General features: G+C 65.0%; 49 protein-coding genes and 1 pseudogene (1 of these 50 running past the window's edge). 15 read left to right on the plus strand and 35 right to left on the minus strand.

Features of this window, described 5'->3' with window-relative positions; translation table 11 throughout:
• Positions 1–546 (plus strand): CGNR zinc finger domain-containing protein (locus tag ARGLB_RS05995; RefSeq protein ID WP_003800096.1); only part of this gene is annotated, 546 nt, incomplete at its 5' end.
• 50 nt (positions 547–596) lie between these two features.
• On the opposite strand, the gene ARGLB_RS23990 is transcribed toward ARGLB_RS05995, so the two are convergent.
• The 3 genes from ARGLB_RS23990 to ARGLB_RS06010 all read right to left on the minus strand — a co-directional run bounded on the left by ARGLB_RS23990 (position 597) and on the right by ARGLB_RS06010 (position 3130).
• Positions 597–1022 carry a hypothetical protein gene (locus ARGLB_RS23990; protein WP_003800098.1) on the minus strand — a complete coding sequence of 142 codons (426 nt, stop codon included), beginning with the start codon at positions 1020–1022 and terminating at the stop codon, positions 597–599.
• A 113-nt stretch (positions 1023–1135) separates the two neighbouring features.
• Positions 1136–1729: a hypothetical protein gene (locus tag ARGLB_RS06005; RefSeq protein WP_003800099.1), complete on the minus strand. Its 594-nt coding sequence runs from the start codon at positions 1727–1729 to the stop codon at positions 1136–1138.
• Between the two features lie 48 nt (positions 1730–1777).
• Entirely contained in the window at positions 1778–3130 is a 1353-nt protein-coding gene (locus ARGLB_RS06010; protein WP_003800101.1) for an MATE family efflux transporter, read from the minus strand.
• Positions 3131–3288: 158 nt separating this feature from the next.
• Between ARGLB_RS06010 and ARGLB_RS06015 the strand changes: the two genes are divergently transcribed.
• A complete protein-coding gene (locus ARGLB_RS06015) occupies positions 3289–3723 on the plus strand; it encodes a DoxX family protein (protein ID WP_003800103.1) in 435 nt (144 codons plus the stop codon).
• A 158-nt stretch (positions 3724–3881) separates the two neighbouring features.
• On the opposite strand, the gene aztD is transcribed toward ARGLB_RS06015, so the two are convergent.
• The gene (gene aztD / locus ARGLB_RS06020) at positions 3882–5171 is read right to left on the minus strand and encodes a zinc metallochaperone AztD (protein WP_245531487.1); all 1290 of its coding nucleotides are present in this window, start codon (positions 5169–5171) and stop codon (positions 3882–3884) included.
• 254 nt (positions 5172–5425) lie between these two features.
• Between aztD and ARGLB_RS06025 the strand changes: the two genes are divergently transcribed.
• Positions 5426–6400, plus strand: a complete 975-nt coding sequence (locus ARGLB_RS06025) for an acyl-CoA thioesterase (RefSeq protein WP_003800107.1) — start codon at positions 5426–5428, stop codon at positions 6398–6400.
• 97 nt (positions 6401–6497) lie between these two features.
• Here ARGLB_RS06025 and dnaB read toward each other — a convergent pair whose 3' ends face one another.
• Positions 6498–7883, minus strand: a complete 1386-nt coding sequence (gene dnaB, locus ARGLB_RS06030) for a replicative DNA helicase (protein ID WP_003800110.1) — start codon at positions 7881–7883, stop codon at positions 6498–6500.
• 708 nt (positions 7884–8591) lie between these two features.
• Here dnaB and ARGLB_RS06035 point away from each other — a divergent pair.
• The gene (locus ARGLB_RS06035) at positions 8592–9071 is read left to right on the plus strand and encodes a hypothetical protein (protein WP_003800112.1); all 480 of its coding nucleotides are present in this window, start codon (positions 8592–8594) and stop codon (positions 9069–9071) included.
• A 2-nt stretch (positions 9072–9073) separates the two neighbouring features.
• Positions 9074–9640, plus strand: coding sequence for a hypothetical protein (locus tag ARGLB_RS06040; protein WP_003800114.1), 567 nt, complete (start codon positions 9074–9076; stop codon positions 9638–9640).
• A 37-nt stretch (positions 9641–9677) separates the two neighbouring features.
• Here the strand turns inward: ARGLB_RS06040 and ARGLB_RS06045 are convergent, their stop codons facing one another.
• Both ARGLB_RS06045 and ARGLB_RS06050 read right to left on the minus strand, forming a co-directional pair.
• The gene (locus ARGLB_RS06045) at positions 9678–10025 is read right to left on the minus strand and encodes a TFIIB-type zinc ribbon-containing protein (protein ID WP_043418187.1); all 348 of its coding nucleotides are present in this window, start codon (positions 10023–10025) and stop codon (positions 9678–9680) included.
• Positions 10026–10052: 27 nt separating this feature from the next.
• On the minus strand, positions 10053–10688 hold the full coding sequence (locus ARGLB_RS06050; protein WP_003800117.1) for an FMN reductase: 636 nt from the start codon (positions 10686–10688) through the stop codon (positions 10053–10055).
• A 108-nt stretch (positions 10689–10796) separates the two neighbouring features.
• Here ARGLB_RS06050 and ARGLB_RS06055 point away from each other — a divergent pair, with 108 nt between their 5' ends.
• The gene (locus tag ARGLB_RS06055; RefSeq protein ID WP_003800118.1) at positions 10797–11219 is read left to right on the plus strand and encodes a DUF1801 domain-containing protein; all 423 of its coding nucleotides are present in this window, start codon (positions 10797–10799) and stop codon (positions 11217–11219) included.
• A gap of 120 nt (positions 11220–11339) precedes the next feature.
• Here the strand turns inward: ARGLB_RS06055 and rplI are convergent, their stop codons facing one another.
• From rplI to rpsF, 4 genes are all read right to left on the minus strand, one after another.
• Positions 11340–11792 carry a 50S ribosomal protein L9 gene (gene rplI / locus ARGLB_RS06060; RefSeq protein WP_003800120.1) on the minus strand — a complete coding sequence of 151 codons (453 nt, stop codon included), beginning with the start codon at positions 11790–11792 and terminating at the stop codon, positions 11340–11342.
• Between the two features lie 18 nt (positions 11793–11810).
• Positions 11811–12050, minus strand: a complete 240-nt coding sequence (rpsR, locus tag ARGLB_RS06065) for a 30S ribosomal protein S18 (protein WP_003800144.1) — start codon at positions 12048–12050, stop codon at positions 11811–11813.
• A 129-nt stretch (positions 12051–12179) separates the two neighbouring features.
• Positions 12180–12761: a single-stranded DNA-binding protein gene (locus ARGLB_RS06070; RefSeq protein WP_003800146.1), complete on the minus strand. Its 582-nt coding sequence runs from the start codon at positions 12759–12761 to the stop codon at positions 12180–12182.
• Positions 12762–12816: 55 nt separating this feature from the next.
• On the minus strand, positions 12817–13122 hold the full coding sequence (gene rpsF / locus ARGLB_RS06075) for a 30S ribosomal protein S6 (RefSeq protein WP_003800148.1): 306 nt from the start codon (positions 13120–13122) through the stop codon (positions 12817–12819).
• A 308-nt stretch (positions 13123–13430) separates the two neighbouring features.
• Between rpsF and ARGLB_RS06080 the strand changes: the two genes are divergently transcribed.
• Positions 13431–13766: a YnfA family protein gene (locus tag ARGLB_RS06080; RefSeq protein WP_003800150.1), complete on the plus strand. Its 336-nt coding sequence runs from the start codon at positions 13431–13433 to the stop codon at positions 13764–13766.
• Between the two features lie 88 nt (positions 13767–13854).
• Here ARGLB_RS06080 and ARGLB_RS06085 read toward each other — a convergent pair whose 3' ends face one another.
• From ARGLB_RS06085 to ARGLB_RS06155, 16 genes are all read right to left on the minus strand, one after another.
• The gene (locus ARGLB_RS06085; RefSeq protein WP_003800151.1) at positions 13855–15285 is read right to left on the minus strand and encodes an amino acid permease; all 1431 of its coding nucleotides are present in this window, start codon (positions 15283–15285) and stop codon (positions 13855–13857) included.
• 237 nt (positions 15286–15522) lie between these two features.
• Complete coding sequence (locus ARGLB_RS06090) at positions 15523–16872, minus strand: M18 family aminopeptidase (protein WP_003800153.1); 1350 nt, start codon at positions 16870–16872, stop codon at positions 15523–15525.
• 21 nt (positions 16873–16893) lie between these two features.
• Positions 16894–17832, minus strand: a complete 939-nt coding sequence (locus ARGLB_RS06095; RefSeq protein ID WP_043418193.1) for an intradiol ring-cleavage dioxygenase — start codon at positions 17830–17832, stop codon at positions 16894–16896.
• A gap of 84 nt (positions 17833–17916) precedes the next feature.
• The gene (locus tag ARGLB_RS06100; protein WP_003800157.1) at positions 17917–18645 is read right to left on the minus strand and encodes a response regulator; all 729 of its coding nucleotides are present in this window, start codon (positions 18643–18645) and stop codon (positions 17917–17919) included.
• A 49-nt stretch (positions 18646–18694) separates the two neighbouring features.
• Positions 18695–19987 (minus strand): sensor histidine kinase, encoded by a 1293-nt coding sequence (locus tag ARGLB_RS06105; protein WP_043418196.1) that lies wholly within the window; start codon positions 19985–19987, stop codon positions 18695–18697.
• Between the two features lie 19 nt (positions 19988–20006).
• Entirely contained in the window at positions 20007–20885 is an 879-nt protein-coding gene (locus tag ARGLB_RS06110) for an ABC transporter permease (protein WP_003800162.1), read from the minus strand.
• Positions 20886–20889: 4 nt separating this feature from the next.
• Entirely contained in the window at positions 20890–21834 is a 945-nt protein-coding gene (locus ARGLB_RS06115; protein WP_003800165.1) for an ABC transporter ATP-binding protein, read from the minus strand.
• A 146-nt stretch (positions 21835–21980) separates the two neighbouring features.
• Positions 21981–23483, minus strand: a complete 1503-nt coding sequence (locus tag ARGLB_RS06120) for a bifunctional phosphatase PAP2/diacylglycerol kinase family protein (protein ID WP_043418199.1) — start codon at positions 23481–23483, stop codon at positions 21981–21983.
• A gap of 71 nt (positions 23484–23554) precedes the next feature.
• On the minus strand, positions 23555–24751 hold the full coding sequence (locus tag ARGLB_RS06125; RefSeq protein ID WP_003800169.1) for an MFS transporter: 1197 nt from the start codon (positions 24749–24751) through the stop codon (positions 23555–23557).
• 42 nt (positions 24752–24793) lie between these two features.
• On the minus strand, positions 24794–26476 hold the full coding sequence (locus tag ARGLB_RS06130) for an ABC-F family ATP-binding cassette domain-containing protein (protein WP_003800172.1): 1683 nt from the start codon (positions 26474–26476) through the stop codon (positions 24794–24796).
• Between the two features lie 126 nt (positions 26477–26602).
• Positions 26603–28591: a penicillin-binding transpeptidase domain-containing protein gene (locus tag ARGLB_RS06135; RefSeq protein ID WP_003800174.1), complete on the minus strand. Its 1989-nt coding sequence runs from the start codon at positions 28589–28591 to the stop codon at positions 26603–26605.
• A gap of 82 nt (positions 28592–28673) precedes the next feature.
• Positions 28674–30113 carry a phytoene desaturase family protein gene (locus ARGLB_RS06140; protein WP_003800176.1) on the minus strand — a complete coding sequence of 480 codons (1440 nt, stop codon included), beginning with the start codon at positions 30111–30113 and terminating at the stop codon, positions 28674–28676.
• Positions 30106–31575: a glycosyltransferase family 87 protein gene (locus tag ARGLB_RS06145; RefSeq protein ID WP_003800179.1), complete on the minus strand. Its 1470-nt coding sequence runs from the start codon at positions 31573–31575 to the stop codon at positions 30106–30108. The genes ARGLB_RS06140 and ARGLB_RS06145 overlap by 8 nt, the downstream gene beginning before the upstream one ends.
• A gap of 51 nt (positions 31576–31626) precedes the next feature.
• Positions 31627–31800, minus strand: coding sequence for a hypothetical protein (locus ARGLB_RS23535; RefSeq protein ID WP_003800181.1), 174 nt, complete (start codon positions 31798–31800; stop codon positions 31627–31629).
• Positions 31801–32394: 594 nt separating this feature from the next.
• Positions 32395–32976 carry a histidine phosphatase family protein gene (locus tag ARGLB_RS06150; protein ID WP_003800182.1) on the minus strand — a complete coding sequence of 194 codons (582 nt, stop codon included), beginning with the start codon at positions 32974–32976 and terminating at the stop codon, positions 32395–32397.
• Complete coding sequence (locus tag ARGLB_RS06155; protein ID WP_003800184.1) at positions 32973–34493, minus strand: CCA tRNA nucleotidyltransferase; 1521 nt, start codon at positions 34491–34493, stop codon at positions 32973–32975. The genes ARGLB_RS06150 and ARGLB_RS06155 overlap by 4 nt, the downstream gene beginning before the upstream one ends.
• Before the next feature lie 195 nt (positions 34494–34688).
• Between ARGLB_RS06155 and ARGLB_RS06160 the strand changes: the two genes are divergently transcribed.
• From ARGLB_RS06160 to trxA, 5 genes are all read left to right on the plus strand, one after another.
• Positions 34689–35189 (plus strand): NUDIX hydrolase, encoded by a 501-nt coding sequence (locus ARGLB_RS06160; protein ID WP_003800186.1) that lies wholly within the window; start codon positions 34689–34691, stop codon positions 35187–35189.
• 72 nt (positions 35190–35261) lie between these two features.
• Entirely contained in the window at positions 35262–37376 is a 2115-nt protein-coding gene (gene murJ / locus ARGLB_RS06165) for a murein biosynthesis integral membrane protein MurJ (RefSeq protein ID WP_003800188.1), read from the plus strand.
• Positions 37377–37548: 172 nt separating this feature from the next.
• Entirely contained in the window at positions 37549–39273 is a 1725-nt protein-coding gene (locus tag ARGLB_RS06170; RefSeq protein ID WP_003800190.1) for a hypothetical protein, read from the plus strand.
• A gap of 228 nt (positions 39274–39501) precedes the next feature.
• Entirely contained in the window at positions 39502–40458 is a 957-nt protein-coding gene (trxB, locus tag ARGLB_RS06175) for a thioredoxin-disulfide reductase (protein WP_003800192.1), read from the plus strand.
• Between the two features lie 38 nt (positions 40459–40496).
• A complete protein-coding gene (gene trxA, locus ARGLB_RS06180; RefSeq protein ID WP_003800194.1) occupies positions 40497–40823 on the plus strand; it encodes a thioredoxin in 327 nt (108 codons plus the stop codon).
• A gap of 6940 nt (positions 40824–47763) precedes the next feature.
• On the opposite strand, the gene ARGLB_RS06185 is transcribed toward trxA, so the two are convergent.
• The 8 genes from ARGLB_RS06185 to rpmH form a co-directional block, all read right to left on the minus strand.
• A complete protein-coding gene (locus ARGLB_RS06185) occupies positions 47764–49113 on the minus strand; it encodes a ParB/RepB/Spo0J family partition protein (protein WP_003800198.1) in 1350 nt (449 codons plus the stop codon).
• A gap of 67 nt (positions 49114–49180) precedes the next feature.
• Positions 49181–50233: a ParA family protein gene (locus ARGLB_RS06190; RefSeq protein WP_003800200.1), complete on the minus strand. Its 1053-nt coding sequence runs from the start codon at positions 50231–50233 to the stop codon at positions 49181–49183.
• Between the two features lie 85 nt (positions 50234–50318).
• The gene (gene rsmG, locus ARGLB_RS06195) at positions 50319–50969 is read right to left on the minus strand and encodes a 16S rRNA (guanine(527)-N(7))-methyltransferase RsmG (protein ID WP_043418200.1); all 651 of its coding nucleotides are present in this window, start codon (positions 50967–50969) and stop codon (positions 50319–50321) included.
• A gap of 19 nt (positions 50970–50988) precedes the next feature.
• The gene (locus ARGLB_RS06200; protein ID WP_003800203.1) at positions 50989–51552 is read right to left on the minus strand and encodes a Jag family protein; all 564 of its coding nucleotides are present in this window, start codon (positions 51550–51552) and stop codon (positions 50989–50991) included.
• Entirely contained in the window at positions 51552–52532 is a 981-nt protein-coding gene (yidC, locus tag ARGLB_RS06205) for a membrane protein insertase YidC (RefSeq protein WP_003800205.1), read from the minus strand. The genes ARGLB_RS06200 and yidC overlap by 1 nt, the downstream gene beginning before the upstream one ends.
• Before the next feature lie 16 nt (positions 52533–52548).
• The gene (yidD, locus tag ARGLB_RS06210; RefSeq protein WP_003800208.1) at positions 52549–52944 is read right to left on the minus strand and encodes a membrane protein insertion efficiency factor YidD; all 396 of its coding nucleotides are present in this window, start codon (positions 52942–52944) and stop codon (positions 52549–52551) included.
• Positions 52937–53362, minus strand: a complete 426-nt coding sequence (rnpA, locus tag ARGLB_RS22695) for a ribonuclease P protein component (RefSeq protein ID WP_083839604.1) — start codon at positions 53360–53362, stop codon at positions 52937–52939. Before rnpA ends, yidD begins: the two co-directional genes overlap by 8 nt.
• Positions 53363–53402: 40 nt before the next feature.
• Positions 53403–53540 (minus strand): 50S ribosomal protein L34, encoded by a 138-nt coding sequence (gene rpmH / locus ARGLB_RS22700; protein ID WP_003800212.1) that lies wholly within the window; start codon positions 53538–53540, stop codon positions 53403–53405.
• 471 nt (positions 53541–54011) lie between these two features.
• Here rpmH and dnaA point away from each other — a divergent pair, with 471 nt between their 5' ends.
• The 3 genes and pseudogenes from dnaA to gnd form a co-directional block, all read left to right on the plus strand.
• Positions 54012–55433: a chromosomal replication initiator protein DnaA gene (gene dnaA / locus ARGLB_RS06215; RefSeq protein WP_003800214.1), complete on the plus strand. Its 1422-nt coding sequence runs from the start codon at positions 54012–54014 to the stop codon at positions 55431–55433.
• Between the two features lie 537 nt (positions 55434–55970).
• Positions 55971–57095 (plus strand): DNA polymerase III subunit beta, encoded by a 1125-nt coding sequence (dnaN, locus tag ARGLB_RS06220; protein ID WP_003800218.1) that lies wholly within the window; start codon positions 55971–55973, stop codon positions 57093–57095.
• Positions 57096–57185: 90 nt separating this feature from the next.
• Positions 57186–57671 (plus strand): annotated as a pseudogene (gene gnd / locus ARGLB_RS06225) (phosphogluconate dehydrogenase (NAD(+)-dependent, decarboxylating)) (its annotated part continues 426 nt past the right edge of the window); the annotation flags it as partial.

Here is a 57671-nt window from a genome sequence, read left to right on the forward strand (position 1 = left end):
ATGGTTTTTGCCCCTGACACGGAACTCGCGCTGCGCTTCGTAGTGAACCTCATCAACTCGGCCGCCAACGGCGAGGAACACCTGGCCACAGTGGAAGATCTGGACGAGTTCCTGGGGCAGGAGGGCTTTACCGGTTTCCGCACCCGCGACGCCGCCGAGCTGTCCAGCATCCACGCACTGCGGACGGAACTGGCAGCCCTGTGGACGGCAGATGAGGACACGGCCGTGGCTGGCGTGAACCGTCTCCTGCGCGAGGCCCAGGCACTCCCCCAGCTCCTCAAGCACGACCAGTGGGACTGGCACCTGCACGCCACGACGCACGATGCCCCGCTGGCGGACAGGATGGGCACCGAAGCAGCCATGGCGCTGGTGGACGTGATCCGCAGCAAGGAGATGGACCGCATGCTCGTGTGCGCGGCCGATGACTGCGACGCTGCGGTGCTCGACCTCAGCCGGAACCGGTCCAAGCGGTACTGTGACACCGGGAACTGCGCCAACCGAGCGCACGTGGCGGCGTACCGGGCACGCCGCGCCAGCGGAGAGTAGTCACCGCGAGCAGAGAGTATGCCGCGCCGGCGGCGACTGGCGGTTAGGCGTTAGGAGGTTCCGCCGTCGGGCCCGGATTCGCCGGTTGCGGCCGAACCCGCCGAACCCGGGGCATCCGGGCGGCGCTGGGTTCCCCCGCTTGAGGTTCCCCCGCTCGAGGTTCCCTGGGCCCCGTGGCCGCCGTGTCCCTGCGAGGGCTTCCGGGCCGAGCTCAGGTTCACCCCGGAGCCTTTCCCCAGGTGGGCGGCATTGTCCTTGTAGCTCATGGACAGCATCGCGGCGATGACGAGGGTGACAATGAAGGCGATGCCGGCGGCGGTGAAGGCCAGGTCGAACCGCGGCGACCGGGCGCTGCCGCCGGAAGCAAAAATCAGAACTGCGAAGAACGCCACCACAGCCCAGAAGGCGGAGAACATCAGGGGTCCCTTCACCGAGGTCCGCAGGTTGCGCGGTTCTCCTGGTTTCTGGTGTGCCAAGGTGATTCCTCCCGTGCGGGCGGCGCGATGCGGCCTGCCCGCTGTGATGTGTGCTGGTGCTGAAGGGGTACTGGGTGTCGAAGGCTGTTCTACAACGAGTAGAAGCCCTGGTACTAGTTTACGGCCTTTGGCGCGTCCGCCCGCGCATCGTGCCGGAGCGAGAGGCCTGCCAGGATCCAGAGCACGCCCGAGATTATGGCCCCGCCGCCGGCAACACCCAGCAGTGCGTGGGGACCAAGGCCCACAAAGAACGGCAGGGTGCCGGCCGTGCCCAGCCCGATGACTCCGGAGGCCAGCCAGTCGCGGGCCAGGACGTGCCGTCCGCGCAGCGTAACGCCCAGCCACAGCTCGGCCGCCGACGCCACGGCCAGCCCCACAGCGCCAATCACGGCGAACACCAGGCTGCCCTGCAGGAACAGCAGGGCCACGCCGGCACCGGTCAGGGCCGCACCCGCAGCGGACAGCAGTCGGCCGGCGGGCGCTTCCCGCCGGAAACCGGTCATCGGAATGCCCCACAGCAGGATCAGGCCCGTGGCCAGCAGATACACCCCGCCCGTCAGCGACATTCCGGCCACCGAAGGGGCCGCCCAGAACACGGTCACGGCGCCGAACGCCAGCGCGGCGGCAGCCCGCAGCAGGGCGGGTTTCCACAGCTCCGCCGAGGGGGCAGGCACATCGGATTCAGCAGGGTTAACGGGGGAAGTCACTGCTCCAGTTTAGTGCGCCGGCCTGTGCCCGCGAATCCGGGCCGCAGGCTAGGAGCCGAGCACCATCCAGCGGTCCGTCCTGGCCCGCAGTCCCAGGGTCACGGCCCGGGCGCACATGTAGCCCAGCGAAAAGGCCACCCACACCCAAACCAGCGCCGCCGCGCCGTCGGCCCCGGCCAGCGGCACCACCAGCAGCAGCGGAAGGTACACCGCGAGATTTACGACGCCGGCAATCGCCAGATACTTCGCGTCGCCGGCCCCGATCAGCACCCCGTCGAGGACGAACACGTAACCGGCGAGGGGCTGGCCCGCGGCCAGAACCCACAGGGCCGCTGTCAGCACCGACTGGACGCCGGCGTCGGGCGTGAAGAGAGCGCCGGCGAACGGGGCAGCCAGGGCGAGGAGCACGCCGGTGACCACACCGAAGCCGGTGCCCCAGCGGATCATGGTCCGGGTCAGGATCCGGGCTTTGCCGGGGTTGGAGGCGCCCAACTCCTTGCCGATCAGCGCCTGCGCGGCGATGGCCAGTGCGTCCAGTGCGAAGGCAAGGAAGGTGAAGACCGTCATGGCCAGCTGGTGGGCGGCCAGGTTCACCGCTCCCTGGGCCGTCACCACGAGAACGGTGGCAAGGATGGCAGTGCGCAGGCTGAGGGTCCGCAGCATGAGCCAGGAGCCCACCTTGGTCATGGCCCGGATCCCATGCCAGTCGGGCAGCAGGCTGACCCCGTAATGACTGGCGTTGCGCTGCACCATCACCAGGTACACCGCTGCCATGGCCCACTGCGCGATGCTGGTTCCCATTGCAGACCCGACCACGGACAGCCCGAGTCCGTACACCAGCACCAGGTTCAGCACGATGTTCAGCCCGAAACCCGCCGTGGCCACTACCAACGGCGTCCGGGTATCCTGCAGTCCCCTCAGCACGCCCGTGCCCGCGAAGATGAGCAGCATCGCGACCAGCCCGGGCATGGACCAGCGCAGATAGTCGACGGCGAATGTGCGGATTTCCGGGCTCGGCCCCATGAGCCCGATCAGCGGCTCCGCGGCGAGGAACCCTGCCAACGCCAGCGTGGTCCCGAGCAGGAGGGCGAGCCAGACGCCGTCGCGCCCGGCGGCCAGCGCCCTGCCCAGCTGGCCGTCCCCTACCGCCCGCGCCACGGCCGGGGTGGTGGAGTAGGCCAGGAAAACCATCAGCCCCACCGCGGTGTGCAGCACCGCCGAGGCCAGTCCGACGCCGGCCAGCTGGGCCACGCCCAGGTGCCCCACGATGGCCGAATCGGCAAGCAGAAAGAGCGGTTCGGCGATCAGCGCGCCGAAGGCTGGAACGGCAAGCCGGAGGATTTCACGGCCGTGGCTCTCGGGTTTGGGGGTGGAAATGGCGGCGGAAGGCGATTGTGGCACGGATTCAGCCTAGCTGGCGCAGAAAAGATAACCACGACACATTAGTTGACACTTCAACAAAATTTCGGGAGAGTGGAATGGAAGCATCACCGGACGCGCTCCGGACCGCATGCGTAAAAGAGACAAACCCCCAATCGATCCGAACGGTGAGAATCTCCATGAACCAGTCCACCCAGACCACCACAGCCCTGACGATCCTGCGAGTGATCGCGGGATTCCTCTTCGCCGCGCACGGCTGGCAGAAGTTCAACGAATTCACCATCGCCGGCACGCAGGCATCCTTCGCCAAGATGGGGGTCCCGGCCGCTGAGGTCGCCGCCCCGGTCGTCGCCACGCTGGAACTGGTGGGCGGCATCGCCCTCATCCTCGGCGTGCTGACCCGCGTCTTCGCCGCCCTTCTCGCCCTGGACATGCTCGGCGCCCTCTTTCTGGTCCACGCCTCGGCCGGAGTTTTCGTCGCCACCGGCGGCTACGAGCTGGTTCTCCTGCTTGCAGCCGGGGCAGCGGCCATCGCCCTTGCCGGAGCCGGCCGCCTCTCGGCGGACGCAGCCCTGTTCGGCCGCAGCGATTCAAAGCTCAAGGTTCTCGCGTAACATCCCCGGACAGGCAGCACCGTTCCAGGGCGGTGATTGTCCGGGAACAACGACGGCGGCTGCTCGCCTGGCGCTTCGGCGCCCGGCGGGCGGCCGCCGTCGTTTAATGTCATTCCGTGGTTTCGGCCGGCTGCTGTCAGCTCGGCCATGCCTGTTGTTCAGCCGGTGACGCCCGTCAGTTCATCGGGCGTGTGGGCCAGCGTTGCTGTGCGGACAGTCTTTCCCGCCTTCAGGTCAACGGCGTGCAGTTTCCGGGTGGCCGGTTCGGTTACATAGGCCATGGAGCCCTGGACGTACAGGGTGGGCCGCGGGTCCTGCCACGCCTCGGGCTCCTGCCAGGCCGGCACGACGGGAATCGTGGACTCGGTGGCGCCGGTCAGCGGGTTGAGAACATGCAGCGCGCCATCGGTGCCAAGGACCAGTGCCTCCCCGGCCGGCCCGCGCCCCAGCGACCGGAAGGAATAGCTCGTCCTGAGTTCCACCAGCTTCAGGGCCTTGGTGTCGGTGTTCACCAGTGAAATCCTGGTGGGCCGCTCCAATACCGCTTCCTTGTCCACCTTGTAGTCCCCCAGCACCACAGGCGACGCCGGCGAGCCGGCCTGGTTGCCCATCCTGCCATAGGCGTCCGGGCTGGCGACCTTGGCGAACTTGCCGTCCTTGAATACCAGCATCCCGTCCTCGCATCCGAAGATCACGGTACTGTCGCCGGCCACCGCCTCGCCGTGGACGCCCGGGCAGTTCGGGCTCCGGAGGATCTCCTTGCGGCCCTGGCCCGCGGCCTGCCCCAGGAGGGCCACGGCGTTGCGGGCATCCTCGTCCCCCACTGTCACCAGCAGCTTCCCGTCATCCAGTTCCACAGCCACGCCGTGGTGGGCCTCGGGCGCTGTGTAGGTCGCCGTCTCCGGAAGCCCGTCATCCGCCAGCGTTCCAAGGGCGGCCGATTCAAAGGACTCCACCTTGCCGGACCCGTCACTGAACAGGACGGTCCTGCCCGCGTGCCGCACCACATGGCCCGGCTTGCTGGCCCCGAACGCGTGATCCGTCAGTGTTGGCTCGGCGGCATAGGAATGGCCATGGTCGCCATGCTGCTCGGTCCAGGTGCCGGCATCGAGAACGCGGAATGAGTCGTCCGCCGCCACCAGGACGTGGCGGCCGTCCCCCGCAGGGCTGATGCGGTTGTAGCCGTCCATTGCAACGTCCCCGGCGGGCTGAAGGGTTGCCGCGTCCAGCACTCCGACGCCGCCGGCGTAGGTGTACACCAGTCGCGGCTCAGGGGCGCGAAGCTCGGCCGGTTCCGCGGCCCCTCCGTGCGGGGAGGTGCTGGCGGAACTTTCGGCGGTACTCTGCGCGGGGCCAATGGCGCAGCCTGCCAGCAGCAGGACAACTCCGCAGGCGGCGGCCACGGGCACTACCAGCGGCGCTGCGAGGGGCCTTTTGAAACACGCCACGAATGGCTTGGTGGACAGCCCTGAATATGGGCTCTCTGCGCGGCGGCGGATGCTGCGCGGGGCAGGAGAATTGAATCGTCTCGTCAACATGACACTAATGATAATCATTATTATTAGTGATTCGGCGACTCCGGCTCTTGCGTGACGGGGAATTCAGGGCACGGGATTCATCGCGCGGGCGTCTTATGGCATCGATGAACACGATTGTGAAGCCCCGGATCTGACCAAAGGAAGGCGGTCAGTAAACTGCGACCATGAGCGAGACTGCCGCCAACTCAGTGACCCTCCGCTTCCTTGCCGCCCCCATGGACGTGGGCCACAGCGGATCCGTCGACGCCGGCACGGTGCTCGAGTGGGTGGACAAGGCGGCATATGCGGCCGCCGTCGGCTGGGCCAAGTCCTACTGTGTCACCGCCTACGTGGGGAACATCCACTTTGCCGACCCGGTGAACATCGGCGACATGGTTGAGGTCACGGCCACCATCGTCTTCACCGGCCGCTCCTCCATGCATATCCGAACGGTGGTTTCCTCCGGGGACCCCAAGGGCGGGCCGGCCACCATGCGCAGCCAGTGCATGGTGATCTTTGTGGCGGTTGGCGAGGACGGGAAGCCCGTCCCGGTTAAGCAGTTCGAGCCGGTAACGGCGGAGGAACTGGAACAGCGGGACCACGCCCTGGCCCGGATCGGGATCCGCGAGCAGATCGTCGAAGCCATGAGCGCGCAGGAATATACAGATGCCGGGACCGCCGAGCGCGTCGTGCTGCGGTTCATGGCAGCGCCCACCGACGTTAACTGGGGCGGAAAAGTCCATGGCGGCATCGTCATGAAATGGATCGACGAAGCCGCATATGTTTGCGCCTCACGCTACTGCGGCCGGGACACGGTGGCCGTCTTCTCCGGCGGCGTGCGCTTCTACCGGCCGCTGCTGATCGGCCACGTGGTGGAGGTGGAGGCGCGGCTGGTCTACACGGGCACCAAGGGCATGCACGTTGCCGTACATGTCCGGTCCGGGGACCCCAAGGGCCGCGAACTGAACCTGACCACCTACTGTCTCACCGTGATGGTCGCCCGCGACGCCGAGGGCACCTCGGTCCCCATCCCTGCATGGACCCCCGTGTCCGAGGAGGACAAGCGGCTTCACGCCCATGCCCGGGAACTCCTGGAAATCAGGGCAGCAGCCCCGGGAAACAGGCTGCCCAACCACCTGCTGCAGTCGCAACGGCACTAGCACCGGCGGCCTGCGCTGCCCCCTCGGACACTGCTCCCGCGGACACTGACCCCTTGGACATCGCTCCCGCGGAACGCCCGGCCGAGGCCGCCGCAGCCTAGAAGCCGCCGCCTCCGCCGGCGTCCCCAGCCATGTTGGCGAACCGCGAGTAATGGCCCTGGAAGGCGACCACGATGTCCTTGGTAGGGCCGTTACGGTGTTTGGCCACGAGGATGTCTGCCTCACCGGCCCGCGGGGACTCCTTGTCGTAGACGTCCTCGCGGTGCAGCAGAATCACCATGTCGGCGTCCTGCTCGATGGAACCCGACTCACGCAGGTCCGAGACCATGGGGCGCTTGTCCTGGCGCTGCTCAGAACCACGGTTCAGCTGCGACAGCGCGATGACAGGCACCTGGAGTTCCTTGGCGAGCAGCTTCAGCGCACGGGAGAACTCGGAGACTTCCTGCTGGCGGGACTCCACCTTCTTGCCCGAACTCATGAGCTGCAGGTAGTCAAGGATGACGAGTTTGAGGTCGTGCTGCTGCTTGAGGCGGCGGCACTTGGCCCGGATCTCCATGAGGGACATGTTGGGGCTGTCGTCAATGAACAGCGGGGCATCATTCATGCGCCCCATGGTGGTAGCAATCTTGGACCACTGCTCGTCCTTGATGGTGCCCTTGCGAAGGTCCTGCAGGCCGATGGTGGCCTCGGCCGACAGGAGACGCATGGCGATCTCGTTGCGACCCATTTCCAGGGAGAACATCACTGTGCTCAGGTTGTTCTTGATGGCTGCCGAGCGGGCAAAGTCCAGTGCGAAGGTGGACTTACCCACGGCAGGCCGGGCAGCAATGACGATCATCTGGCCCGGATGCAGCCCGTGCGTCAGCTCGTCCAGCTCGTAGAAGCCGGTGGGGACGCCCACCATGCCCTCGCCGCGGTGGCCGGAGGCCTCGATCTCATCCACCGTGGACTCCATGACGTCCTTCAGGACGACGTAGTCTTCCGCCGTGCGGCGCTCGGCCACCGCGTAGACCTCCGCCTGGGCCTGGTTGACCAGGTCTTCGACCTCGCCGTCCTGCCCGTACCCGAGCTGCACGATCTTGGTGCCGGCATTGACCAGCCGCCGGAGCACGGCGCGCTCCGCCACGATCTCGGCGTAGTAGCCTGCGTTCGCGGCCGTGGGTACCGTCTGAATGAGCTCATGGAGGTAGGCAGGTCCGCCGATCCGGTTGATCTCGCCGCGTTTGGTCAGCTCATCGGACACCGTGACGGCATCCGCGGGTTCTCCGCGGCCATAGAGGTCAATGACCGCCTCGTAGATGGTTTCGTGGGCAGGGCGGTAGAAGTCTTGCCCGCGCAGGATCTCAACCACGTCCGCAATGGCGTCCTTGGAGAGCATCATGCCGCCCAGGACGGACTGTTCGGCGGGGATATCCTGGGGAGGTTTACGGCTGCCTTCGGATTCGCGGGTACCTTCGATTGAGTCCAGGTGCGTAACTGACAAAGCTGCCGTCCTCCAATGTGTCCGCAGTCCGTGCAGGAGGACTGCGGCGCGTGTGCCGTGTGCCGTGGGTGGGCCGCGCAGCAAGTATCTGCTGCCCGGGCTGGTGCAACTACACCAGCAGGCCCTGACATTTTTCGGTCCTGGCCGTTGAACCCAGGCGACGCCTCATCCACAGGTTTTCCACAGGGCAGCACTAATCTCCCGGAGCCCGGCTGTTCGCTGGCTCCGGTATTCAGGCCGGCAGGGAAAACTCACCCGAATGGGGTGTCTCCGCTACGTTAGCGCCCGGGTGGCCACTCACAAAGCCGGCAGTTTCGCACCTCTGTGGATAACGTGTGCACAACAGACTGCTGCTTGTGCACAGCCTGTGGGGGAAGCTGTGGATAGTAAATTTCTTTCCGGCATATATGCCGCTTGACCTGCGGAAACGTTCCGATTTCCCTGTGGACAAATTTAAAATTTGCGCCAACCTTCATCCACAGCCTTAACCGTTGTCTGGGGATACCGGCCGGTAGGTCTGCCTCCGGCGGGAGTTTTCGCGGCCTGTATTCCCACTTTGTGATACTGATCACCGGCATATGTCGGGGGCCGTCCACGCATGCATGGCGCTGGACGAACCTTCCAGTCGAGGGTCATCACAGGAGGGCAGCACCATGCGCAGCCGGGCATATGCTGTGGATAACGCTGATCTGGCGTTAAGCTCTAGGTATGGGCGACGTTCTGACAGTCTTGGTTCCTGCCCTTGTCCTCGCCGCAGTCCTCTGGGCTCTCGCAACGGCATTGAAGCCGCGGGATGGGGGCATGTCCGACGCGGACCGCTACCAGCTGGATCTGGCCCGGCGTTCCCAGGCCCATTACGCAGCCCAGGTTCAGGCGGCCATGACGGCCCGGGCACGCATAGAGGCGGCAGCCCTGCCAAGCCAGAACCGGCAGCAGCAGATCCAGCAGCACGACCATCGTCAGGCGCCGCCGCCGGGCCATGCCGGCCACGATCCCGGCCACCTTCCTGACTACCCGCACGGCTCGTATCCTGCAGCGCTTGGGCCCGGGACAATGCTGAACCCGCAGCTGGCGCTGCAGCTGCAGACATTGGTGCGCAACGGGCAGAAGCTCCAGGCCATCCGGCTTTTGCGCCAGGCCACCCATTCAAACCTTTTGACCGCCAAGCAATATGTAGATCGGCTGTAACCATGGAATCGCTCGTGATCCCCTTCCTGATCCTCGTGGCCGTGGCTGTCGCCGTGGCCCTCGCGGCTCGTGCGTTCAGCCGCCGCCGGCGCACGGTCGGTGAGCCAGCCAAGCCGCCGGCGGAGTCCGCGGAGCTCGCAAAGGAAGCCGCAGCCAAGCTGTCCGAGGACGAACACAGGCGCCTGTATGCGCTCATCGCCCAGGGTCAGGCCATGGCGGCGATCAAGCTGTACTACGAGGTGTCAGGACAGGGCTTGCGCGCATCGCGGGACGCAGTGGCCGCGCTGGCAGCCCATCCGCAGCCCTTCCGCTCACCGGCCCAGGTACCCAGCGAACCCGAAGACGACGACGAGCCGCCGCAGCGGTTCCCTTACCGGTACCGGGCCATTGCCAGCAAAGGCGATGTCACCCGGGAGGTCAGCAGCAACATGCTCAATGACGAGATCTACGGCCGCATCCGCACGCTTGCCAAGAGCGGCAACGTCGAAGCAGCCGCCACCGCGCTGACCCGGCACTCAGACATCACCATGAAGCAGGCGCGCGAATTCATCGCCCTGCTGGACGACTAGCAGGGCCGGGCGCCCGCGGGCACGTAGAGGCAGCCGCCTAGAAGTCGAACAGGTCCCCCAGCCAGCCTTCCTTCTTCTTGTGGCGGCGGCGGTCATAGTCGCGGTCGTATCCCTTGCCGTAGCTGCGGTCGTCGTAGCGCGGCTGGTCACGCCGCGGTTCCACGTTGCGGTACAGCGGCGGAGGAACCATGCCGGGCGCGGGCGACACCGGCGCAGGGGGAGCGGGCGCCGGAGGTGCCGCCGTCGCCCCCGCGTCGACCCGGTCGATGATCTTGTCCAGTTCGCCGCGGTCCAGCCACACACCCCGGCACTGAGGGCAGTAGTCGATTTCGACCCCGCTGCGTTCGCTCATGACCAGGTCTGAAGAATCAATGGGACATTTCATGCCCGGCACAACGAGCGGGTACCGCGATTAGTTCGCGTTGCCGCCCGCCGAGATCCCGGCCAGCAGCTGTTCAAAGGGCAGCGACTCCAGCACCGCCGGCCTGCGGCCCGGCTGGTCGCCCTCCAGGAGGCTGCTGAACTCTGCCGCTGCCCGTTCGATCCGCGCCGAAAGGGGGGTTCCGCCGTCGTCCGCGTTTCCCCAGTCCTGGGGGCCGGCGAAGACGGCCGTGGCGGCCGTCCGCGTGCGCAGGTAGCTGAACAGCGGGCGCATGGCGTGGTCGAGCACCATCTGGTGGCGGTCCGTTCCGCCGGTGGCCCCCAGGAGGGCCGCCTTGCCGTCCAGCGACTTGGGGTCGAGCACGTCAATGAAGGACTTGAATAGCCCGCTGTAGGACGCGCTGAACACCGGTGAGACCGCGATGATGCCGTCGGAGGACTCGACGCCGGCGATGACCTCTGCCAGCCGGGGCGGGGCAAAACCCGTGACGAAGTTGTTGGCGATGTCCACGGCCAATTCACGGAGTTCCACGACGTCGGTGGTCACCTCGTAGCCGGCGGCCGCCAGCTCCCGTGTGGCGGCTGCGGCCAGCTGGTCGGCCAGCAGGCGGGTCGACGAAGGCACTCCCAGGCCGGCGGACAGAACGGTAATGCGGCGGGTCTCCATGGCGGTCTCCTCTGGATGGCTCTATATATGCATTTGCATCTACTCGCTCAACCCGGGAGGGATTGCCTTTATTCCGCTGCCCCGTAGACGGCCCAGTACACTGCGTCCATGGCGGATAACAAGACACAGGTGACAGGGGTTTCGGCGGACGACTTCATCGCGGCTCTGGAGCACCCGGTGCGCCGGCAGGACGGCCTACGCCTTCGCGCCCTCATGGCGGAACTGACGGGCCAGGAACCGGAGATGTGGGGTCCTACGATCGTCGGATTCGGTACGGTGCACTACAAATACGCCACCGGGCGCGAAGGGGACACTGCAGCAGTGGGGTTTTCTCCCCGCAAAGCCAGCCTGTCACTGTATGGGCTAACGAATGCGCCGGAGTCGGCTGCGCTCCTCGAGCGTCTGGGAAAGCACAAGACGGGTGCCGGCTGCCTCTACATCAACAAGCTGTCCGACGTCGATGAGGCCGTGCTGGCCGAGCTGATCAGCATCGGCTACCGCTATGGGACCACAGTCCTGCACAGCCGGTAGGAAGCAGGACGAGACCCGCAGGAACGACGAAGCCCCCGCCGTCGGCTTCCCGGAGGAATCCGACGGCGGGGGCCGTCAGCAGTTCAGGACTGCGGAGTGGACCGGCAAAAGCCGGATGTCCTACTTGCCTGCGACTACGTCGAGTTCGATCACAGCGGCAACGTCGTCGTGCAGACGAACGTTGGCCTGGTAGGAACCAACCGACTTGATGTGTGCCGGCAGTTCAACCTTGCGCTTGTCGATGCGGCCGAGGCCAGCGGCCTCAACAGCGTCGGCCACGTCGCCCTGCTTGACGGTGCCGAACAGGCGTCCGGACTCGCCAGCCTTGACAACGAGCTTGACCGGCTTGGCGGAAAGTGCAGCAGCCTGCTTCTGAGCGTCTTCCAGGGAAGCGTGCTCGCGGGCAACGCGGGCAGCCTTGATGGACTCAACCTGCTTCTCGCCACCCTTGGACCAGGTCAGAGCGAAACCGCGGGGCAGCAGGAAGTTACGTGCGTAACCGTCCTTGACCTCGACAACGTCGCCAGCAGCACCGAGACCGGTTACTTCGTGGGTCAGAATGAGCTTTGCCATGTTAGTTAATCCCTTTCCTTAGCCCCGGCCAGCGCCGGAGTAGGGCAGCAGAGCAACTTCGCGGGCGTTCTTGATTGCCTGGGCGATCTTGCGCTGCTCCTGCACCGTGACGCCAGTGACGCGACGGGCGCGGATCTTTCCGCGGTCGGAGATGAACTTGCGCAGCAATGCTACGTCCTTGTAGTCGATGACAGTGATGTCAGCGGCCTTCAAGGGGTTGGACTTTGGTTTGGGCTTACGGAGTTCAGCCTTAGCCATCGTGGAGCTCCTATTCTAGGGAGCCCGTGAATCGTGATCCACGGGATGGTGGTGGTCCGATCGCGACATGTACAAAACGTCCCGCGTGGAACGCCTTGGCGGATGCTGCGCCGGGCCTTTGTTTTGTTGTTAGAAGGGAGGTTCGGAATCCGGGCCGTTGCCCCAGCCGCCGCCCGCATTGCTGACTCCGGGCGTGGCCCATGGGTCATCCTGCGCTGCTGCGGGCTGGTTGCCGCCCCAGTTTCCTCCGGTGTTGCCGCCCTGGTTTCCACCCTGGCCGCCACCGAATCCACCGCCACCGAATCCGCCGCTGTTGCCGCCGCCAAAACCGCCCTGGCCGCCGGAGCGCTGGGTGCGGTTGACTTTGGCATTGGCGTAACGCAGGCTCGGGCCGATTTCGTCGACTTCGAGCTCGATAACGGTGCGCTTCTCGCCTTCTTTTGTTTCGTAGGAACGGCTCTTCAGGCGGCCGGAAACAATCACGCGGGTGCCCTTGGTGAGGGACTCGGCGACGTTCTCTGCTGCCTCGCGCCAAACCGAAGCGCGGAGGAACAGGGTTTCCCCGTCCTTCCACTCATTGGACTGGCGGTCGAAGGTGCGAGGCGTGGACGCGATGGTGAAGTTCGCTACTGCCGAACCTGACGGTGTGAACCTCAGCTCGGGGTCATTGGTGAGATTACCGATGACCGTAATAGTGGTTTCGCCTGCCATCTACTGCCTCCTTGTTCGTTCCTGCGGTGTAAAGAATGAAAGCTGTGAGCTGAAATTACTCAGCAACAACCTTCTGCTCTTCGGGGCGGATGATCTTGGTGCGCATGATGGTCTCGTTGAGACCCAGCTGGCGGTCAAGTTCCTTGGCGGTAGCCGGCGTCGCGGTGAAGTTCACCACGGCGTAGATACCTTCGGACTTCTTCTTGATGTCGTAAGCCAGACGGCGACGGCCCCAAATGTCAACCTTTTCGATGGTTCCACCATCGTTGGTGATGACGTTCAGGAACTTCTGAAGCGACGGCTCTACGGTACGCTCTTCGACCTCGGGGTCGATGATTACCATCAATTCGTAAGGACGCATATGTGAACCCACCTCCTTTGGGCTAAGCGGTTACGGTATTTCCGTAACAGGAGGTTCATTTGCGATGCCGTGCAGGCCCGCGTCCAAAAATGGACCAGGGCGCAGCACAGACTTCACTATCTTAGTGCATCGGGACGGAATTCTGCGATTCGGACAGCTCCAAGGCTAGTGGCCGCGATGGCGAGCCGGAAGCGGCGGGCCGCCTATGTGGAAAACCCGCAGGAAGCCGGCCGCCCGACTTACACTGGCGCCGGCGCCAGTCATATGGCCCGGGCTGCGGACAACTCCCGGCCCGGGATACTGGAGCCATGACGATTCTGAAATCCGTGCTCCTCTTCACCCTGGCTGCGGTTGCGGAGATCGGCGGAGCATGGCTGATCTGGCAGGCCGTGCGGGAGGACAAGGCGTGGTGGTGGGCCGGACTCGGAATTGTGGCGCTGGGGCTGTACGGCTTCGTGGCCGCTTTCCAGCCGGACGCGCACTTTGGCCGTGTCCTCGCGGCGTACGGCGGGGTCTTCATCGTCGGGTCCTTGGCCTGGGGCATGCTTCTTGACGGGTTCCGGCCCGACCGCTGGGACCTCATCGGTGCCACCGTCTGCCTCGTTGGCGTCGCCGTGATCATGTTCGCCCCACGGCAGGGCTGACCTCCAAATGAAATCATCCGCCCGGTCCGGCCGTGACGGCCAACCGGGCGGATGATTTCAGAAAAACGGTTTGAGATGCGGAGCCGGTTTACGACGCCGGGCCGGACCCGACGCCTGCGTCCGCGGTTTCGGGGGACGTTTCGGAGGTGGCCGGCACCTCAGCCCGGCCCGGACCGCCCTTGCGGTAGCGCCACACACCGATACCGACCACCACGACGGCCAGGGCAACGGAGAGCAGGAGCGACTCGCGGGTGGTATCCAGGATGACCATGCCGATGATGAGCGCCACGATGCTGCCGATCGCCAGCCAGGTGAGGTAGGGGAAGAACCACATCTTGAGCGTCAGGTCCTTGGCCGCCGCTCCCATCCGGCGGCGCAGCACCAGCTGCGACGCTGCAATGACCAGCCAGACAAAGAGCGCGATGGCGCCGGAGGTGTTCACCAGGAACAGGAATACCGTGTCCGGGGCGATGTAGTTCAGTCCCACGGTGATGAATCCGACCACGGTCGATGCCAACACTGCAGCGGCCGGCACGCCGCGCTTGGAGATGCGGGTCCAGGACTTCGGGGCGTCCCCGCGCTGCGAGAGCGAGAACAGCATGCGGCTGGCCGTGTAGAGGCCCGAGTTCAGGCAGGACAGCACCGAGGTCAGCACCACGACGTCCATGATGGTGCCCGCACCGGGAATACCAAAGAGCTCAATGACCGCGACGTAGGGGCTCTTGGCAACGTTGGCGGAGTTCCAGGGCAAGAGCGTGACAACGATCGCGATGGAGCCGATGTAGAAGACGAGGATTCGCCAGACGGTGGACTTCACGGCCTTCTTGACCGCTTCAACCGGGTTTTCGGATTCACCGGCTGCAATGGTGGCGATCTCGGCCCCGAAGAACGCGAAGACCACCACGAGGATTCCGGCCAGGACGGCTCCCGGCCCGTTGGGGAGGAAGCCGCCGTTGCCCGTCAGGTTGCTCAGGCCAGGCGCCGGAACGCCCGGAACCAGGCCGAGGATCGCCGCCACACCGAAGAGGAGGAACAGGATGATGGCCGTGACCTTGATGGAGGCGAACCAGAACTCGAACTCCCCGTAGGACTTCACCGAGCCCAGGTTGGTCAGCGTGAGCAGGACCATGAGCACCAGGGCCCAGACCCACTGGTCGATGCCGGGCACCCAGCGGTGCATGATCGCCGCGCCGGCGGTCGCCTCGATGCCCAGCACGATGATCCAGAACCACGCGTAGAGCCAGCCGATGCTGAAGCCCGCCCAGCGGCCCAGTGCTTTGTCCGCGTAGGTGGAGAAGGAACCGGTTTCGGGGTTAGCGGCCGCCATCTCGCCAAGCATCCGCATGACCAGAATGACCACGATGCCTGCGGCCATGTAGGCCAGCAGGATGCCGGGACCGGCCTGCTGGATGGCCGCGCCGGAGCCGACGAAGAGGCCGGCGCCGATGACGCCCGCAATGGCGATCATCGACAGGTGCCGGGGTTTTAGGGATTTCGACAGTTGTTGGTCAGCGTGCATGGCTGCGCCATCCTCGTTTTGATTGCAGGTTTTGGGGCGGTGGCCGGGCGGCAGAGTCTGTGCCGGGGACCACACTGTGCGTTTCACACTAAGGGAGCCGGGGGCAGGTCCGGGCTGTGCAAAGACACAGTTTACGGGACGGCAAAACAGGCACTCTCCCAAGCTGAAGAATTCATATGCAACTAATGTTGCGTGCAAAGCAATTTTGTAACGGGGCTGAAATGTTCGTTCGCCCGGCTAGATCCGAGCGCGCGTCCCAAAGAACAGCTCAGTCACACGGGCCAGGCGGTGCGGATCCTCCACGCCGCAGAGCTCCCGGGCCGAGTGCATCGACAGCAGCGGAACACCCACATCCACGGTCCTGATGCCCAGCCGGGTGGCCGTCAGCGGGCCGATCGTGGAACCGCACGGCATCACGTTGTTGGAGACAAACTCCTGGAAGGGAACCCCGGCCTCACCGCACAGCCGCGCCCAGAGCGCAGCCCCTGCTGCGTCGGTGGCGTACCGCTGGTTGGCGTTGATCTTGAGCAGCGGTCCGCCGTTGAGGACGGGACGGTTGACGGGGTCGTGGCGTTCGGCATAGTTGGGGTGGACGGCGTGGCCGGCGTCGGCAGAAACACAGAGCGACGCCGCGAACGCCTGCCGCCGCTGGCTCGCCGAGGCGCCTAGCCCGTCCGAGATCCGGACCAGAATGTCTTCCAGGACCGGCCCGCACGCCCCGGACCGGGACGCGGAACCGATTTCCTCGTGGTCGAAGGCGGCGAGCACAGCAATCGGTGCGGTTCTCCCGGAAGCCTCCGGGCCGCCGTCGGAAGCGTCAGCGTGGGCGATCAGCGCCGTAATCCCGGCGTGCGTGGCGGACAGGTTGTCCAGCCGCCCGGAGGCGAAGAACTCACTCCTGACCCCGAAGACCGCAGCCGGCTGCGTGTCCGCGATGACGACGTCGTACCCGCCGATCCGGGCCGGATCAACAGGCGTGCCGCCAACAGGATTGCCCCCGCCGGACACCCGTTCGGCCAGCACCGCCAGCAGGTCCTCCCCGTCAGGATCGCCGAGCCCGAACACCGGGTTCATGTGCTGCTGTTTGTCGAGGGTGAGGCCTTCGTTCACGGCCCGGTCAAGATGGATGGCCAGCTGCGGAAAGCGCAGCAACGGACCGGTGGCGGTCAGGTGCTGCGTGCCGTCGAGCATCACGAGGCGCCCGGCCAGCTGCAGTTCCCGGTCCAGCCACGAGTTCAGCAGCGGACCGCCGTAGACCTCCACGCCCGCCTGGAGCCACCCGAAACGGCCCGTGGTCGGCTTGGGCTTGAGCTTGAACGACGGCGAATCCGTGTGGGCGCCCAGGATGTTGAAGCCGGTGGTGGGTCCGGCACCTTCGGGCGTGACCCATGCGATGAGCGCACCGTCCCGGACAACGTAGAACTTGCCTGCCGTGGCCTCCCAGGGCTGCAGCTCGTCCAGGCCGGTGAAGCCGGCCTCCGCCAGGCGCCGGGCGCCCTCGTGGGCGGCGTGGAAGCTCGACGGCGAGGCGCTGACGTAGTCGCCCAGGTCCCGGATGTGCTCTGCGGCGGAGGAATGGAGAGGCATGGCTCCGAGTCTAGCGTTGCCCTAGATGGTGACGTTGAGCCCTGCCGTGTAGCCGCCGGACACGGAACCCGACATGGTGGCCAGCTGGTAGATGCCGCCGTCTTCGCCGAACACGTTGTCTGACTGCAGGGTTGTGTTGGGGAAATTCCGGGCGCTGGTTTCGTAGCCCGCAGACGCGTAGACCTCCCTGCAGGCAGCGTCGGTCATGGCTAGCTGCGAGACAGCAAGGACCTGCCCTGCCGCCGTGGCGTTATTCATGGACTCGAACACTTCGAAGTGGATATGCGGCCAGCGGCCGTTGTAGGCGCCCGGGTAGATGGTCTTGAAGGTGACCTGGCCGTTGGCGTCCGCCTCCTGCACGCCCCGCAGGAAGTTCTCGTTCTCCAGCCCCGAATCGTAGAGCGAGTACCGTCCCTCCTTGTCGCAGTGCCAGGCGTAGACGGCCGCACCGGCCAGCGGGACGCAGCCGTTGGAGTTGTCGAGCAGGGTCAGTGTGACGGTCAGTGGTACGCCGTCCGCCGTCGTGGTGGACGTGCCGAAACTTGAGGTGATGTCCTGCCGGACCACCCCGGAGGCTTCCAGGACGTTAGGCCCGTTGGAGCCGTCGCCCGGATACGGACCGGCGGTCTCCTGCGGGATCTCGACGCCGCATTCGGCGATCGCCCGGGTGACGGTGGGGGTCGAGGTAGCCGAGCCGGACGGCGCCGTCGCCGTCGCCGTTGTGGTGGCCGAAGCGGTGGCGGTTGCGGCAGCGGAAGCCGTCGACGGCGATCCTGAGGGTGCCGACGATGACCCGCCGGGCGTGCACGCCGCCAGCGCGGCCGCCGTGCCGGCGCCGAGGAACATTCCCAGCGAGCGTCGGGACATCAGCGTGGACAGATCGAACTCGAGCCCGCGGTCATGGCTGGGATGCGGCTCGTGCCGGGGCTGCTGCCCTTCGGGTGTGCGTGGAGTTGTCATGGCATCATCCAACTCCAGCCTGCTATGGCGTGCATAGGGCCCGGCTGTGTGGAAGCTGTGGAGCCTGTTTCCGTAATTGCCCGTTCAGTAGTCCGGGTTGCTCGGGGTCACCAGGCCGGTTTCGTAGGCGTACACCACGGCCTGGACGCGGTCACGGAGGTGCAGCTTGGTCAGGATCCGCCGGACATGTGTCTTCACGGTGGCCTCCGACAGGAAATAGCGGTGCGCGATCTCCGCATTGGAAAGCCCCTCGGACATCGCTTCCAGCATCTCGGTTTCGCGCGGAGTGAGGTCCTCCAGCAGCGGGTCGCGGGGAGCAGGTGCCGTGGCTGGCGGGGACGCCTCGGCTGGACCATTCAACGCGGAAACGGGTTCTGCCCCGCGGACGTACGTCTCAAGAAGCCGCTGGGTCACCCGGGGCGCCACCACGGCGTCGCCGCTCGCCACCACCCGCACGGCCTGGACCAGTTCGGCGGGTGCCACATCCTTGAGCAGGAAGGCCGAGGCCCCGGCCTGCAGGCCGGCGAAGGCGTACTCGTCCAGGTCGAAGGTGGTCAGGATGATGATCCTGGCACGCGAACCTGAACTGGTGATGGCCCGGGTGGCCTCGATCCCGTCGAGCGTAGGCATCCGGACATCCATGAGCACGACGTCGGGATCGAGGTGGCCCACCTGGCGGACTGCCTCGGCCCCATCGGAGGCCTCGCCCACCACCTCAAGTCCGTCCTCACCCTCCAGGATGAGCCGGAACCCCATCCGCAGCAGCGGCTGGTCATCCGCCAGCAGGACCCGGAGGTGTCCGGACTCATTCATTATTCCCCCATTTTGCCGTTTTCCAAGTTGCCGTCCCGCATCCCGCCGGTCAGCGTGCGCCGTCCTGAGTCCGGCCGTTCAGTGCCAGGACGGCCTGCACGCGCCAGCCGCCGCCGGCGGCCGGGCCTGCCTCCACCGTACCGCCGTAGATCCGGGCCCGTTCCTTCATCCCGGCCAGGCCCTGTCCTGTCCCGCCGGAAGTGGCGGCCTCAACGGTGCCCCGGCCGTCGTCGTGCACTTCTATGGTGACGGTGGAATCGTCGCGCACCACCAGTACGTCCACCCGGCTCAGTGCGCGGCCGTAGCGCAGCACGTTGGTCAGCGATTCCTGCACGATCCGGTACACGGTCAGCTGGAGAGCCACCTCCTCCGGCAGCGCCGGACCCGTATGCGAGTAATGGACGGGAAGGCCTGCGGTCCGGAAGCCGTCCAGCAGCTTCCCGAGGCTTGCGCCGTCCGCGAGCGGCTCACGGGGCGCCCGGCCGGCGGAGGCGTCATCCCGCAGGACGCCGAGGACCCGGCGCATGTCCGCCAGCGCGGTACGCCCGGTCCTGGACAGTTCCGCGAGGACCTCCGCGGCGCGTTCCGGATCCCTGCGGACCACGACGGCGGCGCCGTCGGACAGGGCGACCATCACGGTCAGCGAGTGGGCAACGACGTCGTGCATCTCACGGGCGATCCTGTTGCGTTCGTTGACTGAGCCCAGGCGTGCGGCCTGCGCGGCCCACGCCGCGATTTCCTGCTCGTGCTCCCGCCGCTGCCGGACGGAAATGCCGATTCCGGTGGCGATGATGTTGGAGAACGCGATGCTGGTGCCGGCCGCGATGCTGGTCACCAGGTGGAACTCCTCCGGCGAGGCGGCGTGCTTGGGCAGTTCCCGCTCCAGCGGTCCCACGGCGGCCAGGAAGTACAGCAGCGCCAGTGGCGCTGTGGCCACGGCCATCGTGACCAGGGCAAAGCGGCGCGTGTGGACCACAGCCACCGCGTACAGCGAGAACCACAGCCCTGCCGACACATTGGATCCCCACGGATGAAGCAGACTCACGCCAACCTCGGCCGCCGCGACGAACACCACCACGGCCACCGGGCGCCGGCGCCGCAGGAAGAGGGACAGGGCGACGGCCGCGAGCAGCGCGACCGCGGCCCACCTGCCCGTAGTGACGGCGTCGATCACGGTGGGCACCACCAGCACCGCATAGCAGGCGGCGACCACGGCGTCCATGACCCGCGGACGCCGGTGCAGGTAGCGCCGGAGCAGGCCCCGCCGTCGGGCAGCAAGCTCGGCGAAGGACGCGTCAGCCGGCGTGGCTGGCGCGTCCTTCACCGAGACAGCATCAATCATGGGCAGGACCTGGGTGCGGCTAGACGTCCCGTTTCTTCAGCAGGACCATGGCCAGGACCACTGGCACCACCACCCAGCCGCCCAGCACCAGGGCCGCCTGCCACACCTCCAGCGTGTCGGGGACGTGCTCCACGGCGGTCAGCGGGTTGATCGTGTTTCCGGGGAGGTACTTGCGGGCCTCTTCGAAGAAGTCGCCCGGGATGAGCTGGAACGCAATCGGGGCCACAAAGAACAGGCCAACGAGGGCCATGATGCCGCCGGCTGAATTCCGCAGCATCGTGCCGAGTGCCATGCCGATTGCGGCCACCGCTGCCACATACACACTGGTGACGAGGAGCAGCTTGACCGACTGCGAGCTGGCGAGGTCGAGCTTGAGATCGAAGTTGTCCAGGATCGGCACCGCCACCAAGCCGGCAATGTAGGTGGACACGGCCGTCACGACGAAGGCGCTGAGGATCACCACCACGAGCTTGGCAATGAACGCGGGGAGCCGCTTCGGCACCGCCGCGAACGTCGAGCGGGCCATGCCGGTGGTGAACTCGGAACTCATGAGCAGGACGCCCAGTGAGCCCAGAATCAGCTGTGCAAAGGCGACGCCCGAGGTGGGGACCGTGACGGCAAGGTCGCCACCCTGTGCCGCGATGGCCGCCGCCGCCTCGGGATCGGAGCTGGCCTGGTCCGCGAACTGGCCTGTTCCCCAGGCGGACAGGGCGCCGAAGCCAACCACGACGATGGCCGTCGAAACAAGCAGGATCAGTGTGGACAGGAGCGTGCGGAACTTGATGAATTCCGAATTCAGGACCCGGAAGAAGCTTGGACCCGGTCCCGGGTTTGCAGCGTTGCGATGGGCCGCGCGGCCGGGACCGGCGGCAGGCTGGGTGGAAGTCGATGTGCTCATGGCGTCAGTTGCCTCCGGACTGGGCGGGAACCGGGGCTCCCGTGGTGATCAGCGAGTGGTATTCGACCTCGTCCTTGGTCAGCTCCATGTAGGCCTCTTCGAGGCTGGCCTGGAGCGGGGTGAGTTCGTAGATCAGGACGTGGTTGTCCAGGGCGCTGCGGGCGATCTGCCGGGGGTCCAGGCCCGTGACCTCGAGGAGTTCGTGGTCCTGCAGCTCCACCGAGACACCTGTTCCGGCGAGAACGTGCATGAGCCGGTCGGGCTGGTCGGAGCGGACCCGGGTCCGGCTCTGGCCCTTGCCCGTGATGATGTCCTTAATGGGTGCGTCGGCAATGATCTTCCCGCGGCCGATCACGATCAGATGATCGGCGGTCAGGGCCATCTCACTCATGAGGTGGCTGGAGAGGAACACCGTGCGCCCCTCGGAAGCCAGGTACTTCACCAGGTTCCGCACCCAGACCACGCCTTCCGGATCGAGCCCGTTGACGGGTTCGTCCAGGATGATGGTCTGCGGATCGCCGAGCAGCGCGGCGGCGATGCCCAGCCGCTGGCCCATGCCAAGGGAGAACCCCTTGACCTTTTTCCGGGCCACGTCGGCCAGACCGGTCATGTCGATGACCTCGTGCACCCGCTTCCGCGGGATGCTGTGCGTGGCGGCCATGGCCAGCAGGTGGTTGTACGCGGAGCGGCTCGTGTGGACGGCCTTGGCGTCCAGCAGCGCCCCGATTTCGCGCAGCGGTGCCGTGTGCCGGGCGAACGGGACACCATTGACGGTGACCGTCCCCGCCGTCGGGGTGTCCAGGCCCATGATCATGCGCATGGTGGTCGACTTGCCGGCACCGTTGGGTCCAAGGAAGCCGGTGACCTGGCCGGCTTGGACGGTGAAACTGACGCCGTCGACGGCGGTTTTGTCGCCGTAGGCTTTTGTCAGGCCTTCTGCCTCAATCATGGAAGCTTTCCTTTGCGTAGCTACGGGCGTGCTGTCTGGTGTGCACGTTCCACGCTACCCACGCCGGCTGCCGAATTCGCCGGTCTCAGGGATGATTCAGGGGCGAATCAGGGTACCGGGTGTCATCCGGTGGGATGAGCGACGCGTCAGTTGCCGTCCGCCGGTGAGTAATAGCGCAGGGCGGCACTTTTCAGGGTGAACTCGACGGCCCGGACGCCTGGCATGGCTTCGCCGTCCACCGCCAGCACCATGGGGGCGGTGCCGCACTCCACGCGGACACGGGTGGCTTCGGTGAGGTGGGTGATCCTGGACGTCGCCACCGTGCCGGTCAGCACCGACCAAAGCATGCGGAGGCGGGCGAAAGACTCGTCAGCGGTCATCATCCTGACGTCCAGGACACCGTCGTCCAGCACCGGCCGGAAGAGCGGAGCATGGTCCCGAGGGAAGTAGCGGCCGCGGCCCAGATACATGATCCACAGCCTGTGGCGGACGCCATTGACGATCAGCGTTATCGGCTTCTCCACGGCGAATGTCCGGAACATGGCCACAACCCCGGCGAGCGGCTTCCCCAAGGCGGGCTGCAACTGTTCGCGGCGCCGCACCAGGTTCGGGTACAGCCCGATGCTCGCGGTGTTGAGCATCGTCAGCTCCACCTGTTCGGGATCGTCCGCGAGACCGCGTTCAACGGCCACGACGCCGACGTCCGCCAGGGCCGCTTCGCCGCGTTCAGCTGCGGCCACCGCTTCGACCACGGAGGGCGTGCCCGCGTCCCGGGCGAAGTGGTTGAGCGTTCCGCCGGCCAGCACCAGCAAGGGAAGATCATGGTCGATGGCGGCCGCCGCCGCGGTGCCGACTGTTCCGTCCCCACCCCAGACACCGAGAGCGCGGGTGCCAGGCCGGGTGGCTGCCTCTTCCACCCGCTGGGCAACATCGTCCTCCAGTGCAATGAGCGTTATATGTGCCAGCGGGAATACTTCCTTGAGGGCCGCGGCGGTTTCCTCGGTGAACGACCCACCCAGCGTGTTCACGGCAATGCTCAGGCCTTCGCCCTGCGGGAGCGGGGCCTCCTGCACCCGCCGCCTGGACGTGGGAGGCATGGGTGGCCGAACAGGCCACCACTTCCTCGTCACGAGGGCTGCGCCGGCACCGATTGCCGAACCGAAGAGCACATCCGAGGGCCAGTGGGCGCCTGTATGCACTCTGGAGTATGCAACGCCGGCGGCAACAGGAGCGACGACCGCTCCGAGCACCGGCTGGACCATTCCAGTGCCCAGGGCGAATGCGACCGCCGAGGCGGAGTGGCCGGACGGCATGGATGAACTGGTGGGCTGCGGATGGACGAAGCGGAACACCGGCAAATGCTCAGGGAGCGGCCGCGCGCGGGGCAGCAGGGTCTTGAAAACGAGGTTCGTCACTGCTGAGGCGACGCCCTGGGCCAGCAGGCCGTGGAGTGCTGCGCGCCTGGTGCGCCCCGGGATGGCGGCAGCCACGGCAGCCACGCCAAACCACAGCTTTCCCTTGTTGGCCGAGGCCGAGAGCCGGCGGAAAAACGTGTCGTGGTGCCCGCCTGGGAAGCCGGAAACGGTCCGCATCAACGTGCGGTCGAGGGCGGCAATCCAGCCTGGCCCCCGGTGCAGCATTCGTCGCATTTCCCCACCCTACCGCCCGGTACAGCGGTGTGCTCCCGGCTTCTGTCCTAGGCGGGACATTCCCGGGCGGGTCATTCCCTGGCGGGAAGCGGCTTGGCGGCACCCGCGAGCATCAGGGCGACCAGGATGGGCACACCGATGGCCAGCAGTGCCATATGGATTCCGGTCAGGTCCCCCAGGTAGCCGAGCAGCGGCGGACCGGCCAGGAAGGCGACATAGCCGATGGTGGAAACCACCGAGACCCTTGCCGCTGCGTGCCGGGGATCGTCTGCGGCTGCCGACATCCCCATGGGAAAGGCCAGGGCCGCCCCCACTCCCCACAGCGCTGCTCCAACGGCAGCCAGCCACAGGTTTCCGGCAAACACGAACAGTGCCAGGCCTGCGGCGGCGGCTGCCATGCTGCCCCGGAGCACTGCCACCCGGCCGTACCTGTCGATGACGGTGCCGCCGAAGAAGCGCATCGTGGTCATGGCCAGGACGAAGAGCGCGAAGAGCAGTGCGCCGGTCGATTCGGAGGTTCCCAGCCCGTCCACGGACGCCTTGGCGATCCAGTCGTTGCCTGCGCCCTCGGTCAGCGTGGCGCCGAGAACCACGACGCCGATCAGCAGGGTGCGGCCGTCCCGCCATGCCGAAGGTCCGCGGACCGTCTTGGCTTCACCGTCGGCGGGCCGCTCCGGTGCGGTGTGGGGGAGGAAGTACCGGGGGACCACGATTGTCAGCACCGCCACTGAGGCGGCGATGACCAGCAGGTGCTGCGGCAAACCCACGCCGATTCCAGACAGGCCAGCCCCGATCAGGGCGCCTACGAAGGCACCGCCACTGAAGGCAGCGTGGAACTTGGGCATCACCGTCTTGCGGAGCCGGTGCTCGACGTCGGCGCCCTCAACGTTCTGGGACACGTCCCACAGCCCGATGCCGATGCCGAAAAAGAAGAGGGATGCAGCGGTGCCGGGAACCGACTCAGCGAGCAGCGACACTGCGATGCCTACACCCGCCAGCGCGGCCAGAAGGCCGCTCGCCCGGACGGTGTTGGCGGTGCCGATCCGGCTGATGACGTGCCCGGCGGTGGGAAGCGCGATCAGCGACCCGACGGCGGTGCACAGCAGCAGGGTTCCCATCTGCCCGGACGAGATCCCGAGGATCTCCGTCACAGCCGGAATGCGGGCCGCCCAGCTCGCAAAGACCAGGCCGTTGGCGCCGAAGATGATGAACGTGGCCAAGGCGGCGGCGGAAACCTGCCGGCCGGCAAGCTGCTGGGTTGAGGTCATTCGTCAACTCTAGTGCCGCGCAGCTTGAGCCTGTCGAACCCGTCAGCGGGCGCGTTCCACCCGCTTCTCGTCCCAGACCGGCGCCGCCGACTCGTACACCTTGCCATCGGAGCCGAAGACCAGGAAGCGGTCGAAGGTGCGGGCGAACCAGCGGTCGTGCGTGACGGCGAGGACCGTGCCCTCGAAGTGGTCGATGGCCCGTTCCAGGGCCTCGGCCGAGTGCAGGTCGAGGTTGTCGGTGGGCTCATCCAGCAGCAGCAGCGTGGCGCCGGACAGCTGCAGCAGCAGGATCTGGAACCGGGCCTGCTGTCCGCCGGACAGCGACTCGTACTTCTGTTCCGACTGCCCCGCGAGCCCGTAGCCGTCGAGAGCTCCGGCAGCGGCCTCCCGGCCCAGGCCGGAACGGTGTTCGTCGCCGCGGTGCAGGATGTCCAGCAGCGTGCGGTTCATGAGGTCGGGCCGGACGTGCGTCTGCGCAAAGAACCCCGGCCGGATACGGGCGCCCAGTTTCACGGTGCCCTCGTGGGGCACTTCGGCAATTTCGACGTCGGACACCGGAAGGTGCTCCCGCTCCGGATCAGTGCCTCCGGTGGCGAGCAGCCGCAGGAAGTGCGACTTGCCGGAGCCGTTGGAGCCCAGCACGCCCACACGGTCCCCGAACCAGATCTCGGTGGAGAAGGGCTTCATGAGACCGGTCAGTTCCAGCTTTTCGGCCACGACGGCCCGCTTGGCGGTGCGGCCGCCTTTGAGCCGCATCTGCACGTTCTGCTCGATGGGCAAGGCTTCCGGCGGTCCGGCCTCGAGGAATTTGGCAAGCCGGGTCTGGGCTGCGTGGTAGCGGTTTGCCATGTCGGAGCGGAAGGCGGCCTTGTTCTTGTACATGTTGACGAGTTCCTTGAGCTTCGCGTGCTCCTCGTCCCAGCGCTTGCGAAGCTCCTCGAAGCGGGCGTTCCGGTCCGCCCGGGCCTCGACATACGACCCGAAGCCGCCGCCGTGGATCCAGGCGCCGGCCCCGTTGATGCCCGGCTCGAGCGTGACGATGCGGCCGGCGGCGTTGTTCAGCAGCTCCCGGTCGTGGCTGATGAAGAAGACGGTCTTCTTCGATTCGTTGAGCTTGTCCTCGAGCCAGCGCTTGCCCGGGACGTCGAGGTAGTTGTCTGGTTCATCGAGGAGCAGCAGCTCGTCGGGACCGGCAAAGAGCGCCTCCAGCACCAGCCGTTTCTGCTCGCCGCCGGACAGCGTGGACGCGCGGCGGTGCTGGGCGCGGTCAAAAGGCAGTCCCAGCGCGGCCATGCAGACCTCGTCCCAGACGGTCTCGACGTCGTACCCGCCGGCGTCTCCCCAGTCGACGATTGCCTGGGCGTACCGCATCTGGGTGGGCTCGTCGTCGTGCTCCATCATGGCCAGCTCAGCCTCATCCACGGCGCGGGCGGCATCCGCCAGTGCCGGAGGAGCGGCGGACAGCAAAAGGTCGCGGACCGTGGAGTCGTCACGGACCTGCCCCACGAACTGCCGCATGATGCCCATGTTTCCGGACCGGCCGATCACGCCTTCGTCCGGAGTGAGGTCTCCGGCGATGATCCGGAAGAGGGTGGTTTTGCCTGTTCCGTTGGGTCCGATGAGCGCCGTCTTGGTGCCGTCCGGGACCTTGAAGGTCACCCCGTTGAGCAGCTGGCTGCCGTCGGAGAGGAAGTAGTCGATGCCGGAAACGTCAATATGGGCCACCGGGCAATTCTCCCACGCCCCGCCCGCCGGCGATTTTGCACAGATATCGTGCCCAAATGCGCCCAGGAGTCGCGACAAGTCGATAAGAACTCCGGGGGAGGCGGGGGTGGGAGGTGCGCGGGTGTGTCAGCCAGCGGCGGTCAGGAATTTCTTCAGGAGCGGGCCGGAAGTCGTGGCGCCAAGCCCGCCGTCCTCGACGAATACGGCCACTGCCAGGTCCCCGTGCACGGCGATGATCCACGCGTGGGTCTTGGGCGGGTTGGCGTTGCCGAACTCGGCGGTTCCCGTCTTGGCACCCACGGGTTCACCGGGGACCTCGGCCAGGAATCCGGCGTGGCCCGAGGTCACCACGGCACGCATCATGTCCGCGAGGGCGGCTGCTTCCGCCTTGGTCACAGGGGTCTGGGCGGTCTTCGCGGGGGCTTCCGCTGTGACGGTCGACGACGGGGCGGAACCTTCCGGTGTCGGCGTGGGAGCGGCCGATGCCGACGCGGACGGAGCGCTTTCCTCCACCAGGACCGGGGACACGGGGGCGCCCTTCGCCACCGAGCCTGCCATCACGGCGGCGGAGAGCGGGGACATCAGCACCCTGCCCTGGCCGATCATGGCTGCCGCGTGCTCGGTGCCCTCGGCCTCACCGGGAACGGAGCCAAGGAACGCCTCGGCGCCAAGCTTCGGCGCCTCCACGGCTACCCCGAGGGACGTGGCGGCCGACTCCAGCTGGGCCTGGGTGACCTTGTCCCGGGCGGCAATGAAGGCGGTGTTGCAGGAGTGGGCGAAGGCGTCACGCAGGGTCACGGATCCCAGGGAGTCCTTCGGATAGCCCTCGGCGTTCTTGAACTTCCGGCCGTCGACGGTGAGCGTAGGCGTGCATTCAACGGTGGAATCGGGGGTGAACCCGTTGCGGAGCATGGCGAGGGAGTCCACCACCTTGAACGTGGATCCCGGCGCGTACTGGCCGAGCATCGCCGTGTTGTAGCCGTTGCTTCCGGGACCCGACGCGGCGGCCAGGACCGCCCCGGTGGACGGACGGAGCGCCACGATGGCTGACGCAGGCTTGACGTCGGCAAGGGTGTCCTCGGCAAGCTGCTGCAGCTTCGTGTCGAGGGTGGTCTGCAACGGCGTGCCGGGAACTGCCTGCACCTCAAAGACGGTGCGCCGCGGGTCGGTGGGCGCGGCCTGGATCTCTTCCCGGGTCAGATCGGCGCGCTGCACGCGGACCACGGTGCCGTCTGTTCCACGGAGCTGTGCATCGTACTGCTGCTGGAGTCCGCCCGTGCCGATGACGTCGCCGGCGGTCAGGGTGCCGTTGGACTTTTCAATCTGCTCGGCGCTGGCTTCGCCAACGGTGCCAAGGACGGCCCGGGCGAAGTTCCGCGTTGGTGCCAGCGGCAGTTCGGCCGGGATGGCCCGGCCACCCGGGATGGCCTCGATCTCGGCGTCGGTCACGGCACGGTCGCTGGTGTTGCGCAGGGTGATGGCGGGAACGAATGCCTCAGCACCGGACGCCTCCACCTGCTGCACGTAGGCCGCGGGATCCACGCCCACAAGCCTGGCGAGCCTGGTGGCGGCATCGGCGGCATCGGCGCCGCCCAGCTGCGGTTTGTCGATGCCCACGTTGACCACCGGCCGCAGCGTCACGAGCTTCTGGTTGCCGGCACCGAGGATGTCGGCCCGGGGGGACGCCTGCGTGGCCTTGCTGAGGATCTCGCCTTCGGCCAGATTTGGGACGAGCAGTCCGGGCGACCAGACGGTAAGCCACTTGTCGCCGGATTTCCGCAAGTCGGCCTCGACGGTGTACTTCCACTCGCCGGTGGAAATCTTCCAGCTGTAGTTCAGCGGGATCCGGGCAGTGTCGCCCTCGAGCGTCAGCTCGCCCGTTTCGACGGAGGGCTTGGCCGGCGCCAGCGCCTTGAAGACCTGGTTGAGCTGGTCGTTGGCCACCGTCGAATCACGCCCATCGAAGGCGACCGGGCGGAGGTCCAGGCCGGCGACGGCGGAGGCCAACTGCTTCGCTGCGGCTTCCGCACCGCCGCGGCCGTCGTCGCAGGCCACCAGTGAGCCGCTGAGTATGAGACCGGCAAGGACAAGTGAAAGTTTTTTAGTGTTCCCCACGGCGTTATTATCCCCCGGCGGATGCGGGCAGCGAGCCACAACACAGCCATGCCACAGCAACGCCGCTACCCGGCCCGCTCGGCTAGAGTCCGAGTGCCGGCACGTCCAACCCGAACATGTCGTTGAGAGCATATTTGGCGGCGCGGAATCCGGGCATGCCGGTGACACCGGGTCCGGGCGGCGTCGAGGAGGAGCACAGGTAGACGCCGCGTGCGGGAGTGCGCCATGGAACGGGCGAGACCACAGGCCGCTGGATCAGGCCCCGGGGATCCAGAAGTCCGGCGCTGAAGTCACCGCCGATGTAGTTTTCGTTGTAGGCGGCCAGTTCGGCCGCGGTCGTGACCTTGTGCCGCAGTACGAGGTCACGGAACCCTGGCGCAAAGCGCTCCAGCTGGTTCATGACGGCCTCGCCCATGTCCACCGTGGACCCGGACGGCACATGGCAGTAGGTCCAGAGGATGTGTCTGCCCTTCGGCGCCCGGCCGGGATCGACCACGGACGGCTGCGAAACCAGGACGTAGGGCCGCTCCGGGTGCCGGCCCCGGGACACGGCGTGCTCCGCCTCCGCCATTTCCCCGCGCGTGCCGCCCACGTGCACCGTTCCGGCCTCTGCCAGTCCTGCAGCGGTCCACGGCACGGGACCGGACAGGATGAAATCCACTTTGCACGCGCCGTTGCCGAACCGGAAGGACTCCAGCGCGCGGCGGTAGGAGGCGGGCAGGCGGCTGCCGGCGATGCGTGCAAGGGCAGGAGGCGCAACGTCCAGCAGCACTGCCTTCGCCGGTTCCAGCTCCGCCAGCGACGTGACGCGGAACCCTGTCTGCAGTACGCCGCCGTGCGCTTCGATGTCCTTGGCCATCGCATCGGCGATCGCGGACGATCCTCCCACTGGAATCGGCCAGCCCCCGCTGTGCGCCAACGCGTTGAGCAACAGGCCGGCTCCCGCCCCGGACAGTGACGGCAGGCGCCCCACGACGTGGGCTGCCACTCCGCTGATCAGCGCGGGCGCCCTGTCCCCCCGGAAGCGGAGGTTCCACAGGGGCGAGCCCTGCTCAAAGGTCCGCAGTCCCAGGATGGCTGCGGCCAGCGGGTCGCCGGGAACTCGCAGCAGCTGGTCGGACGTGGTTTGCACAACACCGTCGATGCGCCGCACCAGTGGGGCGAGGAGCCGGCGGTAGGCGCGGCCGTCCCGGCCCAGCTCGTCGGTGGTCCGGTCGAGCGACCGGTACGCCAGGGCTGACCGGCCACCATCCAACGGGGAGCCGAACTGTACCGGCGGAAGCTGCAGGTCCACCCGCTGCGCCAGCTCGAATGCCCGGAAGAAGGGCGAGGCCAGCGCCATGGGGTGGACAGCCGAGCAGATGTCGTGCCAGTGCCCTTCCTCGATGACCTGGGACGTCCGGGATCCACCGCCGAGCTGGTCCGCGGCCTCGTACACGTGCACCTTGAGCCCCGCCCGCGCCATGACGACGGCGGCGGCGAGTCCGTTGGGTCCGGAACCAACGACGGCGACGTCAGGCATTCCGGGCGACCGTTCGCCACGGGAGCAGGGAAGCAGAGGGGCGGAACAGGTCGATCCGCAGCCTGTCCGGCACGTTGTTGAAGGGACCGCCATGTGGGTCGTCCATGGCATGGCGCCGGATGGGATCGTAGCGGGGGTCCCAGATGTCCCACGCGACCCGCAGCATTAAATATGCAGTTGCAAGCATATGGGCGGCGACGGCCAGGACGTAGTACGGCATGTCGATGTTGTGCTGTGAGACGCCGCCGCTGGTCACTTGGCCAAGATACATCCAGATGGCCGCCCAGTGCAGCCCCTCGATGCCCTGCCAGATCAGGAAATCGCGCCACTTCGGCCGGGCGAGTGCCAGCAGCGGCACGAGCCACAGGACAAACTGGGGAGAGTAGACCTTGTTGGTGAGGATGAAGGCCGCCACGATCAGGAAGGTCAGCTGCGCAATCCGCGGCCGCTGGGGAGCGGTCAGAGCCAGCACCGCAATGAGGACGCACGCCAGCAGGAACACGTTCAGGGCGAGCGTGTTGATGGCCTCCGGGGTGAGAAGCGTCCAGCGTACGCGCCCGGCCACCAGGTTGTAGGCGAACCAGGGCGAGCTGTAGCCGGCGGGGCGGTCCTGCGTGAACTCGAAGAAGTACTTCCAGCCGGCCGGGTCCCGCGCGGCAATGGGCAGGTTGACGGCGAGCCACGCCGCGGCAGCGGAGGCCGCCAGGACCAGGAAGGCACGGATCTTGCCTGTACGCAGGGCCAGCAGGAAGATGGCGCCGAAGACCAGGAGGGGGTAGAGCTTGGTGGCAGTCCCCAGCCCGATCAGGACCCCGGCCAGGATCAGCCGCTTCCGGGACAGGAAATACATGCCGAGGGCCAGCATGGCCACGGCCCACATGTCCCAGTTGATCACTCCGGCGAGAACGATGCCGGGCGCCAGGGCCACCATGGCCGCATCCCAGGGCCGGCGCCGGGTCATGCGTGCAGTGGCCAGCACGGTGACGATCCAGACGGCTGCGATCAGGGTCGCGTTGACGTCAAAGTAGCCGAGGATCCGGGCGTCCGTGACTCCGTCGCCGGGCACCAGGCGGGCCGTGATGCCGGCAATCAGGCCCATCAGGACCGGATACTCGAAGAGGGCACCCGGCGTGAAGAACGGAAAGGCCCCGTCGCCCAGGCCACGGTTGCGGAACAGCTCAGGGAAATCGGAGTAGCAGGTCGCATAGAACTGCGACGGCGTCTCCCAGCCGTTCACCCGGCAGTAGTCCTTGATGGCGATGGCAGCGAGGGCGGCGAGCACGGTCAGGATGATCAGCACGCGTTCCACTGTGAAGAAGCCGGGCGCGACCATCCCCGGCGCGGACCGCTGGCCCAGGGGCCCGCCGATGAGCTCGGTGAAGTTCCGCAGGAGCCGGTCGCTGCGGCTCGGCACCACCAGGCGCGCGAGCTTTCGATCGGGCGGCGGCTGTGTCTCCTGCATGGTTTCGAGCTTACCGGTGGGTCCCTGATTAAAAGGCCCTGCATAAAAGGCTCAGCGCAGGCTGCTCATCTGCTGATGCATGAGCGCGTAGACGTCCTCCCGTTTCCGGTCCAGCAGCGAGCCATCGAACTGTGGCTGCTGGGCCGGCGCGGAATCGCGGCCGGAAGGGCCGGCCTCATCGCTGGAATCGCGGCTTGAAAGGATCTCCTGGAGTTTGCGGAGCATGGTTCTTCACCTCCTTTCAGGAAATGACAAAAGAATCCGGGCACGGCAATTAGTGCCATTCGTGCACGCAAAGAAATGGCCGTAAAAGGGCAAAGAAATACCCGGGAAGGGAAGGAAATGGAATCCGCAAAAGCGGCAATTGGCCCCGGCAACGGCAGCACGGCACCCCCAACAGGAAGCAGGGTTCCGAATTATGGGGGAGCTGCGCAACCGCGTGTTTCCGCTACATCAGGCCGCCGGGGTCAGGGTTCTGCGGAAGGGGCAGAACCTGCCGATGCCCCGCCTGCTCGCCCGCGTTATGCGCGGGAGAAGGGCTGGAGAATCAGAATTAGGCTCGGGCGAGTCCGTGAAGAGGGCGCAGGTCAGCAGCGAAGGCCGGAAACGCGATGATGGTCATCTTCCATCCGCTAGTCAAAGTAATCATTTTCCCAACCTCCTTTTCTGCTCTGCCGCTGCACGGGATAACGGGCCGGTACAACGCGCGCCATGACCCTGGCAGATCGCTCTGGGGTCAGGAATAAAAGTACACCAGAAAAAGCACAGCTGACTACTCGATTCCAGAATTTTCTGGAAAAAAAATCCGAAAAGGTGCTTTTACAGACCCCAACGGACAATGGCGGGCGTCCTTTTGTCCCAGCCCAGGGTGCACACTTTGGCTGTTCCCAGGATGAAGTGCCGGCCCTCTTCAGGTTCGAGTTCGAGCCAGCGTGCTGTAAGGATGCGGGAAAAATGGCCATGGGCCACGATCAGGACGTTGTCCAGCCCGGACTCCAGCACCCGGGCCACGATCTTGTCCGCCCGGGCGGCGACATCGTGAAGCTTCTCGCCGTTGGGAACACCGTGCGTCCAGATGAGGTAGTCCGGGTTGTCCTTGCGGATCAGGTCGGAGCTGATGCCCTCATAGTCGCCGTAGTCCCATTCCACCGCCAGCGGCTCGTGGACGGCATCGGGGAAACCGGCGAGTTCCGCGGTCCGCCGGGCACGGCGCAGCGGAGAGGTCAGGACCAGGTCGAAATCCACGGTGTCCAGGATCCTGCGCGCCTCGACTGCCTGCTGCTCGCCCTCCACGGTCAGGGGAAGGTCCGTCAGTCCGGTGTACTGGCCGCTCTTGGACCATTCGGTTTCGCCGTGCCGCAGGATCCAGAGCTGGGGGCGGGCGAGGTTGGCGGCGTTCACTTGGACTCCTCGGTTGGGGAAGATTCGACGTCGGCGGGAGAAGCAGGAGACTCGGGAGAAACGGAAGCATTGGCTGCATCGGCTTCAGGCTGCCCAGCCCACCAGGCCCGCAGCCGGGACTCGGCGTCGGCAGGATCGAGTGGCCCGTTTTCCATTCGTTCCTCCAGCAGGAACTTGTAGGCCCTGCCCACCACGGGTCCGGGTTTGAGGTCCAGCAGGGCCATGATCTCGGCGCCGTTGAGGTCCGGGCGGACCGCGTCCAGGGATTCCTGTTCGCGGAGGGCCGCAATCCGGGATTCGAGGTCGTCGTAGGCGAAGGACAGCCGGTCGGCCTTGCGCTGGTTGCGCGTGGTGACGTCGGAGCGGGTCAGGCGGTGCAGGCGTTCCAGCAGGGGACCGGCGTCGGTGACGTAGCGGCGCACAGCGGAATCCGTCCAGCCGGCGTCGCCGTAGCCATAAAAGCGCATGTGCAGTTCCACGAGGCGGGCCACGGCCTTGATGGTGTCGTTGTCGAAGCGCAGGGTCTTCATCCGCTTCGTCGTCAGTTTGGCCCCCACCATGTCGTGGTGGCGGAAGCTGACCGCACCGCCCGGTTCGAACCGGCGCGTAGCCGGCTTCCCGACGTCGTGCATCAGAGCCGCAAACCGCAGGACAAAGTCCGGGCCGGGGACGGCGCCGTCGGAATCTGTCTCCAGGGCGGCCGCCTGCTCGAGGACCTGGAGGGAGTGCTGGTAGACGTCCTTGTGGCGGTGGTGCTCGTCAGATTCCAGCCTGAGCGCGGACACCTCGGGCAGCACGAACTCCGCCAGGCCGGTGTCCACCAGCAGGTCGATGCCCACACGGGGGTGCCGCCCGCAGACGAGTTTGACCAGCTCGTCACGGACGCGTTCAGCCGAGATGATGCTGATTCGCTCGGCCATCCGGGTCATGGCAACCCGGACGTCGTCCCGTACAGCCACGCCCAGCTGCGAGGCAAATCTCGCTGCCCGCATCATCCGCAGCGGATCGTCGGAAAAAGACGCCTCGGGAGCGCCCGGCGTGGCCAGCACGGAGGCGTGCAGGTCGCGGACTCCGCCGAAGGGATCCACCAGTTCCATCGAGGGCAGCCGCAGGGCCATGGCGTTGATGGTGAAGTCGCGGCGCAGCAGGTCATCGGTGAGGGAGGAACCGAAGGCCACGACGGGCTTCCGGGACTCGGGGTCGTACGCTTCGGCACGGTAGGTGGTGATTTCAATCTGGAAGCCGGCCTTGCGCATGCCGATCGTTCCGAAGGCGCGGCCGATCTCCCAGAAGTTGTCCGCCCACTTCTTGATCAGCGCCACGGTCTGGTCCGGCGTCGCATCCGTCGTGAAATCGAGGTCGGGGGAGGTGCGGCCCAGGAAGAGGTCCCGGACCGGGCCGCCGACGAGCGACAGCTCATGACCGGCATCCACGAACCGCTGACCGAGCTCCAGGACCACCGGGTCCACCTGGAAGTCAACGGTGTGAAGATCAGTCTTTTGATGTGCGTGCGCCATAGTTACTTAAGCTTGTCAGAAAACCAAGCCCCACCGCACCAAATCACGTCATTGTGCGACGGCGCCGGCGAAGCCCGTTACATGCAGTCCACCTGCAAGCCATGTCCCGGTCATCACGGCGGGGCAAGAGTCGTTAGAGTGGACTCCATGGCCCATCCAGTACCGAGCGCTCCCGGCAGGAGGACGAACCCACCGTTGCCATCGGCAATCGGTGCCCACGTCGCGCCTGCACCGCACTCGGCCCCGGCCTCGCTCCCCACCGTTGAGGAGGTCTCGGCCGGCGGCGTCGTGGTGGACACGTCCGACGACGAACTGAGGGTTGCGATTATTGCCCGCCTTAACAGGGGCGGACGGCTGGAGTGGTGCCTGCCGAAGGGTCATCCTGAAGGCCGGGAGAACAACGAGGAAGCCGCGGTCCGTGAGATTGCCGAGGAAACCGGTATCGACGGTGACATCCTTGCCCCGCTGGGCAGCATCGATTACTGGTTTACCGTCAGCGGGCACCGCGTCCACAAGACAGTGCACCACTACCTGCTGCGCGCCACCGGCGGTGAACTCACCATCGAAAACGATCCTGACAAGGAAGCGGTTGATGTTGCCTGGGTTCCCATCCACGAGCTTGCCCGCAAGCTTTCGTTCCCCAATGAACGCCGCATCGCCGACCTGGCACGCGAAGTCCTTCCCGAGCACCTCTGACCGTCCGGCAATGTCCGCCGGATACCCCTTTGTGTGCCGCAATATCAGCACCCGGGTGAGACGATGAAGACGATGTCAGCAGCCAGTCCGTCCTCCGACCAGCCCCCGCAGCCGGACGAAACACCGCCAGGTGTGACGCCCGCCAGCGAGTCAGCCTCCAGTGCCGCGCAGCCCGGCGAGGCCCGTTCCAGCGCCATCATGGCAGCAGGAACCCTCGTTTCGCGCTTCCTGGGGTTCGGCAAGACCTGGATGCTCGGCGCCGCCCTCGGCCTGGGCTCCACCGTCACTGACACTTTCATCAACGCCAACAACCTGCCCAACCTCATCTTCTTGCTGGTGGCTGGCGGCGTGTTCAATGCCGTGCTGGTGCCCCAGATCATCAAAGCGAGCAAGGCCCCCGACAGGGGAGCGGACTACATCAGCCGGCTGCTCACGCTGGCCGTCCTGGTGCTGATGTCCCTGACCCTGCTCGTCACGCTGTTTGCTCCCGCCGTCATTGAACTCACCACGCAGGGCTACTCGCCGCAGCAAAAGTCGCTGGCCGTTGCCTTCGCCTTCTGGTGCCTGCCGCAGATTTTCTTCTACGGCCTGTATGCCCTGCTCACCCAGGTCCTCAACGCCAATGGCGCGTTCGGACCTGCCATGTGGGCGCCCATTTTGAACAACATCGTGGCCATCGCGGGCCTCGGCATGTTCATCTGGGTCTTCGGCGCCAACGAAGCAAATCCGCATTCACTGGACAACTGGGGCGCGTCGCAGACGTTTTTTGTCGCTGGTTTCTCCACGATCGGCGTGGTTGCCCAGACCGCCATTCTGCTGATTCCCGTCTTCCGGCTGAAGCTGGGGCTGCGTCCGCGGTTCGGCTGGCGCGGCGTGGGACTCGGCCACGCCGCAAGACTGAGCGTGTGGACGCTCCTGACGGCCGCCGTCGGGCAGTTGGCGTTCCTTTATGTCATGCGCATCGCCACCATTCCCGGTACCGAGCGGCTTCGCCTCGAGAAAGCGGGCGACGACGGCGCCGCCGCCATGCTGCCCGGCAACGCCGTGCTCGAGGTGGCCAGCCAGCTGTACCTGCTGCCGCACTCGATCATCGCGCTCTCCCTGGCCACCGTGCTGTTCAACCGGATGACCCGGGCCTCCCAGGATGGGAACCGCGCACAACTCCGCGAAGCCCTGTCCCACGGCCTGCGGACCATGGCCGTGGCTACAGTTTTCGGAGCTTTGGCGCTTTTCGCCCTGGCGGGTCCGCTGGGCATGTTTTTCTCCGGCGGGCGCCCCACGGACGGCATCCTGCTTGCGCAGACCCTCACCATTCTGGCGCTCAGCACCCCGTTCATGAGTGCCAACTTCATGATGTCCCGGGTCTTTTACGCCAACGAGGACGCACGCACGCCGTTCTACATCCAGCTGGTGCTGGCCCTGGTTAATGTTGTGGCCGCGTTCTTCATCCAGTTCCTGCCGTTCGACCAGATCATTTTCGCCATCGCCGTCCTGTACACGGGAGGGAACATCCTCTCGGTGGTCGTCTCCGCCATCTTCCTCCGCCGGCTGCTGGGACACCTGGACGGTCCGCGGATCATCAACTCGTACATCCACATGGGCTATGCGGCCCTCGGCTCAGCCGTTGCCGGTGCGGGGGCGCTGTGGCTCATGGGCAGCTACAGCCCGGTCGGCTTCGCCTGGAGCAGCCGGCCCGCTGCCTTGGTGACCATCGTCGTCGTCGGCCCCGTGATGCTCGCCGCGTACCTGGTTCTGCTGAAGCTGTTCCGGGTCACGGAGCTGCGCGACCTGCTGCGGCCGTTGCTGGGGCGGCTGGGCCGCGGTTCCGGCGCAGCGGCAGCTGCTCCGTCTGCCCCTGCCTCCGCCGGGGCTTCGGTTGCCGGAGCATCCGCCGGCACTGCATCGCGGCGGCGTCCGACGCCGGAACGCGCCACGGTCTCGTCGGACACCGGCCTGATTCCCAGGATTTCCGGCGAGTTCGATTCTGCCTCCTTCCGCGCCGGGCCTGCGCCCCAGCCGGAACCGGAAGATTACGACGGCGCCACCTACCTCCCCGAGGAGGACGTCCCCGGGACGGCCCGAGGGAACGGCTTGCGCGGGGAGATTCCGCTTCCGGGCCGCCGGACCTTCCAGGGGACCCCCGGCCAGAACCCGCATTTCCCGTCGCGGCGGCGGAGGAAAAAGTAGCCCGGACGGGGGCCGGCCAGCCCCGTCTTCCGCGGCCGTTGCACAGCATCGGCTAGGATCGAGGGGAACAAGGGTAGTTGCAGGCCAAGGGGTCCGCCGGCGCGCCGGAGGCCTTCGGTGGCGTTGCATCGCCAGGGCCAGAAGCAATTCCCGGACAGGCTAGGAGGAACACGTGTCCCACCCGATCGATGTCGGATCAGTACTTGGCGGCCGCTACAAGGTCACGGCCACAGTGCTGAGTTCGCATGACCAGGATCTGGTGCTGGACGGTGTGGACCAGGTGCTTAACCGCCCGGTCAGCATCCTGGTGGCCGGCCCGTACAACGCAGACCAGGTAGCCCAGAGCGCCCGCGAAGTGGCGACGGGGGAGCGCCCCGGGAACGTGCAGATCCTGGACCTTGGAGTCAGCGATGCCACGACGTATCTGATCACCAACCACACCTCGGCCGCTGACCTGCTGGACCTTGTGGTTGCGTCCAACCCGCCCTATGTCGAGCCGTTCTTCACGGACACCCTGGGCAGCGAGATCTTCGGCCAGGCCCGCTCCCACGAACCCGAAGCCTACGACGAAGACGACGAGGTCGAAGCCGGGTACATCAACTACAACGAAAATCAGCCGGGCGGGCAGTACCCCGCCACCGCGCCTGCGCCAGCCGCCAGCCGGTCCGGCCACTCCAGCCATTCCAGCCACGGGGCAGCAGCTCCGCAGGGGCACGGACAGCAAGCGCCTGCCCAGGCACCCACAGCACCGGTGCGGAAGGCTCCCGTCGTGCCGCCGCTCCCAGCAGCCCGTCCCGCCGCGCGTGCCGGTGCCGCAGGTGCCGCCGCCGCCGGTGCCGCCGCGACCGGTTCGCGGAGCGACCGGCAGGGCATCCCGGAGACTACTGCGCCGCAGCCGATCCAGCCGGATAGGGGCTATGAGCAGGACGCCACGCAGCACGACAACGTTGAGCAGGCACTTCTGCAGCGCGACAACAACCGCTCCGGGAACGCCGCACGAGGTGCCGCCGGCGCAGGTGCAGCGGCCGCCGGAGCCGCCGCTGCTTCTGGTGACGGGCACAACTCATCCAAGGTGTCGCTGTGGTCCGAAAACGACTATGACTACGTCCCCGAAGACGAGTACGACGACGAGGGCAGCAACGCGCACGAACAGGACCGCCGTGCGGGGAACTTCCCTGACGTCGCCCGAACCGGTACCGCTCCGGCTGCCGATTATTACGACGATGAAGACGACGAGCCACAGAAGGAGCCGCGTTCCATGCGGTGGCTCGTCGGTGGCCTTCTTGCGGCCGTCCTGATTGTCGGACTCATCTTCGCCGTAACCAACCTCGGCAGCCTCTTCAAGAGCGCACCGCAAACGGAAGCGACCCCCGGAGCCACCGCACCGCCGTCGGCTGCCACGCAGCCGAGTACCGGAACGCCGGCCAAGAGCACTGCTCCGGCGGCAGGGCCGCCGGCCATCGAGGGGATCACCCGCCAGGGCAACTTTGATTTCGCTGCGACGTACGACGACGACCTCGGCAAGGCCTTCGACGGAAACGCGGCGAGCTACTGGTCGGACATGGAGTTTGCCACCGAGGACTGGGGCGGCCTTGCTCCCGAGGGTGTCCCGCTGGTGGTCAAGCTCAAGAGCTCTTCCAAGGTCTCCTCGATCACCCTGAACCAGTTGGGTGCCTCGGGCGGAAGCATCACGGTTTACACCAACGACCGCCCGGCGCTGGACGGTGCAAAGCAGGTGGGAACCAACAGCTTCACTTCGCCTGACCTCACTATGCCGCTTGCCGAACCGGTGACCGCTCAGTACGTCATTATCTCGATCAAGAACCTGCCCAAGCTTGCAGCTCCGAAGACCCGCTTTGGCTACGGCCTGCGGCTGGCGGAGATCAAGGTCCAGTAAGGGAACGCTGCCGTTCGGAAGTCACGTTCCTCCCCGGCGTAACCGGCATGCCCTCAGGTTGCCGGAGGCGGTACCCTTGTGGAAAGTCCCGTGGCGGTGTTCCCGTGCAGGCACGGGTGTTTTCGCCTGCCTCCAAATACGTTTGGAATATTCCACACTGCCAATCAGTTGTGCCATGTGGCCGGCCGGAAGGCTGGCGCATCGACAAAGGAAGAGGTTCACCGTTCAGTGAGCACCGCAGAAAACAGCGCGTCAGAAGTGCGTGATGTCATCATCGTCGGCTCCGGCCCCGCAGGCTACACGGCCGCCGTGTACACGGCCCGCGCCAACCTGAAGCCGCTGCTGCTGGCTGGCTCCGTTACTGCGGGCGGTGAGCTCATGAACACCACGGATGTCGAGAACTACCCGGGCTTCCCCGAGGGCATCATGGGTCCGGACCTGATGGAGAACTTCGAAAAGCAGGCCGCCCGCTTCGGCACCGAGATCCAGTTCGAAGACGTCACCGCCCTGGATCTCGACGGCGACATCAAGACTGTCACGATCGCGACGGGGGAGACCTTCCGCGCCCGCGCCATCATTCTTTCCACCGGTTCGGCGTACCGCGAGCTCGGCCTGGCCAACGAAAAGCGGCTCTCCGGCCACGGTGTCAGCTGGTGTGCAACCTGCGACGGTTTCTTCTTCAAGGACCAGGACATCGCAGTGATCGGCGGCGGCGACTCTGCCATGGAGGAAGCACTCTTCCTCACCAAATTCGCCAAGTCCGTCACTGTGGTGCACCGCCGCGACACGCTGAAGGCATCCAAGATCATGGGCGACCGCGCGCAGGCCCACGAGAAGATCAACTTCGTGTGGAATACCGCCGTTGAAGACGTCCTCGGTGAAGACAAGGTCACTGGCCTGAAGCTGAAGAACCTGGTCGACGGCACCGAGTCAGAACTGGCCGTGACCGGCGTCTTCGTGGCTATCGGCAACGATCCGCGCACCGAGCTCATCAAGGACAGCCTGGAGATCACGGAAGCCGGGACCATCGCCGTCGAAGGCCGCAGCTCCCGCACGAGCATCAAGGGCGTCTTCGCCGCCGGCGATGTCGTGGACCCGACCTACCGCCAGGCGATCACTGCTTCCGGCTCGGGCTGTGTCGCAGCGATCGACGTCGAGCACTACCTCGCAGACCTTCACGCCTGACCGGCGCTGAAAATCATTCGAAGAGAGAGACAAGGGTTATGAGCAACGCAAAAGATGTAACTGACGCAAGCTTCAGCACTGACGTACTCGCCGCTGACAAGCCGGTAATCGTTGACTTCTGGGCCGAATGGTGCGGTCCTTGCCGGAAGCTGGGTCCTATCCTGGATGAGATCTCGGTGGAGTACGGCGAGAAGGTCAACGTCGTGAAGGTGAATGTCGATGACAACCCGGCGATCGCCGCGGAGTACGGCATCACCTCCATTCCCGCCGTCTACCTGTTCCAGGGCGGCGAAGTGAAGAGCACGGTCATCGGTGCAAAGCCGAAGCAGTTCTTCGAGAAGGAATTCGCGGACGTTCTGTCCTAGCCGTAACAGGCCTGGATGGGAAACCTGACAGGCACCGCCGGCGTTAGGCGTGCAAAGGTGGCCATCACTCTCAGGGGAGTGGTGGCCACCTTTTTGCGTCCCTGTTGGGTATCACTCAACTGGGTCTCGCTCATTTGGGACACCTTCAACTGAGTGCCGGCGGCATCACCAGCCTCTGGACTGAGCGGGGCTTCGAGAGAGTCAAAAGGTAACCTGGTTCAATCTCTTTCTGCGGGTACATTGGCCAAGAATCATTGTGACGGTTGCAGGTCTCGATACAAGCGATTTCGACCCGTATGCCTCCATCGAACCGCTGCATTTTGCGTCGCGGCGGCGGCGGATCAGGTGCGCTCGACGCCGCGCGACGCCAGCCGGAGCCAGAAACGCATGTAGACGTACGCTGTCAATGTTTCACGTGAAACTGGCTCACTTGCGGTGGCCCGTCTAACTGGGTATACCCAGGCGACTGTTGGGACGTGGGTGGCAGCCAGGTTGACTCCGGGCACGCAGACCGTCGCGCGTACTCTTGGCCGCAGTTCTTGCCCGCACCGCCTGAGGGTTCCCTCGTCCCTGCAGCACGCGGTCTCCGCCCTCCGCTGCCCGGTAACGAGTAATGACAATTCTCGTCTATACGCGCCAAATCCCCGTGATCGGTCCCTTTCGTACAACGCCGCTCGTTACCGGGGCCTGGCACCAGGCCCGTGCTCCCATGTGTACGGTCGGGCATTGGGAGTGATTGTCGCAGTAGTCCAGCTTCCGCATGGAATCTTGTTAGCAGGCGCCGTTCCACACGGGGAGGGACCATTAGCCGACATAAGCCATTCGCCCCGCCATCACGTGCACTCCATATTTGCTGAATCAAAGTCGCGCCTCCACCTGGCCCGCGGTACGCCTCCTGGCGGAGATCTGGAATTCTCAGCGCAAACCGGTGACTGCGCTGCTACCCATGGACGCAGCATGGCGGGCTCAACGTAGCCTCCCAGGGACACCACCCATCCCGGCCCCACGTCCGACTCGATGCCTATTCCGGCATGCGCGTTTCACGTGAAACATGATCGCCGCGGGGAATTAGTCAGCCGCCTACCGCCAGTTATCGGCTCCAGCACAGGCGGCACTAGAGAATCCCGATCGATCTCCCCTAAGGGACCAGCGCCTGCCCGTGATCTGAGATCGACCCGACCCTGCACGGATGGCTCAGCACGCGAGTGCCCTGCCCGCGTCAGCTTGGAACATCCTGAAGCACCCAAACACGCCCTTCCCCAGCGTTTCCCGGCCTGGCCAAGTCGGGTCTGGCCTGGCTAACAGGGCACCCCGCCAACACCGGGCACGCGCGATACTGTTCCGTGGGCCATACTTTTGAGCTGGTAGAGGCCCAAAAATGGGCAACATTCCTGCACCCGGATCTCGGAGATTTTTCGGATTTGTGCAATCTTGGACCACGACAGGATGGGTCGCAATACAGGGCTAACAATGTATTCAGGTTGCCAACACGACATGGTGAGCCGCGAGTTATACCCAGCCGCCGTGCAAACTCGCAGACGCCCAACGTTGACTACGGTCGACGACGCCTTCAGACCGGCCCGGCGGCGCATCCGTGGTATTGCGTCTTTCGGCTACGACCACGCCTCGCCTCGTCGAATCATTGGTACACAATGCGACATTGGCACACAGTGCGCAATCGGTTCGGTCCGGATCGAGCTCGGGCACTAAAGGCCTCGGGCACTAAGGCAGAGCACGTTAGTGCACCGAACCAGCGGCCGGCCGAAGCAAGGTAGGCATCCGGAATACACGCATGGACCGCTAGATACACCGCTTCTTGGAATGCGGCTCTTTCAGGAACCGGCCTAAGCGCTTCGACTGCCCGTTCGACCCTCATTGCAGCTTGTCGGGCACGCTGCACCCACGGCCACCCGGACGAGGCGAGAGGCGTGTTCTGCAGAATGCCGCCAACTGCTGTAGTCGTCATGCTTCGCCAGTCATCCTGGCGCGCCGCCAAAGCCTTGCTGCACCGTCATTCGTGCGAAGCACCGACTGCATCTAGCCGGATCCATGCTCTTCATTTTTGAGCGCAGGAGTACATTTCGGACCGCTCGGACGTGATCGATCCGCGTCTGTGTTTCACGTGAAACAGCGCTGCAGGTCGGCGATGTGCAGGTCCAACACAAGCACGCAGGCAGCCAAGTGGCGCCCTATTCTGGAATCAAAAGAGCGGTGGTGCGCGGGTTCTTTAGGCCTCCGTTCTTAGAGCCACGCTTGGTTTCAGCTTCTGATGAGCCGCACGTGCTAACCGTCCGTTCGCGCTCCAGGGCGCTCAGGCCTGCCGGCTACTACTTACCGGACTCTGCCACCGAACGCCTCACTGAGTACGGGGCCACCGCCTGGCGAAGCCGCATTCGGATCGGCGGGGTCGGTGGCATCCTCGATCCGATGCGGCTTGGGGGAGGGACGACTGGGCTCTAGCTCAACGTTTCACGTGAAACGTGAGGACAGGACTGTGAGGCCCACGACCTGACTCCGCACAGGAAGAGACACGATGACCCGAAGCACCAGCCCGTCGGATGAGCTCACACAGGAGCTGGACGTACAACGCAGGTGCACTGAACGAAGCAGTGCTGAAGCAGGGCCGTCGCAAGCGTCCTTGGCCCAGAGAGCCGTCCAGGGCATCGCAGGTCCCCATCCATCCACGCCATCCACGTTATCCACGCGTGCGAGCATATCGCGGCACGTCCCCAGCATGATTCTCCACCGAATTCTGCCGGGCGGGTTCCGGCTCCCGCGTCACCTCATAAGATGCCTTCGTGTGGACGGGCTATTCATGGCCATAGGCCTTGGCCTTGGCCTGCTGAGACGCTGCGGACGCCAACCGCGCCATAGCCGCCGACGAGATGCGAATCAAAGCAAAGCAAGCTTTGCATTTGACGGCGATTCAGTACGCAGCCTCGATCCCGATTCGAAGCACCTGGGCGGCCCCACGACAGTCAGAGCACGTGGAGCCTCTTATGCCGGAACCTAGAGAGAACTCGACAAGTCAGGGGTGGGGCAGCAGCATCCCGGCCTCCCACTTCGTCCATGCCCTGTCGTCTCACCACCGGTGCATCGTCCGCCCGGGGCAACAGAAGCGACTGGCGGACCATGGGACTAGGCTACAGCGTCCCAGTACGTGGTCGACCGGGTAGCTGGTCGATCGAGACCCGCTACGCATAGGGCAATCTCGCGCCGATTTTCAAGACGCAGCCGAGCCCGGGGAGCACTGTACCCGTGGAACGTAAGAGCGGCGGGTACTGCCCGAGTGTCAGGGCAACACGCGATGGTCCGATTCTCTATGCAGCGCCGAATGACCGCAGCGTTGAATTCCGCCCGTCACCATTGAGGATGGCGCAGGTTGGTCGGCTCAGCGGCTGGGTTCATCGCAACTGCGCTCCGGACATCCCAGCCAATCCAGCAAGGTCCAGCGTGGTTCAAGAACGCACATCCCTCTTTGTTCCCTGGGAGCTGGATAAGTCCAGCTCCCAGCACTGGCCAACCGGCGTCGGCTCTGGGTTGCCAATTCAAAGTCGCGCGCCACCTCGCTCAAGACCGCATCAGTGGGGAACCCATCGGCATCTGGGTTCTGCCTTTGCCCCCCAAACTCGGTTAGGAACTCCGGACGAGGCTCACGGCACGACCGACGCTGAGGCCAGTTCGGTTACGTCACGTGCCGATATGGTGTGACTCACCATGACATTATTCACACCTTTATCCACAGCCTAATTCACAGGGTTATCCACAACCTCCTCACCCAGCCTGTGGATCCACCGGGCCATACGTGACTACAATCACGGATGCCTTAAGTCGTGGACGCACGAGCCACCAAATTGCGTGCACGAACCTGGCCGGCCCCCCGGGGGGATCACTCAGGCCAGTTCTGGCACCGCACGCAGGATAAACTACGGATTTAGGTGGATGATTACCCTTCGGACGCCACCTTGGGGCGCGGCGGAACGCGGCCCCAGCGTAGGCGATGCGTTTCACGTGAAACGTGCACGTCAGATGTCGATGAGGACCAACATCACCCGGGCCTAGCCGCATTGGCCGACATAGCACTGGAGCTCCGCGACCTGTGTCATATCCCCAGTTTTATCCACACAGTTATCCACAGCGTTATCCACCGGCTTATCACCAGCGAAATTAGCCCAAACGCCTGGTCCTCGAGAGGTAGTCCCGCAGCACAAACACAGGCCGAACCGGTCTCGCTCCAGGCCGATGACTTCAGTGACTGAAGAGTCGATGCCCTACCACACGGATGCCGACAACGGTGGGACGCGAGGTCAATTCTGGGTTGGTGAGGTTAGGAACTGGTGCTGCACCAGATCGGGTAGAGGCGAGCCAGATACGCCGGATTCTGCCAGGACGACCAGAATGTCGGTACTGGCCCGGGCTTCTTCACCAGCCTGAACCAAAGCCTCGGTGCACTGGCGGGAAGCCCTGATCCGCGAGATTGGACCCAGTGCTGACACGATTCCGCGATAGGGCTACCCAGTGTGGCCGGGGATAGTTGGGGGATTGCAGCGTTCTCGTCATGCCCCAGTCGGCCGTCGCTTCCCGGGAATTTCGGGTGGACCTGAGCAACATTTCTCTCGGAGGGTGCGCTGCACTTCCACGCTGCCACGGATATAGGGTTGGCTTCCACTTGGCTCTGCTGGGATGATTCACGATTCTGCGCCGGCTGCCAGCTACCAATGCAGGGAAATGAGGCCCGGCCCGTTTCACGTGAAACGTGGAACGGGCGGGGCGACGGGAGAGCGGCGCCGAGCCGCTGCAGTTGGGACGAGGCCACGTCGGCGGTAGGCGCCGCGAATCATGATGGAAGCCGGCCCGAAGATGGCCACCCTCGGATGGACGGACGCCGCGTTGCAGGGCTCGACGTAGATCGTTCATGGAAGGGCACAAGAAACCAGACGCCAGGGGATCAGCGAAGCAAGGCACGACCTGTCCTTGAAGGAGCTGTGTGCGTTGCGGTGCCCGCCCACTGGGCTGCCACAATACCCTGTCAGGCCGCGGGGAGAGGCCCGCATTCCCGGATGACCGCGAACACGGGGGATACGAATGCTGGCAGGACCTTGTGGAGCCCCTGCGGGACCCGTCCTTCGCGCCCTCAGTTATCGAGCCTGTAGCTACGAAGCGGGTCTAGGTGCGGGTGATACTCCTGCCTATCGTGGTTCCTTAGGTCCCTGTCGTTCGTTGCCAGCCGGACGCGTCTGATGACCGAGTCCGCATTCCTCTGCAGCTATGTGTCTGCGTCTCCACCCCGGGGACGCTAGGGGACGAGAGCACCTTGAGGATCCCCACGTGGCCGTTGGTACCTTGTCCACACGATACGCACGTTGGCTCCGCGCACCTGCGATCCATTGCGTAGCGGCATACCGTCATCCAATTCAGACTGCGGAACAACACTCGAAGTCAGGCGCCCGCCAAACTCAGGCCGCTCTGGCGATGGGTCCACATCTGTCGGTCGCTCGCTGGCATAACTGGGAGCATGTGGCTTCGCTTGTTTCACGTGAAACATGCGGCGCCTAGTGGCGGAGGCACGCCCACCTGTGTGGACCGTGACCACAGCCACCTCTCACACCAGACCCCGCCCCCTTCCCCGACCCCGTGTTTCACGTGAAACGAAACGGGAACATGCGATGCCATTTGGCCCGCCGGAGCATTACAGAAGCCGGCCAACGACTCATCGGACCCATGCAAAATCAAGCAATCCGAATCCACCAGACCCGGACCTGGACTCACGAGATGACGACCCTGGTGTTTGTGCAGCTGCGCCGTCGCGCGCTGTTGGCAGGCATCCTCGATTCGACGCCAGTCTCTGATGCGAATTGCGCACCCTTCCCGACGACGCATCCTACTGAACGTGCGGAGCGAAGATAGAACCGGCAGGTATTTGGCGCAATCCCCGTGGCCTGGACGCCTAAACCGGAAAAACTCACCCTCGAACTGCTGCACCGGCCACACTGGCACCAGCGAGACAGCAGCCCTTGAGGCTCTGGGAACAGTCGTTCAGGATCTGAAAGGCAGGCTAGAGCAGGCAGCTAGGGCGGAGTTTCACGTGCAACATGCATCGAGTCCCAAAGTCACTCTTGCGTCTAAACCGGCGGACATACACCACCAGACCGCACTGCGCCCAGTATCATCATGAACTGCAGGTTTGCGGGTCATGACGACGACAAAGGCACGCATGATTCCATCTCGGATCCTCCGCAACGCATAAGGCCCAAGCCCACGATGCATGTGCGGGGAGCGGAAGACCGTCGAGCCTTGACGCGTAGAGGGCACACAGGACGTGGGACGGCCGCCGGGTTGGAGCTGCTCGCTGAATGCCTGCATGGCGCTGGCCACAACCTGAACTTAACCGAGACGGCGTGAGGAGTCGCCCTAAACCAGCACAAAACGCCGGACGTCGGTCTGAACATACAAATCCGGCGCGGCGAAGCGGCCATCGCACCATCATCCGAGCGGCACCACCGGGCGTCCCACAGACCCTATAGTGCAGCGGATCGATCCCATTGGGAAGGGCATCGGGCGGTAACCACAACCCGCAAAGTGAGGAGCAGTTGACCGCATTGGCCTGGGGTTTAAGGAACGTGCCATTGCCGCACCTCTGGAGCCAGTCATTCTCGTCCCACGTGAAACGACAAGCGGCATCGAAGCAAACCGTTGAGCAGCACTGTTCGTCTGGAGGCCGGCCTCATAAACAGCCCAAGAGGGAATCAACCCACAGGGCCATCCATCCCAAACACCAGCTCCAGTAGCCCGTCAGCCGTCTTGCAATCCAACCTGGCTGCGAAGTCGTTCCCGGGGCTAGCAAGACAGTCAAAGGCATCGACTATCTTCGCCAGGGTCCGCGCGAAGGAATAGAAAAGGGCCCGTTCATTCGAACGGACCCCAATCTTCGACTAGTACCTTAGTTGTCGGCTCCCGGAGCAAGCACATCCATGATCCGGTTGAGGTCTTCAACACTTGCGAACTCGATGCTCACGCGGCCCTTGCGCGCGCCGAGCGAGATCTTCACGTTGGTGTCCAGCCTGTCCGAGAGCGAGGAGGCCAGGTAGTCCAACCGCTCGTGGCGTGCACCAGGGCGGGGGATGTTGTTCTTGGCCGGCATCACGGGTTCGCGGTGTAGCGTTACCGCTTCCTCGGTGGCACGGACCGACATGCCCTCAGCCACGATCTTCTGGGCCAGGCGTTCCATGGAGGCTGCGTCGGGAAGCGAGAGGAGGGCCCGGGCGTGGCCGGCCGAGAGCACATTGGCTGCCACGCGACGCTGGACCAGCGGGGGAAGCTTCAACAAACGCAGAGTGTTGGAGACCTGCGGGCGGGAGCGTCCGATCCGGTCAGCCAGCTGCTCGTGCGTTGTGCCAAAATCCTCAAGCAGCTGCTGGTACGCGGCAGCCTCTTCGAGCGGATTTAGCTGGCTGCGGTGGAGGTTCTCCAGAAGCGCGTCCCGGAGCAGGTCATCATCCGTCGTGTCACGGACAATCGCCGGGATCGTGGAGAGTCCGGCGGCCTGGACTGCACGCCACCGACGTTCACCCATCACCAGCTCGTACGGTTCTCCACCCTTTTCGGTTGAAGTACGCACCACAATTGGCTGGAGGACGCCTATTTCCCGAACGGAGTGAACAAGCTCCGCCATGTCGTCCTCATCGAAGACGGTTCGCGGCTGCTTGCGGTTGGGATGGATGTCAGTAACCGGGATTTCAGCGAAACGCACGCCGGGCACCTCGACGAGATCGACGCCGTTGTCGGGGACAGCAGCGGAGCCTGCCTCGTGCCGGCCGTCGGCAGCCTGGGCTGAAGCGGCGTCGTCCTGAGGCCCGTCCACGGCGGACGAGTCCGGGCGAACGGGCCCGGACTTCTTAGCGTCCTTGGCGGCTCTGGCCGCAACAGCATTCTTGACGGCATCCGCGGCGGCACCCGAAGCGCCACCGGTCCGGGAAGCGGCGGTCTTCGCCGTTGACTTGGCAGAAGAGGCCTTCACTGAATCCGAAGCGTCCTTCGCATCCGCTTCGGTCGACTCCGGAACTTCGGAAGACTCCGCAGCCTTCCGGCCGGACCGGCGAGCCGGGGCTTCGTCGGGGACAGACACGTCCGGCCCTGCCGCAGGGACGGGTTCAGCCGTCTTGCGCGCCTCCGGGAAGAAGAGATCCACAGGGCGCGACGGAGCTGCTCCGTTACCCGAAGCGCCTGCGGAAGCGGAACTTGGAATGAGTGCGCCAAGACCGCGACCGAGCCCGCGTCGCTTATCGCTCATGGATGATTCCCTCCATCGGAAGAGCCCGGCTATGCCGGGCTCCGGCTGTTGCTGTGTTTGGAAAATTCTAACGCTCAGCGATTTCCGCTGCGGCTTCCAGGTAGGACAACGCGCCGCTGGAGGATGGATCGTAGGTCATGACAGTCTGCTGGTAACTCGGCGCTTCGGAGATCCGGACGGAGCGCGGGACAACGGCGTCGAGGACCTGGTCCGGGAAGTGCTGCCGGACTTCCGCTGCGACCTGGGCGGCCAGGTTGGTCCGCCCGTCGTACATGGTCAGCAGAATCGTGGAGACCTCCAGATCCGCGTTCAGGTGCTTCTGGATCATCTCGATGTTCTTCAGCAGCTGGCTCAGGCCCTCGAGTGCGTAGTATTCGCACTGGATGGGGATGAGCACTTCGCCGGCCGCGCAGAAGGCGTTGACCGTCAGCAGTCCCAGGCTGGGCGGGCAGTCAATGAAGATGTAGTCGAGCCGCTGCTCGCCCTTCTTCTGCCGGGCTTTGGCATAGACGTCGATAGCGCGGCGGAGGCGCTGTTCCCGTGCCACCAGCGAGACCAGTTCGATCTCGGCGCCGGCCAAGTGGATGGTGGCCGGCGCGCAAATGAGGTTGCTGATGTCCGGGCACTGTGCCACTACATCTTCAAGCGCCACATCATTGATCAGCACGTCATAGATGCTGTCGACGTCGGCATGGTGCTCAATGCCCAGAGCCGTGGACGCGTTGCCCTGCGGGTCGATGTCGATGACCAGCACGTTCAGGCCGGCCGCTGCCAGCGCCGCAGCGATGTTCACAGTGGTTGTGGTTTTACCCACGCCACCCTTTTGGTTTGAAACTGTGAAGATCCGCGTCTTCTCCGGTTTCGGCAGGTTACGGCCGAGGAGCCGCTCCCGACGCCGGTTCTCGTGCGCGAGTTCCCGGGCGATGGGGCTTGAGTCATCCAGTGTGTCCAACACGTTCCCGCGGGCCGCAGTTTCACGTGAAACCTTGGCAGCTCCCGCGCCAGCAACCGGATTGAATTGATTTGCCGTTGTAGCGACCGGTGATACGCCAAAGGCACGCGCCGACCCCAGGGACACGAACGGGGGAATCCGCTGCGTGGAGGTTTCGCTACTGGTCACTGGGACACACTCACTCTCGTTCGGCTTTCACTGCCGTTCTCTAGCCTAACCGCTACACCCTAAGGACCCGCGGCACCTTGCGGGGCTAGGCGCTCTTTTGGGTCTTCTTAACTACGATCCGCACCACCGTGGTAGGTTCCTCGAGCAGGTCCTGGCCCACGGTGACCACCGAGGTCTCCACGCCGCCAAGCTTGCGGATGGCCTTGGCTGCCTTTTCGATCTCCTCGCCGGCACTGCGGCCCTTGATGGCCACGACTTCACCTTCACCGCCGAGCAGCGGAATGGTGAGGCCTGCAAGGTTGCTCAGTGCGGACACTGCCCGGGCCGTTACGACGTCGGCCGTCACCATGCCAACGGCAAGTTCGGCGCGCGTGCGCATAACCGTGACGTTGCCCAACCCCAGATCGTCAACCACTTCCTGCAGCCAGATCACCCGGCGTTCCAGCGGTTCGATGAGGGTCAGCTCGAGGTCAGGACGGGCAATGGCCAGGCAGAGGCCCGGAAGGCCGGCGCCGCTTCCGACGTCGGCCACGTGGCTTCCCTGCGGAATTTCACTTTCGATCACCGCGCAGTTCAGGACATGGCGTCCCCAGAGCCTGGGGATTTCCCGCGGACCAATCAGTCCGCGCTCGGTCCCGGACGTCGCCAGGTGTTCGACATACCGTTCAGCCAGGCCCAGGCGGTCGCCGAAGATCTTCTCCGCCGCCAGGCGCTCGGCAGCCGTCATTTCAACCATCAGTACGTCAGCCAACGGTTCAGTCGGCGGAAACGACGATGTGCCGGCCCGCACCCTCGCCCTCGGACTCGCTGACGAATCCAAGGTCGGCGACGGCGTCGTGGACGATCTTCCGCTCGTAGGCACTCATGGGCTCCAGCGCCACGGCCTCGCCGTTTTCCTTGACGCTGGCAACGGCGTCCTCGGCGATTTTCTGCAGGTGGCCAGCGCGTTCCTTGCGGTAGCCGTTGATGTCGAGCACCAGGCGAGAGCGGTTTTCCGTCGCGGAAAGAACGGAGAGCCGGGTCAGTTCCTGCAGGGCTTCCAGCACCTCGCCGTCGCGTCCCACGAGGCTTTCGAGCCCGGCGGATTCTTCCTCGGTCACGATCGAGATGTAGGTGCGTCCGTTCCGGACCTCAATGTCGATGTCGCCGTCGATATCGGCAATGTCCAGCAGTTCCTCAAGGTAGTCGGCGGCCACGTCGCCCTCTTCTTCCAGGCGGCTTGCCGACGTGCCCTTGCCCGCGTTCACGGTGCCGGCAACGGAGTCCTGGTCTTCGCTGGCCTCAGCGGAAAGTGCGTGTTCAGAGCTCTCAACAGACATTACTTCTTCTTCCTGTTCTTACGTTGTGGCTGAGTGCGCTGCGTCCGGGCCTGCGCAACCGCAGCGGCGGCAGCTGCTTCCGCTTCGGCGTCGACCTTCTTGCCGCCGAGGATGGGGAGGGCCGGAAGGCCCTTGGCGGCACGGCGCTCGGCGAGGGCCTTGGCGGCGGGGGATCCCGGCGTCGGCATCCGGCGAATGACAAAGAACTGCTGGCCCATGGTCCACAGGTTGGTGGTGGTCCAGTAGATCAGGACACCGATGGGGAAGTTAATGCCGCCCACACCGAAAACGATGGGCAGGATGTACAGCATCATCTTCTGCTGGCGCATGAAAGGGCTGGCCATGGCCTCTTCTGACATGTTCTTGGCCATGATCTGCTTCTGGGTGATGAACTGGGACGCCGTCATCGCCAGGATCATCAGAATGGACAGGACCCACACGGCCACCTCGTTGCCGCCCGGGGGCGTGCCGTGGAGCAGGGTCGCAGACAGCGGGGCGCCGAAAATGCTGGACTTGTCGAACTGCTGGACCTGGTTCGCGCTCATGGCACCAATGCCCTGACCGCTGGAGCTGGCATTCGAAACGCCGGACAGCACCTGGAACAGTGCAAAGAAGAACGGCATCTGAATCAGCATCGGCAGGCAGGCCGAGAACGGGTTGGTCCCGTGCTTCTTGTACATGGCCATCTGCTCCTGCGCCATGGCCTGGCGGGAGAGCTGGTCGGTCTTGCCCTTGTACTTGTCCTGCAGCTTCTTCAGGTCCGGCTGCAGCAGCTGCATGCCGCGCTGGGCCTTGATCTGCTTTACGAACACGGGGATCAGGGCGGCCCGGATCACGAGCACGAGCCCGATGATGGACAGGGTCCAGGTCCAGCCGGAGGCCGCAGGCAGCCCGATGGCAGTCAGGCCCTCATGGAAGCCCACCATGATGATGGACACAAGCCACTTGAACGGAAACATGATTGTTTCAAAGAAGTCCATACGATATCCCTATTCGTCAGGCCGCAGTGCGGCCTTCTCCATCAGTCTGAGCAGCCAGGTACTTGTCCGGGTTATTCAGCACAACAATTCTGGGGGTCCGGTTTTCAGGCCATTCCCGGTGGCCGGCGGGGACATGGTCCACGCCACCGGCGTTCCACGGATGGCAGCGTGCCAGGCGCCTGGCCGCCAGCCAGCTGCCTTTAACGGCGCCGTGGACTGTGACTGCTTCAAGCGCGTAGGCCGAGCAGGAGGGAAAGAAGCGGCAGACCTGGCCGTACAAGGGCGAAACCACCTTGCGGTAGGCCAGAAGCAGAAGAATGAGGATATTGCGGGGCAGGTTCCAGATGAAGCTGCCAGCGGCCGCTGCTGCGGACTTGGGGGAATGGACGACGGCGGCAGTCGGGTCAAGCACGCTGTGTCCCTTCCTGTGTTGTTGCGTCCGTTGGCGTTCCAGCTGGCCGTTTTCCGGTCACCGCCGGAAGGCGGCCAGCCAGCCGCCTCATGGTGTTTTCCAAGGCGGCGTTGTAATCCGCCAGGAGTTCATCCCAGCTGGCTGTTGCGGAGGCGGGCAAAGCACGCACCACAATAGCGAATCCGGTGCCGTACTCGTGCAGCGAGACAGCGCCGGCTTCTCTAAGTCTCCTCTTAACGAGGTTCCTGGCAACAGCGTTCCCGACAGCCTTGGAAACGATGAACCCGATGCGGCTGGGCTCGTCCGCTCCAATAGTTGCCGTATATAACACTACGTTCCGGCGTCCATTGCGGACGCCGGAACGTACAGTTGTTGAAAAATCGGTTGAAGTCCTCAGGCGGTTCCTGGTGGCAAGCACCGCTAATCTCGCAGAAGGAAGAAGACCGACAAGTCAGTATTTAGGCCGACAGTTCGGTGCGGCCCTTGCCACGGCGGGCGGCCAGAATGGCACGGCCGGCACGGGTGCGCATACGAAGGCGGAAGCCGTGCTTCTTGGCCCGACGGCGGTTATTCGGCTGAAAAGTCCGCTTGCTCACGTTAGTTACTCCAGTGGATCAAAGGTGCGCCCACCCGATCAGTAAGGGGAAGAACTGGCCGACGCTAAGTTTTGTATGTGTCTGCTTCCCCTGAATTTCCCGGAACACACGGAGTGTCCGGAAGTCCAAAATAGGGTCAGAAAGCAGGCACAAAGGACTCCACAACGTTAGGGCAAAACGCCGCCGGGAGTCAAACCAGCAGGCTGCCCGGCGTGTTTCCCCAGCTGTGGCTAACGGCGTGCAGAACCTGTGGATGAAGCGGCTCACAACCGCTGTTTTCGAACCACAACGGTGTAATTATCCACAAGGCACTTCCCAGCTATCTTCTAGGCTTTTCATCCCCTAGAGTGTCTCAGTAGCCGATTATCCACGGACTGTGCATAACCCTGTGGATTAAGCCGGGCCAGCACCCTGGTTCCAGGCTTGCGGCTGCATGTAATGCAGGCAGCAAGCTTTGAGGAACCAAATTTGATGACAGTAGACGAAGCCAACCACGCCAACACTGTCGGAAGTTCCTGGCGGCGCGTGGTGACCCTTCTCGAACAGGACGACCGCGTTTCGCCCCGGCAGCGCGGCTTTGTCATCCTCGCGCAGGCCCAGGGCCTCATCGGTTCCACCCTTCTCGTCGCAGTCCCGAACGAGCTGACCCGGGAAGTGCTCCAGACGCAGGTCAAGGACGCTCTCGATGACGCGCTCCGCAACGTCTTCTCGGATGACATCCGCTGCGCGATCGACGTGGACACCGATCTGGTGCCCATCCACGAGGAGCCGGAACCCGCCGTCGAGCTTTCCCTCGCAAACGATCCGTCCATTGAGCAGAAGCCGCAGCCCATGCTGCCGAGCACCTCACACGAATTCGGCCGCCTCAACCCCAAGTACGTTTTCGACACCTTCGTGATCGGATCCTCCAACCGGTTTGCCCATGCCGCCGCCGTCGCCGTGGCGGAAGCCCCTGCCAAGGCGTACAACCCGCTGTTCATTTACGGTGACTCCGGCCTGGGCAAAACGCACCTGCTGCACGCCATCGGCCACTACGCCCGCCGCCTGTACAGCGGGATCCGCGTCAGGTACGTCAACTCCGAGGAATTCACCAACGACTTCATCAACTCGATCCGTGACGATGAAGGCGCCAGCTTCAAGACGACGTACCGCAACGTCGACGTCCTGCTGATCGACGACATCCAGTTCCTGGCCGGCAAGGACCGGACGCTGGAGGAGTTCTTCCACACATTCAACTCGCTGCACAACAACAACAAGCAGGTGGTCATCACCTCGGACCAGCCGCCCAAGCTGCTGGCAGGCTTCGAGGACCGGATGAAATCCCGCTTCGAGTGGGGTCTGCTGACGGACATCCAGCCGCCTGAACTGGAAACCCGCATCGCCATCCTCCGGAAGAAGGCGCTCAGCGAAGGCCTCTCCGCGCCGGATGACGCGCTGGAGTACATCGCTTCGAAGATCGCCAGCAACATCCGCGAGCTCGAAGGCGCCCTCATCCGGGTGACGGCATTCGCCAGCCTCAACCGCCAGCCGGTGGATGTGGCCCTCGCAGAGATGGTGCTCAAGGACCTCATCACCGACGACGGCGCCCAGGAAATCACGTCGGGCCAGATCCTGCAGCAGACGGCCGACTACTTCAAGCTCAGCATGGAGGAGCTCTGCAGCAAGTCCCGGACCCGGACGCTGGTGACCGCGCGGCAGATCGCCATGTACCTGTGCCGCGAGCTGACCGACATGTCACTGCCCAAGATCGGCCAGGAGCTCGGCGGCCGCGACCACACCACCGTGATCCACGCTGACCGCAAAATCCGTGAGCTCATGGCTGAGCGGCGTGTGATTTACAACCAGGTTACTGAGCTCACCAACCGCATCAAGCAGCAGCAGCGCGACTCCTGATCCGAGGTTCTTAACCTTATTAACAGGCGCGTGTGGATAACCCTGTGGACAGTTAAGGGGACAACCGCGGTTAATGGGCTTAAAACCCTTAAGCCGTCTGTGGATCACCGCAACCGGCCAAAAATGTTGTCCCCATCCACAGCCTGTTTAAAACGTGCCGAACCCACAGTCCATGAACAGGGCTTAACCGCGGATCTGCACCGCGAAACCGGGTTATCCACAGTTTCCACAGCAGTTATTAACACTACTAATCCCAAAAAATTGAAGTCCCTCAAACAACAATCTCCATCCCCGACCTCCCCGCACCGGCCAAAGCACCGGCCACTTGGCCGCCGGCAGAGCCGGCGTCACTGGCGGGGATGGGGAAATCCTTGTAGTTCCGGCTAAGCTGTCTGCAGCGCTCCCATCCCTGGGTTTGTTTGCGGTCGGCCATGCGTGGACCATGCAGGTCAAGGGCTTTGGGGGCAACGGTCTTATGGGCTCCTTGCGAGTTCCCGTTCAGAAAATGGCAGCAGCAATGAAAGGCGGCACCCTTCCGTGAAGTTCAGAGTCGAACGGGACGTCCTGGCAGAAGCCGTCACATGGACAGCCCGGTCGTTGTCTCCGCGGCCGCCCGTACCCGTGCTCTCCGGCCTCCTTCTCAAGGCCGAATCCGGGACAGTCAGCCTGTCCAGCTTCGATTACGAGACCTCCGCTAGGCTTGAAATTCCTGCCGACATCAGGGAGGAAGGCACCATCCTGGTCTCCGGCCGCCTCCTGGCGGACATCTGCCGCAGCCTGCCCTCAGCGCCGGTGGACATCGAAACCGACGGCAACAAAGTGACGCTCACCTGCCGCCGAAGCAGCTTCCACCTGGCAACCATGCCCGAGGCCGAGTACCCGCCGTTGCCTGCCCTGCCCACCATCACCGGAACCGTCGCAGGTGACGCGTTCGCCCAGGCCGTCTCCCAGGTGATCATCGCCGCGAGCAAGGACGACACCCTTCCGATCCTCACTGGCGTGCGGATGGAGATCGAGGACGACCTCATCACCCTCCTGGCCACGGACCGTTACCGGCTCGCCATGCGGGAAGTTCCCTGGAAGCCCGTCACACCGGGCATCTCCACCAGTGCCCTGGTCAAAGCCAAGACGCTGAACGAGGTTGCCAAGACTTTGGGCGGCAGCGGTGACATCAACCTCGCCATTGCCGACGACGACAGCCGCCTTATCGGCTTTGAGAGCGGCGGCCGCACCACCACGTCGCTGCTGGTCGACGGCGATTACCCCAAGATCCGCTCGCTGTTCCCGGATTCCACGCCGATTCACGCCACCGTGCAGACCCAGGAGCTCGTCGAGGCCGTCCGGCGCGTCTCGCTCGTGGCGGAACGCAACACCCCGGTCCGGCTCGCGTTCACCCAGGGCCAGCTGCACCTCGACGCCGGCACCGGCGAGGACGCCCAGGCCTCCGAAGAGCTCGAAGCACAGCTGTCCGGCGAAGACATCACCGTTGCCTTCAACCCGCACTACCTGGTTGAAGGCCTCAGCGTCATTGAAACCAAGTTTGTGCGCTTTTCCTTCACCACGGCACCGAAGCCCGCCATGATCACAGCGCAGAACGACATCGAGGGCGAAGACCAGGACGACTACCGCTACCTCGTGATGCCGGTGCGCCTCCCCAACTAACCCACACCCAACTAGGTAGCAGCTGAGGGGCTTCCCAGCGTTCAGAACGCCCTGAGCTGCTACCTAGTTGGGTGGACCGCCCATCCCTAACCATCCGCGCAGAAAAGAGTTCACACGGTGCATATCGGACTGATCGGCCTTGGAAAAATGGGTTTCAACATGCGCGAACGGCTGCGCAAAGGCGGGATCGAAGTCACTGGCTTCGACCGCAACCCCGAGGTTACCGATGTCGCCACCACGGACGAACTCATCGCCGCCCTTCCTGCGCCCCGCCTCATCTGGGTTATGGTTCCTTCCGGTGAAATCACCGACGCCGTCATCACCGAGCTCGGTGCCAAACTGGAGCCCGGCGACATGGTGATCGACGGCGGCAACTCCCGCTTCACCGAGGACCAGAAGCACGCCGCGGCCCTGGCCGAAAAGGGAATCCGCTTCGCTGACTGCGGCGTCTCCGGCGGAGTCTGGGGCCTTCAGAACGGCTACGGGCTCATGGCCGGGGGCGACGCCGAGGACATCGAGCGCGCCCTTCCCGTCTTTGATGCGCTCCGACCCGAAGGCGACCGCGCGGACAGCTTC

This window comes from Arthrobacter globiformis NBRC 12137 (genome assembly GCF_000238915.1).
Lineage (GTDB): Bacteria > Actinomycetota > Actinomycetes > Actinomycetales > Micrococcaceae > Arthrobacter > Arthrobacter globiformis.

Bases quoted from the DNA above. Each gene is read 5' to 3' on its own strand.
- ARGLB_RS06015 (WP_003800103.1), top strand. From the start codon at position 3,289: ATGAACCAGTCCACCCAGACCACCACAGCCCTGACGATCCTGCGAGTG.
- ARGLB_RS06025 (WP_003800107.1), top strand. From the start codon at position 5,426: ATGAGCGAGACTGCCGCCAACTCAGTGACCCTCCGCTTCCTTGCCGCC.
- ARGLB_RS06035 (WP_003800112.1), top strand. From the start codon at position 8,592: ATGGGCGACGTTCTGACAGTCTTGGTTCCTGCCCTTGTCCTCGCCGCA.
- ARGLB_RS06040 (WP_003800114.1), top strand. From the start codon at position 9,074: ATGGAATCGCTCGTGATCCCCTTCCTGATCCTCGTGGCCGTGGCTGTC.
- ARGLB_RS06045 (WP_043418187.1), bottom strand. From the start codon at position 10,025: ATGAAATGTCCCATTGATTCTTCAGACCTGGTCATGAGCGAACGCAGC.
- ARGLB_RS06050 (WP_003800117.1), bottom strand. From the start codon at position 10,688: ATGGAGACCCGCCGCATTACCGTTCTGTCCGCCGGCCTGGGAGTGCCT.
- ARGLB_RS06055 (WP_003800118.1), top strand. From the start codon at position 10,797: ATGGCGGATAACAAGACACAGGTGACAGGGGTTTCGGCGGACGACTTC.
- rplI (WP_003800120.1), bottom strand. From the start codon at position 11,792: ATGGCAAAGCTCATTCTGACCCACGAAGTAACCGGTCTCGGTGCTGCT.
- rpsR (WP_003800144.1), bottom strand. From the start codon at position 12,050: ATGGCTAAGGCTGAACTCCGTAAGCCCAAACCAAAGTCCAACCCCTTG.
- ARGLB_RS06070 (WP_003800146.1), bottom strand. From the start codon at position 12,761: ATGGCAGGCGAAACCACTATTACGGTCATCGGTAATCTCACCAATGAC.
- rpsF (WP_003800148.1), bottom strand. From the start codon at position 13,122: ATGCGTCCTTACGAATTGATGGTAATCATCGACCCCGAGGTCGAAGAG.
- ARGLB_RS06080 (WP_003800150.1), top strand. From the start codon at position 13,431: ATGACGATTCTGAAATCCGTGCTCCTCTTCACCCTGGCTGCGGTTGCG.
- ARGLB_RS06085 (WP_003800151.1), bottom strand. From the start codon at position 15,285: ATGCACGCTGACCAACAACTGTCGAAATCCCTAAAACCCCGGCACCTG.
- ARGLB_RS06090 (WP_003800153.1), bottom strand. From the start codon at position 16,872: ATGCCTCTCCATTCCTCCGCCGCAGAGCACATCCGGGACCTGGGCGAC.
- ARGLB_RS06095 (WP_043418193.1), bottom strand. From the start codon at position 17,832: ATGACAACTCCACGCACACCCGAAGGGCAGCAGCCCCGGCACGAGCCG.
- ARGLB_RS06100 (WP_003800157.1), bottom strand. From the start codon at position 18,645: ATGAATGAGTCCGGACACCTCCGGGTCCTGCTGGCGGATGACCAGCCG.
- ARGLB_RS06105 (WP_043418196.1), bottom strand. From the start codon at position 19,987: ATGATTGATGCTGTCTCGGTGAAGGACGCGCCAGCCACGCCGGCTGAC.
- ARGLB_RS06110 (WP_003800162.1), bottom strand. From the start codon at position 20,885: ATGAGCACATCGACTTCCACCCAGCCTGCCGCCGGTCCCGGCCGCGCG.
- ARGLB_RS06115 (WP_003800165.1), bottom strand. From the start codon at position 21,834: ATGATTGAGGCAGAAGGCCTGACAAAAGCCTACGGCGACAAAACCGCC.
- ARGLB_RS06120 (WP_043418199.1), bottom strand. From the start codon at position 23,483: ATGCGACGAATGCTGCACCGGGGGCCAGGCTGGATTGCCGCCCTCGAC.
- ARGLB_RS06125 (WP_003800169.1), bottom strand. From the start codon at position 24,751: ATGACCTCAACCCAGCAGCTTGCCGGCCGGCAGGTTTCCGCCGCCGCC.
- ARGLB_RS06140 (WP_003800176.1), bottom strand. From the start codon at position 30,113: ATGCCTGACGTCGCCGTCGTTGGTTCCGGACCCAACGGACTCGCCGCC.
- ARGLB_RS06145 (WP_003800179.1), bottom strand. From the start codon at position 31,575: ATGCAGGAGACACAGCCGCCGCCCGATCGAAAGCTCGCGCGCCTGGTG.
- ARGLB_RS23535 (WP_003800181.1), bottom strand. From the start codon at position 31,800: ATGCTCCGCAAACTCCAGGAGATCCTTTCAAGCCGCGATTCCAGCGAT.
- ARGLB_RS06155 (WP_003800184.1), bottom strand. From the start codon at position 34,493: ATGGCGCACGCACATCAAAAGACTGATCTTCACACCGTTGACTTCCAG.
- murJ (WP_003800188.1), top strand. From the start codon at position 35,262: ATGTCAGCAGCCAGTCCGTCCTCCGACCAGCCCCCGCAGCCGGACGAA.
- trxA (WP_003800194.1), top strand. From the start codon at position 40,497: ATGAGCAACGCAAAAGATGTAACTGACGCAAGCTTCAGCACTGACGTA.
- ARGLB_RS06185 (WP_003800198.1), bottom strand. From the start codon at position 49,113: ATGAGCGATAAGCGACGCGGGCTCGGTCGCGGTCTTGGCGCACTCATT.
- rsmG (WP_043418200.1), bottom strand. From the start codon at position 50,969: ATGGTTGAAATGACGGCTGCCGAGCGCCTGGCGGCGGAGAAGATCTTC.
- ARGLB_RS06200 (WP_003800203.1), bottom strand. From the start codon at position 51,552: ATGTCTGTTGAGAGCTCTGAACACGCACTTTCCGCTGAGGCCAGCGAA.
- yidC (WP_003800205.1), bottom strand. From the start codon at position 52,532: ATGGACTTCTTTGAAACAATCATGTTTCCGTTCAAGTGGCTTGTGTCC.
- dnaA (WP_003800214.1), top strand. From the start codon at position 54,012: ATGACAGTAGACGAAGCCAACCACGCCAACACTGTCGGAAGTTCCTGG.